This window comes from Chryseobacterium sp. CY350 (assembly GCF_027945075.1).
Taxonomy (GTDB): domain Bacteria; phylum Bacteroidota; class Bacteroidia; order Flavobacteriales; family Weeksellaceae; genus Chryseobacterium.
In genome coordinates, this window is sequence record NZ_CP116034.1 from 461,372 (window position 1) to 519,042 (window position 57,671).

A 57,671-nucleotide genomic window follows, 5' to 3' on the forward strand; every position below is an offset into this window, starting at 1 on the left:
TGATAATGTATCAATAAAATTTATGCGACCGGTCGGTTTTTTCAGCAATATATACCGATGGTTGCCGATGATAAAATCTCAGGGAGCAATCATTCAAAGCTATGGTGGCGATCAGAAAGAACCGTGGGTGTCTCCTTACGATATCGCGTCAACAATTGCTTCCGAAATGGGAAAGCCCTTTGATGGGAAAACGGTACAATATGTTGCAAGTGACGAGGTTTCTCCGAATGAAATCGCACAGGCTTTAAGTAAAGCTGTCGGAAACCGCGATCTGCATTGGAAAGTAATTCCCGCAGAAGAATTATTAAATCAAATGCGGTCTGCCGGAATCAATGAATGGATTGCCAATGGAATGGTCGCAATGCAACAGGCACAAGGAAATGGAAGTTTGTACGAAGATTTTTATTTAAATAAACCTAAGCTCGGCGAAACAAAACTGAGCGATTTTGCCAAAGAATTCGCTGAAATCTATCACAATCAAAATATTTAATACAATGAAAAATGCACTCATCACAGGAGCTAACAAAGGAATTGGCTTCGAAACAGCTAAACAGCTTTTGGAAAACGGTTACTTTGTTTTCATAGGAAGCCGAAATCTCGAAAACGGAAAATTGGCCGTCCAAAAGCTTCACGAAGCAGGATTTGAAAATGCAGAAGCCATTCAACTTGACGTTACCGATATGGCATCTGTAGAAAACGCAAAACTTGAAATTGGAAATAAAATCGAGATATTGGACGTTCTTATTAATAATGCAGGGATCAATGGCGGATTTCCTCAGGCCGCTCTGGAAGCTTCGGCTGAAGCTTTTCATAATGTAATGGATACTAATTTGTACGGCGTTGTAAGAGTGACGCAGGCTTTTATAGATATGCTTAAAAAGTCAAATGAACCAAGAATCGTAAATGTCTCTTCCAGCGGATGCTCACTCACTTTGCACTGCGATCCAAGCTGGAAATATTACAGCCACAAAGCCGCTGTGTATACTGCATCAAAAGCTGCGATGAATATGTACACCATCAATCTGGCGTATGAACTTCGTGATTCGCCTTTCAGAATTAATGCAGTTTGTCCGGGATTTGTGGCGACTGATTTTAACGGGCATAGAGGGACGGGCACCGTTGAGGAAGGCGGAATGCGTATAGCAAAATATGCGATGATAGGAGCAGAAGGACCGACCGGAAAGTTTATCAGTGAAGAACATAATCCTGAAACAGGCGAAACACCTTGGTAATTAATTTGTTATTTTTGTTGGATATAATGTTCGGATACGTAATTCCGGATGTTGTATTCAACATTTAATTAGATGTGAAAATGAGAAGTAAACAAAGCAAAATTCATAAATTTAGGTCTTTATCTGAGTTTCATGTGATGTTTGGACTACCAAAGCCTGAACATCCGCTGGTCAGTTTCATCCGTCTGGAGGATATGAAAATGCCGGATGAAACACTGCCCGAATTTCTGGTTTTGGATTTCTATAAAATCGCTTATAAGGATAATGTTGGAAAGGCTAAGTATGGACAGCATCATTACGATTTTGGAGAAGGCGGATTGGTGTTTACAGCCCCGCGTCAGCTTTTTGAAAAACCGAAAAGTAATAAAGTCAAAGGCTGTCTTCTGCTGATTCACCCTGATTTTTTCCTTTCGTATCCTTTATCTAAAAAAATCAAACAATATGGATTTTTCTCATATGCAGATGATGAAGCGCTCCATCTGTCTGAAAAGGAGAAAGAAACCCTTTTTTCTGTATTCAAAATTATTGACGAGGAACTCAACAGCAGGGTAGACGACTTCAGTCAGGACGTCATGATTTCGCAGATCGAACTCCTTCTTACCTACAGCAGCCGATTTTATAAGCGGCAGTTTATTACCTACAAGGCGGTCAACGATGATCTTTTTCAACAATTCGAAGCGGTTTTGGATTCTTATTTTAATTTTGATCACCAATTGCAAAACGGGATGCCTTCGGTACAAAATATTGCAGAACAACTGAATGTTTCTGCGAATTATTTAAGTGATGTTCTCCGCTCATTGACAGGTTATAATACGCAACAGCATATTCATAACCGATTGATTGATACAGCGAAAGAGATACTGTCGACCACTCAGCTCTCAGTATCAGAAATTGCTTATCATTTGGGATTCGACTATCCGCAGTCTTTCACCCGATTGTTTAAAAGCAAAACCAAACGTACCCCTTTAGAATTCCGACAGTCTTTTAATTAATAGATACTTTTACGGTCTATTTACAAGTATGAAAAGCAAAAATCCAGACTTTCATCAAGAAATTGCTGTTCAATTATAGATTATTCAGGCTGAATAATGACAAATCTCACCAATGGAAATTCATTTTTTATATGTCCGCGGATTCGCTGTATGGCTTCAGTGATCTCTTCCGTATCAAGATGATCCTGAAAATTGATAATGAGCATCAAAACAACTTCTTCCGGTGATTGGTACGTAGAAAGTATATTTTTAGTTTTCAGTACAGCAGGATCTTTTTCAGCAAGTTTGGCAATTTTATCTCTTGTTTCCGGAGCTATCCCTTCACCCATCAATAAACTGCGGCTTTCTCTGGCCAGAATAAAAGAAACGAAAACCAGAATGAGCCCTACAATAACCGAAGCTAGACCATCCAATTCAGGAATCTGGAATGCATTACTAATACCCATCAGCACTATGACTACGATGAGACCGGCAACAGCTGCACCATCTTCAAAAACAACAAGAAAACTTGCTGGATCTTTACTTTTGACGATCGCATCCCACCATCTCATGCCGTTGCGGGTTTTGTTAAATTCTTTCACGGCAATAAACAATGAGGTTCCTTCAAAAATAAGTGAAAGTACTAATACAATATAGTTCCAGAACGGATCTTTCATTACTTCAGGTTCCAGAATGTGTGAAATTCCCTGATAAATTGATAAAGCACCTCCTAAACCAAATATTAAAATAGAAACAACAAATGACCAGAAATAAAGTTCTTTGCCATATCCGAAAGGATGGGATTCATCGGCCGGTTTTTTACTTCTTTTCAATCCGTATAAAAGCAGCAGCTGATTCGTAGTATCCACTGTTGAATGAATTCCTTCAGATATCATAGAAGAACTGTTGGTAAACGCGCCTGCAATAAACTTTGTTAGAGCAATCAAAAGATTGGCGGCAAGTGCACTGTAAATTGATTTGTGATTATTGGCCATTTAATGTAAGTAAGATGGAAATTATTTTAATAATTAAGTATATTCAAATCATTTACGATTCATTTTTTGACTTCATTCCGGAAATAATGCGTTGTCTGTGGATAAATCCCCAGTCTGCAATTGTATTGGTCAATTGTTTGAGTGATTTTCCATAGTCTGTAATCTTATACTCGACTGCAACTGGTGCAGTGTTAAGCACGTGACGCTCTATCAGTTCATTAATCTCCAGGTCCTTCAATTCTCGGCTGAGCATCTTACCGGAAATACCTTTTACCTCTTTTAAAAGTTCAGAATACCGCATCGGCTTATAACACAGACAAGCAATGATAGACATTTTCCATTTGCCATTCAAGATTTCCATTGTATCACTGATTGCTAATATTTTTTGGCTGCAATCTTTAGTTAAATCAAATTTCTGTTCCATACCATTCACTTGGTTACCCTTATGTTACTATAACTTTTTGTCACTTAGTTACAAAGATACATATTGAAACTATAACTTTGCTGATCTAATTTAAGTAACAATATGGAATTGATAAAAAATTTAAAATGGCGTTATGCTGCCAAGAAATACTCAGATCAGTTGGTGAGCGAAGATAAAATCGATCAGATTATCGAAGCCGTAAATCTTACCGCTTCTTCGTGCGGCATTCAACCTTATCGGCTCTACGTCATCACCAATCCAGAGGCGAGGCAGAAATTAGGAGAAGGTTCATTCAATGAACAGATTTACACTTCTTCCCATTTGTTGGTTTTTGCAGGATTCAATAAAATTACGAATGAGTACATCAAAGCTTATGTAGATATGATGGAACAACAGCGAAATTTAGAAACAGGAGCTTTGAAAATGTTGCAGGATACTTTGATTGGATATTTCTCACCTCAGACAACAGAGCAAAATGTTATTTGGTCTGATAAACAAGCCTACATCGGTTTGGGAACCGCTTTGATTGCGGCCGCAGAATTAAAAGTTGATGCAACACCGATGGAAGGTTTTGATCCAAAATTGTTTGATGACATTCTGGATTTGCCGGAAAAAGGTCTTCACGCGTCGGTGATTATGTCATTGGGTTATCGAGATGCTGACAATGATTATCTTGCATCAGCACAAAAAGTCAGACTGCCGATTGATGAATTTTCTATCAAAATTAAATAATCAAAGCAGATTGAATATCTTGAAACTTTAAAGTTGTCATTCATAAACAAAAGTTCTGACGCTGGTCAGAACTTTTATCTTCTATGTGAAGCAAATTTTGCTGATGAAAAATATTTGGAGAATGAATCTTCCAAGAATTTATTTCAGCTTGAAAAAAAGCAGCTCTACAGAATATTTTAATTTGTATTGGTCTATTTATTAATAAGTTAAAGATCAGAAGTAGGTGTTTTTCCAAATTTCTTTTTAAAGGAGTGTGAGAAATGGGAGAGGCTTTCAAATCCCAAATCCAGATATATTGAAGATGGCTTTTTGTGTTTATTCTCTATCAGATGGCGGGCTTCATTAAGTCTTTTTTCCTGTAACCACTGTCTTGGCGGCATTCCGAAAACTTTCTGAAAATCTCGTTTAAAACTTGCCAAACTCCTTCCCGTAAGTTGGCAAACTTCTCATTCGTTACATTGAACTGATAATTGCTGAGCATGAATCTTTCAAGATCCATCTTATAAGGAATTGAAAAGTCAAACAGAAAGTTTCGAAGCTCGGGAACCGCTAGCAGCAATAATTTGACGCCTTCTTTTACCTTCAAAATGCCCATTTCATCGGTCATAGCAGCTCCCGAGTTTCTTGCGTATGGGACAATCGACTGGAAATAACCTTTCAGAAAATCATTCGAAGGAATCAGGATATTTAATGGTCCGTTGTATTTTCTGTCGGCTTCCAGTTTTTCTTCTAAAGTTATCTTTCGCAGAAGATCATCTTGCAGAGAGATTACAATGGTTTCATAATTACCTCCTGCTACCGGCGTTTTCGTAAGCGTGCCTAGTTGATTTTTACCAATCAGCAGCATTTGTCCTCCTGTCATTGATATATTTTGCCCGGATGTTTCAAGAATCAGCTGTCCCGAAACCTGGAGGATAAGGGTGTGCTGATTCCAGACACAGACTTTTTCTTTCCGCTCTGAAGAGAGGTAAGAATAGAATATGACGCCGGGAAGAATTTCTGCTGGACTTTCCATTTACCGTTGTAGATAAGTGCCGCCTTGTATTGCACCTGTTGCAAATGTAGTATTTAATATTTTCATTTCTTGAGGAGTAAATTCAATATTCATTGCTGCTATATTTTCGGGTAACCGAGATCTGCGGCTCATACTTACCAATGGCATTATATCATCTCCCTGCGCCTTTACCCATGCGATGGCAAGCTGAGTTGGAGAGCAGCCTTTGTTCTTAGCCAACTGTTTCAAAACTTCAACTTTCTCTAAATTTCTCACCAAGTTGTTGCCTTGAAAACGTGAAAAATGATTTCGGTAATCGTTTTCTGCCAGCGGTGCTTTCAAATCGCCCGACAATAATCCTTCTGCTGTATTTGCAAAAGCGATGACGTTTATTCCTAATTCTTTTGCGGTCGGAAGTAATTCTTGTTCTATTTGACGGTCTGCCAGAGAATATCCTATCTCTAATGCACTAACAGGATAGATACTATTGGCTTTGCGAAGCTGATCGGCGTTAATTTCAGATACTCCCAAATGACGCACTTTGCCTTCTGTAATAAGATCAGCAACGGTTCCGACAATATCTTCTACAGGAACGCTGCCATCCATACGACTTGGCTGATAAAGATCAATTGTTTCAATTCCCAAGCGGGTAAGGGAATAGTTGATGAAATTTTTAATAGCAATCGGACGCAGATCCATTCCCAGCCATTGTCCGTTATGAAATATAGCACCAAATTTTACACTGATAAAAGCATCATCTCTTCTACCTTTGATGGCTTTTCCGATGAGCATCTCGTTATGACCGGCACCATAAAAGTCTCCGGTGTTCAGGAAATTTATACCATGATCCAAAGCTTCATTAATTGTTGCGATACTTTCTTTTTCATCCGGTGCAGAACCTCCCCAGATAGATGACATACGCATACATCCTAGACCAAGCTTAGATACCAAAGGTCCGTTTTGTCCTAACTGAATTTTTTTAATTGTTGACATTGATTTTTGTTTATTATAATACAAAGGTCAGTATTTATCAAATCAGCTACTTTCGTGTGCGGCTCAAATTACTTGCTTGTAAAGCTCAGTTAATTGGTCAGACTACTTTGACTTTTCTTCTCTATAACGTCGTTCCCGTAATCGAAAATGAAAGCTAACAATTCTTCCGATAAAATATACTCACTAAATCTTTAGCAGTATTTATTCACTTATTCATCTCTATACAAATGTCAACTCTTTTATAATTTTTTACTTTAAAAAAGTTTTCAGATAGTCGATACTGTCAGTCCATGAGATGTCTTCATACCGTTTGTTACTTAATGTTGAGTGTTGCGTTGTAAACATGGAGTACATGTATTGTGCTTGCTGAAATTTCGCGTACAATTCATTTTCACTTGCCGGATTTTCGTCTCTTTGTTTCCTGATCGATGCGGCAAAATTTTCTAAAGTTGTTATATTGTGTAGTTTAAATGACTCACCCGTAATTTTTTTCACATTGTTAAAAATCATATTAGGACTGATTTGGAAACTTGCAATCTGCAGATTTCTCGGTGCTGTCTCATCTAAAGCTACCTGAGCTGTAAAAGCAGCCGTATTATCCATCGTCGTAAAATCTAATTTCCAGTCTGCCTTGTCTCCCCAATACCCGATACTCTTGTCTTTTAAATTTAAAATCGGAGTATTGTACATCAAAATATCCGCAAAACATCCATTAAAAATAGAAGAAACTTGAATTGCAGTTTGGTCGATATACTTTTTGAAAGTTCGTCTCAGGTCAAAATTTCTATTTTCACCCTCCGGAAGTTGATTATAATCTGTACAAAAATCAGACGGAATAAATCTGGGAACACCAGCTTCTATCGCAGCGTTTAAGATTTTTTTTTGAAGATCAATAATAACATTGCCCAGCCCCGCCAAAGCAGAAACCACGCAGTCAACATTTAAGCATTCTTTCGTTAATGCTTTTTCATCATCAAAGTCTATCATTTTAATTACAACTCCCATTTCCTCAAGAAGTGCTACCTTATCACTATCGGTCGATTTTCTTACAATTGCTTTTACTTTTGCTCCACGCAATAGCAATTCTCTGCAGATTCTCAGTCCCAGATTACCTGTTGCGCCGGCAACCAAAATTGTTTTTTTCATATTTAATCTTTTTTTGATTTTAAAAAATTAAGAACCAGATTCAATACTTCCTCTGGTTTTTCTTCGAATAAATAATGTCCGCTGTTCTTAATTTCGACAACCTGAAGATTATTCGCAACCAACGGCAACCCGTAGTTCATATAATTGTAGCTGATGTAGCTGCCAATTCCCAAAACTGGCATTTCCAATTTTTTATAATGTTTTGAATCTTCAATATCGTCATTAAAAGTTTGATACCATGCATTAGAAGCTCTGATGCTTTCTTTATCACTGTAAGCATACGCGTAAACTTCTCTTTCAAGCTTGGTCATTTTGCTTTCGTCTATCATAACATAACTGAAGAGCCAATCTTGCAAAAGATGAAACCTGCCTTCCAATAATTGTTCCGGCAGACCTTTTACCTGATTAAATCCCATCCACCATGCATAAGGCATTTCAGAATCCATCTTTTCATTGAATGTTCCCGGAAAAGGAATCAACGGCATCTGGTGTATTCCTTCACTGGGATGTGAGCCGTCAAGAACAATCAGCTTTTCAGTAGCTTCAGGAAAATTAAAGGCAAAACTCATCGCAACCATCCCGCCAATATCATGACCTATCAAATTTACTTTCTCAAAACCTAACTGTAAAACAAGCTGATGAATATCTGTCGCCATTGTTTTTTTGTCGTAACCAGAATCAGGTTTTTCTGAAGTTCCCATCCCACGAAGATCAATAATGATAACGCGAAATTCTTCAGCAAGTTGTAATGCTACAGATTGCAGTGAATACCATGTTTGTGGCCAACCCGGCAAACAAAACAGAGGTTTTCCTTTTCCGCCTTCCACATAATGCAGTTTTATACCGTTTACAATGGTATATTTATTTTGAAAGCCCGGAAGCACCTTGATTAATTCTTCGTCAGAATATTTTTCTGCGTCAACATTTACATTCATATCTCTTTAATTTGAGACAAATGTATATCCTCTTTTTTCGGAAAAATCTACCATCTGGTAGTAAATATTTTATTTTATATTTTTTCTTATTCTGCTTAGAGCATTGGGTGTGATTCCTAAAACGCTTGCTAATTGTTTAACAGGAATTTTTTGAAGAACCTCCGGTGTATTGACGAATTGCAGGTATCGCTCTTCTGCAGTAAGCGTCTGAAAATTCAAAATCTGATCAATCATTCGAACAGTAGTTTCTTCCCAAATCTTTCTTCCGAACTCATGCCATACAGGAATGTGACCATACAAAAAATCCATATCTTTTTTATCAATGACCACGAGTTCTGTATCTTCGATTGCGATAATATTAAATCTAGTCGGCTTCTGCGGATTAAGACTTGAAATTTCAGTGAGAAACTCATTTTTAAAAACAACCCACGTTGTGCTTTCGTCATTCAGCCCGTCATAAAAGAAACGGAGGCCTCCTGAAATGATAAAAAAATATTGCTGTGCGATCTGACCTTTCTGTAAAACTAAATTTCCCTTAGAAACATTCTTTTTTCTACATCTTGATAGAACAATATTGAGTTCGGTTTCGTCGATTTCAATTAAATTTTTAATAAATGACACAAAATTATCCATGAATCTGTTGAGATTGATTTTAAAAATTTATTCTTCCTTGTCCAATTAAATTGGTTGTGAAAAACATGAAAGATTTATTTGAGTTTTATTCATTAAAGTAAAACTGCTCATTTCATTACTTTCTAGAATTTTAACTGTTCACAAATTTAAGAAAGGATTGTTTAGCATTACAATTTCATTTAAGAATTCAAATTTACATAACTGCACACCGAAATTTTCCTCTTAAATAGTTTTTTTACCAGGAATAATTTTAAGTCTTAATGAATCACCATTCGTAGTCTGACTAATATTAAGCAATTACATTGCGAAAAAAACCAATAAAGAAGTAATTCTTTAAATTTTTATATTCACAAACTTGTGAGATTAAATGTTTAAAATTATATTTACAAAACACTAATCACTAAAGACAATGAAAGCGATTTTTTCTTCACTATGGGAAATTCAATTATTTATTTCTAAACTTTTCAGCCGTTTTCACTTCAATTTAAGCTACAATAAGTTTCTGAGTAAAAACATGTTTTTTATTCTTCTTATCTGCGCCAATTACCAGGCGCAAAGTGGTTTTGAATTTGAGAGGAGTTGGGGGACTTATTTTGGAGCGAATGGTGGACAAATTTCCGGAATAAATACGACAAGAGGTATTCTTTTCGACTCTCAAAAAAATTTAAATATCAGAGGGACGTTATGGAATCAGCAAAATACTCCTGCAAGCTATTACAATCAGTTTTTAATAGGCGGAGGAAGTCCTTATATTATTCAGCAAGGCCTTAGTTCATTTCAGGCAACTTTTTCACAAGCAGGCAGTCTTTCATATTACGGTTACATTAATCCTGTAAACTTTGCCAATCTTGAAAAAATAGATCAGTCAGACAATCGATATTATATCATTCGTGGTTCAGCATTATCAGTTCAGCCGACACCGGGAGCTTATTTTACAACTGATCCTAATCCTTCTTCTGCAAATAAAGTGATGCTTGCAAAGTATTCACCTTCCGGTGTACTTTTATGGGCGACTTATCTTCCGAATGCCTTTGGAAATGTCAACATAGAACTTGATCCGGCGGGCAATGCATACGTTTATGGTGAAACACGAATGGTTCAGAATATTTCTACTGCAGGCGTTCTTCAGGAAAATTTTGATTTAATTTATGATTCACACGGAGATCTGATTCCCAGTGGATATATATTAAAGTTTTCTCCCGGCGGACAAAGGCTTTGGGGTACTTATATGCCATCGGGAGCGAGTTACTCTATGCAGTATTTTGATGATGCCTTGTATATAATTACCGGAAAAAACACTAACGCTACACTGAATACCATGGCAACAGTTGGTGCATATCAATCATCCGTTGCGGATGCTTCTTTAACTAAGATCAACACTCTGAACGGGACAAGAGAATGGGGAACCTATTATGGGCCGCCCAGTGGTTCAAGTATGGTACTGATGTACGATTTAGCTGTTAACGAAACCGGTCTTTACGTGACGGGTACTGATTATAATTTTGATGGTTCAAGTTTTTTCGGAACTCCTACAAGCTATAAACAAACTGTTACGGGCGGATCAGATTTATTTCTTTCAAAATTTACTTTATCAGGAAATAGAGTATGGAGTACATATTTTGGTTCTTCCGGCGAAGATATGAATGAGTTTGACAAAGTAATTGCTGTAGCGGGAAATGATGTATTTATAACCGGATTATCCTATGGAGCGACCAATAATATTGCAACTCCGAATTCTTATCAATCTGCTCCGGAATTTAACAGTGCTGGTTCGAATAATTTTTATTTTGCTAAATTCGACTCTTCCGGAAGCCTGTCTTGGGCATCATATTACGGCGGTACAAATAATTCAGCAGGAATAACAATTCCTATTAATGTAGGAGTAGATGATGGTAATCTTTATCTGTACGGAAGCACCAATTCAAATACCGGTTATGCAGCTGAAGGCGCATGGATGCCGGTTCGAAATCCTAACAATACAAACCAACTCACTGGTTTTATGGCAAAATTCATCAATAAAAATCTGCTGGGTGTTTCTGATAATACCAAGAATAGTGATCTGGTGCTGTACGACAATCCAAATAACGGAGAATTTTCTATCAAAGGAAAAATTCTTACTGTTAAAAAGTGTGAAATGCAGCTGTATGATGTTGCCGGACGACAGATTTTGGTGAAAAAAATGAGTACTGATGAGACGCAGAAATTTGATCTAAAGTCGGTTTTGCAGAAGGGCAATTATGTCATTAAAATATCTGAAGGCAAGAGCATTATAAAAACTTTTAAAATGACCGTTAAATAAAAAATAGTGATTAATGATTTACCTGCTCAATTTAAATAGAATCTTAAATAAAGGCCATTTTTAAATAAACAATTCAATTTTATTTAGCGTAATTATTTTATAGTTTTTACTGATGCTAAAATTTCTTGAATTTGCTTTATTTGCTCCGGAGAAAGATTCTTTTTAGGAATTAAAATCGCTGATAAATTATTTTGATAGATCAAAAACCAACTTTTCTTTTCAACGATTTTGTAGATCTTCGACCAAAGAATTTCCATGTAAAAGGATTCTCCTTTGATTTTGATCTCGTTTTCTGCCAAAGTCATATCCAGTGTTTCCCGTAAATGATTGCTGGAGTAATAATTCCTCAGAATTGTTGTAAATATTACGGTCGGCTGAATTAAGACAATTAAAGCAAGAGTAATATATTGATAAATTACAGGTTCCGGTAGATTTAAAATATCTAAGTGGTAAAGAGCGATCCAAAGCAAGAGTATAAAAGCAAAACACACAAGAAATATCATTATTGGCTTAGAATACGTTAAGCTAAATAATATCTTCAAATATTGTCGGATGGTCACTTTTGCTTTTAACTTCATTCTATCATTTTTTTAGATTAATTATAGCTACCATCAACGATTTTTCTATTGACGAAGATTGATTTGTTACTTATTTAATTACTTATCTTTCTTGAGCCGAAAAAGTTCCGGAAATTACCAGCGAACACAAAATTATATACAATTTAGCACATGATCTGGTCGCAATTCTAATCATTCTTCTTTTATCTTTTAAATGTACGAATTATTTGATAGACACTGCATACTGTGTTTCTCTAATATATGATTTAGCGTTTTTCGTGTAAGAAAAAATGATTAAAATTATTTAAATATATTGATAAAAGTTTATTGTAATTTATATCTGAAAGTCAAAATGGTTTAACTTTTCCTAAATCTACGGATGAAGAATTTTTAATGAAATTTCATCATTTTTAATGTGAAATTTTTAATAGCTAAGTGAATATGCTGAAATAAATCGAAACCTTTTTCTGATGATGACAAATTGTTACTATTTCCAATAGCTCCAGTTAATTCCATCAAAAACCGCAATAGCATTACTCAAAGTGTCATAGCACATCATTCCCTGATAAGGACTTTTAACTTTATTTGCGGGATCTTTGATGTGAGGTAAATTGAGGGCTTTATTAGATGACTCCAGAATAAATACTCCCACTGCAGTGCTGGTTGCCGAGCCAATAATTACTCCCGAACCAATTTCAGTTCCAGCGGTAGGAACTAAGCCTGTATTTGTACCGGTATCGGTCATGTCAATCCACTTTCCGTTTTCGAACATCCTTACTTTCATAAGCTCTCTGTCATATAGAAATGTTCCGTTCTGTGGATTGTTAGTGGACGGATTTACTACGGGAAAAGTAGGAGAATTCGTTACACCCGGCAAAATAATACCCCGGAAATTTGCTGTTTCTGTATCGTTGGTAGAATTGGTCGCAGTTGCTCCTCCAAATTCAATTGTCGAACTTACGCTCACCACATTGGTTTTGCCAATGGCTATTTGGGCATTACAAAAATTTCCTATAAAAAGTAGGGATAAAAGTAATTTTTTCATTTCTATTGAATCAAAAATTAGTCGTTACAAGTTCTCTTAATACAGTTCCAGACAGTACCGTTATAAAGCTTCGTACACGCAGAACCAATATCATAAACGATCATTCCTTTCCGCGGATTGGTAATCAGATTGGTATTTGCAATCCTGGTAATCACCATTCCTTTAGATAAAGATTCGAGAGCTAAGAAGCCGTTGGGAATTCCTCCTTCTGCTTTGTTAGAACCTGCAGGCCAATTCCGGTATCTTGAGGATTGGGTAGAAATTCCCATCTGTGTATATCCGTCAGGCGTTCCAGACAAACCGGGTTTCATGCAATAGTCAACATTTATTGTTATTGATGCTAAATTACTAACCAGATTGGCATTATCTCTAATTGTGTAATTGACCACCGAGGCTGTATTGAAAAAATTCTGTACAGGCGTAAAAGTCATTATGCCGTTGTTATCAACAATCCAGGTACCTTGTCCGCTCACAGAAAAGCCTTTAATATTTCCATTCACTGTGCTGATATTAGCGGCTCCGGATGGAGGGACCAAATTGATACTTGATGGGATGAGCGTACCAGAATTTGGATCTGTATCATTGCTGATAATACTGAATACTTTATTTAAATTTTTATGCGCTGATACAACATCGTTGGTTGCGACAGGTGGCTGATTGATTGCAAAGTTATTTCCCATTGAGGTACCGTTTGCCAAGACCACAGAAGAAGAATTGGTAAGCGTACCGTTGCTATTTCCAACCAGTGTAAAACCTGATGGCACAACGAGTTCCACCGTATAAGGTCCCTGATAAGTGTTGGTGTTGATATTGTCGAAGAAATAAAATCCTGCCGTATTAGTCGTTGTTGTTCTAATCTCGGTACCATTGTTATAAAGCTTCACTGTGGCACCCGAATATCCGTTTCCGTCTGGTGTTCCTGCATTATTATCGTTGTAAACAGTCCCGGCTACACTGGCAGCAAAGGTGATAGATTCTTCGTTGTAGGCGCCAATAAAAGCAAGGTCTGAGGTGCCGGAAAATGACTGAATAAGTTTTACTGCCTGACCGTAATTTGCTGACGTTAATCCGAATTCTGACCAGTCGGCTGCTAGAACCCTGATGTCCCTGCTACATCCGGATGTAACGGAAACGCCCAGATTGTATGCCGGCGGAGTGACGTTAGCATTATAAAACTTCCAGCACGCACTACCTATACTTGGAACAGAAGTAAATGCTACAGAATACATTGATCCTACCATATTTCCGTTGATGTCCTGAAAGTAAAAAGTATCATTGGCAGCAGAGGGAGATCCCATCTGAGTGAATATAAGATCTGGAATACCGTCTCCAATAGATGCGGGGACGATACCCATCGTATTTAAGCTAATACTTGTTCCCTGAGGTATGTTAAAAATGGCTGATCCAAGGCCTAAGCCATTAAGACCGTCGGAGAGATATTCCACCATATTATTATGAACAGGAACCGGCGAAATGTTTCCGTTCCCACCAAAATTTTGTCCCACACCGATAAATGTACTTCCACCGGGAGGCGGAATATTGTAGATAGGTAAGGAAATAAAGGTTCCCGTCTGAAAGTTTACATTTGCAGCCACCAACGCTGCGTCATTCACTCCTGTAGAGTAGGTTACTGGACTGTGTACTGTACCGGAGCCATCTGCATCCCATACAAATCCAAGCAAATTATGACTATTATTTGGTTGTACAGAGCTGGAACTTTCCCAAAAGCCATTAAAATCTGAGTAGATCTTTGAAACTGCACGCTGTGCATTGGCTGATAGTGAAAAGATAATTCCCGATAGTACAAATATTTTTCTCATCATCACTTAAGTTAATCTTTGTAGCAAGTTGCGAAATTAATAAAAATAATGATAGTTAGTGGATTAAGATTTGTTCAAAATAGATTTTGTTGACATATATCATAAATATTTCCGTTTATTATTGTGAATTCTTATCATTTTGATACCACAAAGAATTACTTAAGACTTTGTATATAAGTAGAGTAGATGTCACAAGCCAGCGCGAACGAAAATGTATGCAAAATTGTTAAAAGAAGCAGATATAATAAGAAACAAAGCTCTGGAATTTAGGTGTGGCACTGGAAATCGCTGTAGATGCTAAAAGAAAAATAGAATTGATCGCATTGAAATAATTATAAAAAACCTATGGAGCTGGTTTTCTTTTCGGGTTGAAGATTGGTTTTGCGTCCGATATTAATAAAAAATTCGCGTAATTGATTTATTTAAATAAAAAAGCTTGTGTATATCAATTAATTGACATACATTTGTAAAATAATAAAGCGACTAATTGTTTTGATTTTAATAATTCAGATAAAAAAGAAGCTTGTTTTTGTCATTAATTTTTAGGTGCACTACCTTTTAAGAAGTTCGATTTTCACTCTTAAATTCTAAACATCCACATTTTTCTTTCAAAAATTTATTATCGTTTTGATGTTAATCAAAATATCAGGATAATTGATCCTATAAAATAGAATACAATAATTTTTAATACATAATACAATGCAACAAGGAACAGTAAAATTCTTTAACGAAACTAAAGGATTTGGTTTTATCACTCCATCAACTGGTGGACAAGACGTTTTCGTACACACTTCAGGTTTAGTAGATAATATTCGTGAAAATGATGTCGTAACATTCGATTTACAAAATGGAAACAAAGGGGTGAATGCAGTGAACGTTAAAATAGCGTAACTTCATTTACAACCATCATATGGTATAGAGAGCAGAACATTTATTGTTTTGCTCTTTTTTTTGTGCTGTGATTAAAGTCTTAATCCGATTAATGAACAAAGATTTATAGATTACCTGAACCACAATTTGAATATCAATTTGGAAAATTCAGACAATAAACATTACACAGAGACATACCAAATTTAACAATAAAATTCAGCAGAACTTCATTTATTCAAGAAACAGGAAGTGAAGATTCGTATTTTTCATTTACTTCTCCACTATGGAGATCAGTTTTACCATCATTTCTATTACTCCATCTTTTTTTAAAGGGATCACATTGCTAACAATCGTATAGCCTTCTACAAATGGGATAAGAAAACTTACAATCTCATCAGGATTTTTACAGAATTTTGAGACTAAATCGATCAACCACAGGCAATATGTTTTGTAGTAAGTTTCTACAGCAACCTGCAATTCTTTATTTCTAGCTGCTAAAGTCCAGATTTCCTGAAACATCAAAGTCTGATGACTGGTTCTACCATCTACCAGTAACATATTCAGTATTTTTTCCAGAAAAACATTTTTATCCGGTGCGCTGTCTGAACTCAAAAGTTTTATAGCTTGGGAAAGTTCATTTTTGCAACTTTCAAAGTAAAATTCTACGGTGGCAATTAAAAGAAGATTTTTATCTTTATAATAATACTGAAGATTACTTAAAGACAAACCGGCATTTTTTGCTACTTTTCTCATCGAGAGATTTTCTGCTCCTTCTTTGATAAGAAGATCTATTGTTGTTTCTAAAATCTTATTTAAACGCTCTTCTTTTTTGTCCATTTGGTAAATTTAAAAATAAAATATTAAAGTTGTGATTATTTAGGTCAAATGACCTATATTTGTAGTAGGTCAAATGACCTAAATTAATTTTTAAAATGGTTTTATGGAATCACAGGAAAAAAGAATCTTAATTATTGGCGGGTACGGCCAAGTGGGAAGCAATATTGCAAGGCTGATCAGAAAAAACGACAGCTACGTTGAAATTATTCTTGCAGGAAGAAGTCCCAAAAATGGCGAACTTCTGGTTAAAGAATTAACAAATGCTAAAACCGCCTACATCAATCTTGAGGAAGGTTTTGATTTAAATAAATTTCAAAAAATAGACCTTATCATATCTGCATTGAGTGATCACACCAATATCTTAAGAGAAACTGCTATTTCAAACAGAATTGCCTGCATCACGGTAAGCGAAGTGGCTGATCAGATTTCTACTACGGCATTTCTCGCATTGCACAAAACAATAACTGCTCCGATTGTCTTTGCCGGGCATTGGCAGGCGGGATTGCTGACTCTTGTAGTAAAGCATTTGGCAGCAAAATTTAGCAATATTACATCCATTGAAACAGCAGGATTATATGATGAAAAAGATCCCGTAGGTCCATTAGTGAAGAACGAGGTCACAGGTTTTGTCGGTAGGGCATTAATTCGTCAGGATAGAAATTGGCTGCATGTAGATGCAAAAACCAATACAAGAGTGATTGATTTATACAACGGTGAATCTGCTATAGGTCATCCAATGGGCACACTTGATGTTCCCAGCATCGCTGCATTTACAGATGCTGCAAATATCAGATTTGATTTTGTTATCGGAAATTCTATCGGAAGTACTAAAGGAATCGGAGCTTCACATGATCTTTATATAGAAATTGAAGGAACTTTGGTATCGGGCGAAAAGAAAAATCTTCGTACAATAGTTTCCGGACCAAAAGGAAATTCTCACCTCACAGCAGTTGGTATTTATCTTATTACCGAGAAAATATTAGGTTTTAACGGACGTTCTGTGCAAAAAACGGGAGGTCTTTATCTTCCTGAAACAATTATTTCAGAGGAAAACATCATTAAACGTCTGGCAGAATTCGGGATTCAAACCTATGAAGATATTTCTTAAATTTAATCTAAAATCTTATCAATTCAGCTTTTAAAATGAAAAAAATATTGATCATTATACCACTTTTTCTCTTATTCAACATTGATGCACAGACAAAAAGTAACCATATAAAACAACAGAAAATTATGAACAACACAACAATCCTCAACACAGCGAATGAAAATGTATCAAAAGGCGATTACGAAAGTTTTTTAGCTTATTGTACCTCTGATACAAAATGGGTATTTGTAGGCGAGCGGATTCTGAATGGAAAAGAAGAAGTGCGTGCTTATATGAAAGAATTTTATGTCGAACCACCTGTATTTGATGTAAAACTGGCTATAGAAGATGGCGATTTTGTTACAGTGACGGGTAATATTAGCTTAAAAAATAAAAACGGAAAGTTTGAACACTTTGATTATTGTGATATCTGGAGATTTGAAAACGGAAAAATTGCAGAGTTAAAAGCATTTGTCATTGAAAAGAAACCATAATGAATCACAATTAATATTTAAATATATCTTACGCGAATTATAAATGTCACCACTAATACAAGTGGTGATATTTTTCTAAAAAACCCTTAGCAATTGGTTGCATGATGGTCAGCCGGAAATCGCGAAAATAAGATTAGCATTTATAAGCGAACTTATACTTTAAAGAATTGATTAACAATTTTTAAATAAATCATTTAGTTAGATAATTTCCTTACTTCGATTTTAAATTTATTTTAAGACAATTTGATAATATCCTTTCTGATCGGTTACGTCAATTGCAATTCCGGTAAACGTTAATTTATTGATTTGATATCCGTTACAGCCGCCTTTGTACTCAGAAGATTCTATCGAAAACTGAAAAACTCTGACAGGAGAGTAGAAAGTGTAATTTTTTGTACCGTTAAAAATTCCTACATTTTCCAGAATAACTTTTCCGTCATCCGTTTTGGTAAGTGCTACACCAACCTGATTTTCATCCATTACAGAAAACGGATTTAGGGTTCCATTGGTTATAAGATTGTTTCCATTATCATCAACAAACTCGAAAATAACAGGAAGCGGTGCATTATAACATTCTTCACCACATGAAGACATAAAAAACGTCATCACCAGAAAAAGTATTAATTTTCTCATATAATAAAATTTGATGCTGATGTAAAGTTATATATTATGCGTCTATATCCAAAATCATATCAATAATTCTTATTTTTTCAGCATTTAAATTTTAAATACGTCAAAAAAAATATGATTTAATCTTAAATGTAATATAAGAATTTTAATAATAAAAAAAGGACAAACCAAGCGGTTCATCCTTCAATTTTATTTTTTAGAATAATTTTAAGCCTCAATAAATTCCAAAAGATCTTTATTAATCGTCGGAGCTTCCGTAGTCGGCATTCCGTGAGGGAAACCAGGGTATGTTTTTAAAGTTCCGTTTTTCAGTAATTTGATAGATTTCAAAGCTGCATTTTGGTAAGGCACAATCTGGTCATCTTCACCGTGAAGTACCAAAACTGGAATGTCGGTGTTTTTCAAATCTTCAGTCTGATCGGTTTCAGAAAACGCTTTGATTCCGTCGTAATGCGCTACAATTCCGCCCATCATTCCCTGTCTCCACCAGTTTCTCTGCACACCTTCTTTCACGTCTGCACCTTCTCTATTATAGCCGTAGAAAGGGAAAGTTAAATCAATGTAAAACTGATTTCTGTTGTTCAGAGTCTGATCTCTGATACCGTCAAAAACCGACATCGGAACCCCATCAGGATTGCTGTCACTTGCCACCATAATCGGCGGAACAGCGCTGATTAAAACCGCTTTTTTCGCTCTTCCATTCGCATATTTCGCTACATAACGGATCACTTCGCCACCACCTGTAGAGTGACCGATGTGAACTACATCTTTCAGGTCAAGGAATTCCACCAGTTCTGCGGCGTCAGACGCATATTGATCGATCGTGTGGTTGTAAATATTCTGGCTTGAACGGCCGTGACCTCTTCTGTCATGCGTCACCACTCTGTAACCTCTTTGCAGAAAGAAAATCACCTGTGCATCCCAATCGTCTGATGATAAAGGCCATCCGTGGTGAAACATCAAAGTTGGTCCTTCGCCTTGGTCTTTGTAAAAAATCTCTGTTCCGTCTTTTAATTTAAGTGTGCTCATAATTGTTTATTTTTAATGTTTTGATAATTTTATTTTAATATTTTTTTGTCTTAATTCTTTAGCAAATGTAGTCGAGCGAAATCCTTTCAACATTGACATAAGATAATATCGTTTATTTCTCGTACTTTTTTATTTGGGCAGCTACTTCCGCCTTCCGTTCCCAATCTTTTTTGCCCGACGATTTCAGTTGAATAGAAATTGACAGTAAGCAAAAAAGGATTTCCACTCAAGTCGGGCTGCAGATTCGGTTTAGATTCACGTTTGCCGTTTCTCTGTCTTAACTGATGTAAAACTACTGCAGATTATAAAGTTTTTGATTTATCTTTCGACGAACAGGCAAAAATCGTCGTTGAGTTCAGGAAAGAATTAGTTGCAATTATTTTTTAAAGATTCCCTGAGAAAAAACGTTAAATACTAATGACAAACTTCCAACGTTATTTCACGTTTTCCCGTACCAGTTCTAATAGATTTTCCGCGCCACCATCGAATTTCTTTCCATTCACAAAGAAAGAAGGTGTTCCGTTCACGCCGCTCATAATTCCGCTTTCAAAATCTGAATCTACTTTGTCGGCAAGTTCCGTACTTTCCAAATCCTTTTCAAATTGAGGAATATTCAGTTTTAACTGTTCCGCCAGTTTCATCAGTAAGTTTTCATTTAGATCTCTTTGGTTTTCGTAAATCGCATCGTGCATTTCCCAGAATTTCCCCTGAAGATTGGCCGCCTCCGCTGCGATAGCCGCCGGTCTTGCATATTGGTGCATTTCAGATAAAGGAAAGTTTCTGAAAACAAATTTGATCTGGATTCCAAATTCTTTCATCAATTCCTTCAGAACCGGATAAGCAGCACCACAATATGGACATTGATAATCTCCGTATTCTACGATAACGAGGTCGGCGTCTAAGTTACCTTGTGCGTGGTCAGTCTGGCTGACATTTGGTTTTAGTGACATAATTTATTTGGTGTTAAGGGTTTCTAAAGCTTCTAAAATTCCGTCTGCGCCAGGATTAATGGCTGTTGGCGACAGATAACTCCATTCGATGATGCCATCTTTGTTGATAACGAAAAGTGCGCGTTTGCATTCTCCTTCTTCCTCATCGTAAACGCCATACTGCTTGGCGATTTCTCCTTTGGCTTCAAAATCTGCGAGTAATGGAAAGTGTAAATTTCTTGATTGTGAAAATGCGAGATGACACCATTTGCTGTCGACGGAAATTCCGAAAAGTTCTGCATCATATTTCTTGAAAAACTTCAAAGTTTCATTATACAAAGCCATTTGGTCGCTGCAAACCGGACTCCAGTCGGCGGGATAAAAAGCGAGAATCACATTTTTTCCTTTGAATTCGGAAAGCTTAATTTTCTGGTCAGGAGTTGCGTACAGGGTGAAATCTGGAGCAACATCATTTTTTTGTAACATAATTTTAGTTTTTAAAGTTTAATATGTAAAACTGAAAGCAGTGATCCGCAAAATATTAACAACAGTGCCGGAAGAATCAAAGTCCAGTCTTTTAAATAACCGAGTAGGAAAGGAGCTGCGAAAGCACCTGCTAAAAAGCCAAACCATAAGAGCAAAAGATGAATGGCATTCGATTTCGATTCTTCTTTTTCTGCTTTATCAGTGGTCATCGTCATTGTTGCAGTATTTCTGGCCAGGCTGTTCAAAGTTCCGGTTACGAAGTCTGTATTTATTTTTTGTTTGCCTACAGAAGTTACAATCGTGTTCATTATTCCCATTGAAAACCCAATTGTCGCAACAGATACCACATTATTGATCATATAAAAATAAGCAATTATCGAATAAAAAATCAGAATTCCTGCAACGATGTAAAATGTTAATATTTGGTTCTTAATTCTCTTCCATAACGAGAGACAAGTTCCGGCATAAATTCCTAAAAGAAAACAGATTATAACAGTAAATGAAGTGATAATGATTCCCAGTTTACCGGTTGAAACTGCCGCTCCAAGTGAAGTCGTATTCCCACTCATAAAAGAGACGTAGGTTTTCCACTGTATCAATCCTGTTGCATCCACGTAGCCTGCAATCAACGCAAGGAATATGGCTAATCTTTCCTGCATTTTTACTGACCCGGACAGAGCGACAATCTTCGGTGAGGAAATGATAGGCTGTTCCATTGTTTTACATTTTAAACAATTTGTTTTTATTTGTTTAATGCCCCAATGGCTTTCGTAATTCCTTCTCCTGCAGTGGTAAAAAACGCTGGTCCGGCAAGCAATGTTATTTTCTCAATCGGTTTGAATGAAGACATTTTTTTATCCTTTAAATAAAGCTGAGTTCGGTACGCATTGATAGCTCCGGTCACGCCATATCCTGCAACTTCAGCGGTTGGCGAATCTATTCCCGCATCTTTTAAATCGGTTGCAAAACCATATTTGGTGACACCCAATCGCAGTGCTTCTTCCATCCCGACACTTGCAACCTGCTGCATCAGTTCTGGAGTGAATCTATTCCGGTCGCCCAAACCGATGAGTAACAGTTTCTTTGCTCCGATAGTTCCGGAAGGTGGCGTAATCAACAGTGTTTCCAGGGAATGTCCGGCAAATTTCCCGGATTTTCTAAGGTCTGTGATGAGGCCTTTCAGACTTTCATCGAGGTGAACCATTCCGTTTACAGCAGCCGGAAGAGCCGGTGGCGAATTGAAAATATCACCTTCTGTATATTCAAAAACGCAGGCGATCTGTAACGGCGCAATCTCTGTGGAAGGTCCCTGTACCATTCCTTCGATGGCGATTCCGTCCACTTTCCCCCAGATTTTTGATGTGTTTGCAGGCGTTGTCTGAACGGTTGTCTGGGCAGAATATATTTGCGGAGTGGAAATAAATATTGATGCAAATAAAAATATTTTTAGCGTGTTTTTAAGATTTGTAGTTTTCATAATATTAAATTTTTAGATGATTAAAGTAATGAAATGTGTTTTTAATTAAGGTTTAATGAAAATTTTCTCTTTCGGAAATTTCTCTATTTCGCCATCTTTCAAACCAAAGTTGGTTACAACAACATCTTTCGGATTTCCGGATAACCATTGGCTCAAATCAATCGATTCATAATGACCGCTGTTGAAGCCAATTAAAATTCTGCAAACCGTGTCGCCTGTATTTTTGATGTAATGTCCGGCTCCCATTGGAACGTAGCCCACATCTCCGGCACTGAACTGCTCTGTAACGCAGGTAGATTCTGCCAGGAAAACCGACATTTCTGCCTGTCCGGAAATAAAATACTGCCATTCGTCCGCATTCGGATGCCAGTGCATTTCTCTCAAAGCTCCGGGTTGCAACTCCAAAACAGAACCCGACATTGTACTGCTGATTGGGAATTCTTTACTCGTCACCAATCTCTGCAAACCTCCGCCGGGAACAATTCTCGGCTGTTGAGAATGCAAAGGATAACGGTGAAAACTTGTGAGTTCGATATCAGATTCACTCGGGCGGGCTTCAGCGGTAAACGATATTTCATCAGGAACAATTCCCGCTGCGAAATAGGCTTCCTTCTGAGGTAAAGCCGCCACTTCTTCCAATGTCAATCCTAAATTCTGAGCAACAATTTTGGGTGGAACAGACGAAACAAAATCAGTTACGCTGAACGTGTGGTCTTCAGAAAAATTACCGTTATCGAAAATTAAAATGAAATGACATTCTTCCGTTCCCGTCGCCTGAATCGAGTGACCATAACCTTTTGGAAAATACCAAACATCGCCCGGCTCAAAATTATCAGTATAGCTGTGTCCATCAGGATGAATTATCGTGGTACGAACCGTTCCTGAAATTACGTAAGCCCATTCGGCGGCGTTCGCGTGCCAGTGAAGTTCTCGCATACTTCCCGGCTGCAGTCTCATAGAAACTCCTGCAATGCCGATAGAAGCAGGGAAATCTTTGACAGAAGCGCCTCTTGTAGTTCCGCCATCGTTGGTTCTTGGTTCTTTTTTTTCCAGTTCGTATTTGAAACTTAATGATTCGTTTTTCATAATATTAATTTTTATAGTTGATGATAGTTTGTCATTATTTCTACTGTAAAGCTATCCCGAAATGACAGGTTTTTGAAGAGCTTTTCGGTGAACGGGCAAAATGAGTCGGTGGGAATTTGAAAGTGGTAGATGGTTGAGGAGATGATAGAAAAAAGAGTAAAGAATAAAGATTTCATAGTCAGAATTTCATAAGTGTTTCACATTATTTTAAAATAAAAACGATGCCCATTCTTTGTATTTCCTTGTTAAGTTTACGCCTTGGTATAACTTATAAAAATTCTAAGTTTTAAATTCTTTGTCTGACTTGCGTTATTTAAGCATCATTACAATGCCGATATTTAAAAATAAAATCCGTCCCAATTATATTTGAGAAGGATTTAAATTTGACTTAAATTAAATAAAAAGCGCAGAAATTTTATCTAACCAAAATAATTTTTCCCGTGTGACTTCCGTCTTCAAGCAATTGGTGAGCTTCTGCAGCTTCCGATAAAGGAAAGGTTTTGTAAATCACAGTTCTGAATTTTCCTGATTCTATGAAAGGCCAGACATTCTTCTGGACTTCTCTTGCCAATTGTTTTTTGAACTCATATTCACGGCTTCTCAAAGTGCTTCCGGTGACGGTCAGGCGCTTGGACATTACTTTCCAGATATCCAAGTCTACACGGCTGCCACTTACCGCATTGATGTGAACCAGTTTGCCTTCAGGATTCAGAATGTTGATATTTTTGGCTAAATAATCACCGCCAATCATATCGAGAATAACGTCGACACCTTCATCTTGCAATTCAGTTTCAAAATTTTGGGTTTTGTAATTGATGTAAGAATCGGCACCCAGTTCCAGACAATTCTGTCCTTTTTCATCAGAACCAACAGTGACAATTACTTTTGAACCCAATGCTTGTGCAATCTGAATTCCCGTAATGCCGATTCCGCTGTTTCCGCCGTGAATCAATAACGTTTCACCGGATTTTAAACTTCCTCTCTGAAAAACATTCGACCAGACCGTGAAAACAGTTTCAGGCAAACTTGCCGCTTCCGCAAAACTCAAATCTCCCGGAATTGGTAAACATTGGCCTTCTCTCACAGCGACATATTCTGCGTAACCGCCACCTGCTAGGAGTGCACAAACTTTGTCGCCCACTGTGAAATCTGTCACATCAGGTCCGCATTTTACGACAGTTCCGGCAACTTCCAACCCCGGAATTTCTGCAGAAGCTCCTTTTGGTGCAGGATAATTGCCTTCCCGCTGAAAAATATCGGAACGGTTGAGCCCGGCTGCTTTCACTTCGATCAATACTTCGTCTCCGGAAACCTCGGGAGTCGGCAAATCCTTTACTTTCAAGACGTCGGGACCACCGTATTCTGTAATAACAATTGCTTTCATTTTATGATTTTTAAATTTATTTTAAATCCTTCTCCAGGTCAGCCGATGCTTTACCATACGCGAATTCCGGAGGAATGGTTTCTCAGTTTCGAGGTACAGAAATCCATCTTCAAAGCGGACATTTCTCTTCTGTGTTTCTCCAGACCAGTTTGGGAAAAGTGAAACAAACATTGTGTGACTTACCGTCTTTTTTTCGTCATCCGTTTCGAAAGGTCCCGAATAGGCAAGATAATCCGAAGTTTCTTCTGTGTTTTGCTCAGAATGATTTTTCAGGTCAGTGTTTTTTCGGTTAAGATTCATAATCTGTGCCGACATAAAACCTTCAGCACTGTACATAATCAGTCCTTTTGGATTTTCGCCCATCGGATGGGAATTTTCGCCACCATTTAAAGGAATTTCGATGAGCTCTACCTAATTTAGAAAGGCTGATTATATTTCCCTGTCAGAGCCTTGTTTTCGATGCTTTTTGCAAAGTTGGGCGTTTCTTCGTGATTGTGTGCGTCGGAAGCGGCCTGTCTGGAAGCGGCTGCATCGGCAAGTTTCACATTGTGTTTTTTCAGATATTCAAACATTTCCGGCGTTGCTGTCGCGTGAATTTCGTTAGTGTACAAAGTTGTCTTGTCGTCGATTTTTGTTGCTTTCAATTCCCATAAAACCTGAACTTTTGTTCTGCCGTTTTGAGTAATCGAATCTGAAATAGATAACATTCTGCAGTAATCCGGACGGTGAACAACTGCGACATAATGCTGAACCATCAATGCATCTCCGATGGTTTCAACATTCAGAGAAACCGGTTCGCCATCGAAAGTGGAAGAGATTGCCGCGCCGATATGCTGCGTAGAACATCTTTGATATTCCGCATCAGGAAGGTTAAGCAGCCAGTCTGCGATATTTACTTTTTCGATAGGAGCATTGATAATCGCTGTAACGGTAGAGTGGGACAATGCGTTTTCGGGTGTTTGCAGGATTTCCATAATGTTTAAAGTTTAATTGTTTGTACGTGTTAATTTGATGATGTAAAGCTACATTCAACAAATTTCAAAATTGATTGACATTCGATGAACAGGCAAAAAGACTCGGTGGAAAAGATAGTTTAAAGACTAAAGGAAAATGAAGGTTTTTAATAAAAGTAAATGTCATTTGGTTAAAAAACGGTCGTTGAGACACAAAAGTAAAAGTCATTTGCTTTCCCGCAGACCGTGGGAGACTTCTGCCAAAGTCATTTGGTTACAAAACACCTGATTTGTGACCAAAGTAAAAGTCATTTGGTTACAAAACAGTCGTTTTGAGACTTCCGCCAAAGTTGTTTTGTTTCAAACAGGTTGCGGAAAACGAAACGCGAAGTTTTTTTGGTTTAAACAAAGTGTTTTAAAGCAAATGCAAGTTGTGTTTTAGCTTAAACAGGTTGTTTTGAAGAAAAATTTAAAACAAAAATCCGCCCCAATTATGTTTGAGACGGATGATATTTAAATTGAATTTTATTTATAAAGCCATTTCCTGATCAGTTTCGTATAATTAGGCATTACAAGGAAAACCATCAGAAAAACAATAATACCGGAATTGAGTAACGCATCTGAATAGTGAAATGCAGGAATTTTCAGGAACCTCAACAATGGAATTGAAACCAGCGGAACCAGAATTGACAGTGGATAGATCGCTGACCAGGTCACCAGAAACTGTTTCCAGCGAACGGGAACTTTGGTTTCACTTTCAGACTCGAAAAGGAAATCGAGACCGGATTTTATTTTGTAATTGTCATTTTTCCTGAATAGCGGATTTGCTTTCTCAATCATCCTTTTCCGACTGTCAGATTCCATCCAGTTTCGCAGATTTGCTATGGTATCGAAACGGATGATAACTGTGTAAACGTAAGTCAGATCGGGAATCGGACGTACAATCTGCAAGTCGATAAAACCTGCAGAATGTTTGGTGATGGGTAAGATTTCGCTGAGCCATTTTTCATATTCAGCCTGTTTGTCATTCAAAATATGATGCGTGATGACCACAGATGCGCCTGGATTTTCCATTTTTTGAGGATTTAAATCAAGTTAAAATGCTCTTTTATACTGCCAGGGAATTTCGGTTTCTATTTCCAGTTCTTTAGCCGAATGAATCGCAAAATAAGGATCACGAAGATGCTCGCGGGCGATGACCACCAAATCTGCATCACTGTTGACGATGATTTCATTGGCCTGTTTTGCCTCCGTAATCATTCCCACAGCGCCGGTGAGAATTCCGGTCTGTTCTTTAATCGCTTTCGAAAAGGGAATCTGATAGCCTGGATAAACCAGATCTTTGCTCACATTGGTAAATCCGCCGCCGGAAGCCGTGATAAAATCTACACCATTTTCTTTCAGAATTTCGGCAAGCGCAATGCTGTTTTCGAGAGTCCAGCCTTCTTCGGATTCTATATAATCTACCGCTGAAATTCTTACAAGCAGAGGCATAGATTCCGGAATTGCTTTTCTGACATCCTGAACAGTTTCTACAAGAAAACGGATTCTATTGTGGAAACTTCCGCCGTACTCGTCATTTCTTTTGTTGATGACGGCAGAATAAAACTGATGAAAAAGATAACCGTGACCGGCGTGCAGTTCTACCGTATCAAAACCTGCATCAACCGCCCGCAAAGCTCCTTCAACAAATTTTATTTTTAATTCCTGAATTTCTGCGACAGTAAGTTCTTCCGCCAAAACACCGTTGAAATCGTGTGCAGAAGATGATTTTACAGTCCACGCTCCTTCCTCTTTGGTCAGCGGTTTCATTCTTTCGTTGGGATGTTTCAGGTTTCCTTTTCCGCCGGAATGCCAGAGCTGCATTCCGATTTTGGCATCTTGTTCGTGAACGAAATCTACAATGTTTTTCCACGCATTTTTCTGCTCGTCATTCCAGATTCCGACATCACTGAGTGTTGCAAGACCTTCCTGAGAAACGGCTGTACATTCGGTAAGAATCAATGCGGCTCCGCCAACGGCACGGCTTCCCAGATGTACAAGATGCCAGTTGCCAGGAACGCCATTTTTTGCGCTGTATTGCTGCATCGGAGACAGAACGATTCTGTTTTTCAACTCCATTTCGCGGAGTTTTATGGGTGTGAAAAGATTCATTTTTGTTACGTTTTAAAGTGATTTTAAAAATATTTCAGCCTCAGCCAAAGATTGTTTGATGATTGTTTTTGTTTCGCCGAGACTTTTCTCTGAAGCTGGGTTCTGTTCTGTTGTCGTTTCCAAAACATTTAATTTTTCCTCTAAAAATGGCAGTAAACCCATTATTGCTACACTAGATTTGAGGTCGTGGGCTCTGAGTTTTACCGTCGTGAAATCTTGATTTTCATAATCTGATTCCAGTTCTGCCAAATGTGGAGGAATATTGTCTAAAAACTGTTGGGTAACCGTTTTCTCAAAAGATGTATCGCCACCGCTTATTGACTGCATATAGGTTAAATCAATATATTTAAAATCGGCTTTAGCATTATCTGAATTTAATTCTTGAGGCTGATGTTTCTGCAATCCGAAGGTTGAAATCAATTTGAACAATTCCTCTTCTTTGATTGGTTTTGAAATATATTCGTTCATTCCCCGGCTCAGGCATTTTTCCCTTTCTCCAGCCAAAGCGTGCGCCGTCATTGCAATAATCGGAATATCCAGTTTCAGAACTTCACGGATTTGCTGGGTTGCGGCGTAGCCACCCATTTTTGGCATTTGAATATCCATTAAAATTAAATCATAGGTTTGATTGATTAACTGTTCTACAGCTTCCAGACCGTTGGAAACAATGTCAAAATCTATATTCCACTGTAACAGCAGATGTTTCATAAGGCTTTGGTTGATTGTATTGTCATCTACCACGAGAACACGGAGCGGCACATTTGTTTTGTCTTTATAATAATCTGAACTGACTGTTGAAATCGTGTTCAGCTGCTCTTCTGAAATATCATACGGGATATTGAAAATAAAGTTTGTTCCTTTTCCCTGTTCGCTTTTCACCTCAATATTTCCGTTTTGAAGGATAATTAAATTCTTGACAATCGAAAGACCCAAGCCTGTTCCTCCAAAATTTCGGGTGATAGAATCTTCGCCCTGGTTGAAACGTTCAAAAACTTCATTCAGTTTTTCTTTGTCGATACCAATTCCGGTATCTGAAATTTTAAATCCGAGTGTGATATTTTTTTCGGTTTGAGACTGTTTAAAAACTTCAATATCAATTTTTCCCTGATGGGTAAATTTAATCGCATTTCCGATGAGGTTCACCAATATTTGAGTCAGTCTTGTTGCATCGCCAATCAAAGTATCAGGAATCGAAGCATCAACTTTGCTGGAAATCGTTAGACCTTTTTCTTTAGCGCGTTCCAGAAATAATGTTTCCACAGAATTGATTAAACCATTGATGCTGAAAGTTCCGGGCGTGATTCTCATCATTCCCGCTTCAATTTTTGATAAGTCTAAAATATCATTGATAATCGCCATCAGATTTTCTCCCGACCGCTGAATGGAGGAAACAAATTCTTTTGAAGTTTCATCTAAAGGTCTTTTTTGCAGAAGATTGGTGAATCCTAAAATTCCGCTTAAAGGCGTACGGATTTCGTGGCTCATATTGGCGAGGAAATTCTCTTTGGTCTGTGCGGCAACCGAGGCTTTTTTCTCGGAAACATCTAATTCTTTGATTAATAAATGCTGTCTTCTGAACTGTCGGATAATGTGATAACCGATGATAGAACCGCTGAGCACCAATAAAGCAAGGAGTGAAATGTCGTACATTTTTGCTTTGTTCCCCATTTCCGCATTTTTTCTGCTGAGGTCAGCCATTTGAAGTCTGCGGCTTTTGTAGATTTTTGCGGTGATGTCTGTAATTTCGTTCGATATTTTTCTCGCTCTTGGATTGGCAATAGAAGTCTGGTCGTCCATATCGCCGATGGAGTGGTAGCGGTGCAGGAGTTTTTCTTTGACTATTTTTTTGTCCATTGCCAGTTTGCCCAGTCTTTTGATGAGTTTATCTTCGGTGGCATCTGCGTTGTCTTTTGAAAGAGAATCGAGGAAGTTTTCTACTTCGTCAATTTTCTGATCGACACCGTTCAGATGGGTTGTGTCGTTGGTAGCGATGGACGCCCGGATTCTGCTTTCCACGCCCAGAATGTCACGGTCTATTTCACGCAAATGATTGCTGGAACTGAGCTCGTGGAGCAGTATATTGTTGTTTTTGATGAGTTCTTTCGTATTCCTTGCCGAATTAATCTGCACTGCAATCAACAATATGGAGTCTGCAATGAATGTCAAAACAATCAAGTAAGCAAAACGTTTGTTACCCATTACTGAGGAGGTGTTTATCATAATTTACTTTGTGCTTTTTTATCATATTGTTGAAACCACCCCGTCAAAAATTCTTTGAATTTTCGCCACCCCTCCAATGGAGGGGAATTCTGAGCTCATTTTGAGGGCGGATCTGTAGCCCGGCTTGAACGGAGCTCTTTTTTGTAATTGCGATTGCTGAAAAGTTCAACAAATTGCTAAAATTTCTTCGCAATGACAAAAAAAGCGGGAGCCCTTCGACAAGCTCAGGATAAATTCCAGACGGATTAAGCTGCCCAAAAAACCAGTTAAAAAACATTCATTCTCGTGTTGAGTGACTTTCTGTAAGCGTCTGCCACGGGAATGAATTTTCCGTTGATCATAATTCCGCCATCCTGCAACGTGTCAATTTTATCGACCGCAATGATGAAAGACCGATGAACTCTGATGAAATTATCTTTCGGCAGACGTTCTTCCGCAGATTTCATTGTTCCGTGAATGGCGAACATTTTTTCTCTGGTATAAAATTTTACATAATCGCCCATTGCTTCGGCATAAAAAATATCGTCCAGCTTCAAACGCCTTGTGATATTGGAATCGCGGACGAAAAGGAATTCATCTTTGGTCACTTCTACCTCATCTTTTCTGCTTTCCAGAATCGACTGTGCCTTGCTCACCGCCTGTAAAAATCTCGCAGGCATCACCGGTTTCAAGATGTAATCTGCGATATTGAGTTCGAAAGCTTCGAGCGCATAATCTTTGTTGGATGAGGTGAAAATAATAATGGTTTCTTTCCCAGAAAGTGCTTTTGTAAGCTCGATTCCTGTCATTTCGGGCATTTCGATATCCAAAAATATCAGGTCAACGTGGTTATTCTGAAGATGATGGTAAGCTTCTATTGCGTTGGAATATTCATTGACAATCGTGAGATTGGGAACCTGTTTTGCCAAATGTGATAAAGTGGTACTGGCAATATCGTTATCATCAACAATTAGGGCTTTCATAGGAGTAGTTTATTTATGGTTGACACAAATATAATTATTCCTTTCCGTATTTTTTCCGATTATCTGAAATAAGAACGAATCATCCAAGCCATTTCTTCGTGCGTTTCTATAAGACCTGTGATGAAGTCGCTGGAGCCGTAATCTTTGTATTTATCAGCAAAAGGCGTCACATTTCCTCTTAAGAAATCGATGATGCTTTCGTGGTCTTTCAGCAAATCTTTCATATAGCCCAAACCGTCATTGGTTCTGTCGCTGTATTCGGTAAGATGTGTTAATTCCAGATACATTTTCATTGTTGCAGGTGCGTAATGTCCGATTTTACGAAGACGTTCTGCAACGCTGTCAATCACTTTATCTAACTGTTTGTACTGCTCCTCAAAGAAAATATGGTTGGCGTGGAAGTTATCGCCAGTCACATTCCAGTGGGCATTTCTTGTTTTGATGTAAAGTACAGTTTCGTCTGCCAAAAGTTTTGCCAATTGTTCTGCTACAGCTTCTGTGTTTTTTTCTGTAAGTCCGATATTTGTTTTCATAATATTGAGATTTTAAGTTTAAAGCGTTGTTGCTCTAATTCTTGTGTAAAGGTCTGCAGGAATCTTACGGAAATGATGGGTTTTTCGGTGAACGGGCAAAATGAGTCGGTGGAATTGATATTAAGGTTGTTCAACTAATTAGTAATGCAGTTATAAAAAGATTGATTTTAACATTATGGTTTAACAGAAAAAAGATTTCAAACAAACTGACAATAACGAATTAATAAGAAGGATCTGATAACATATAGACGATCAATTTTAACTCGATAAATACCGTTGAAAATAATAAATTTTCTTTTGTATAAATTTTTTTAAAACTTCTATAAAGATGATTACTAAAAGTTTATATTCGCACAGTAAAAAAAGATCGCACAAGTTTGAGAAAAAACAATTACTATTTAGGATAATTGATCATGATTAAAAAAACTAAGAATGTACGTGCTTTCTGAACAGCTGAAAAAAAACGGATTTAATATCGATTTTCTGCATAGTGCAATCTTGCGAAACGGATCGTTGTTAAAATTTAATACTTTAGAATTTTATTGTATTTACCTCATTCTTGAAGATCTGGATTTGAAAATAGAAGGCGAATCTATAAGTATTAAAGCTGGTCATGCAGTATTTTTGGGGCCACATAGAAACATCGAATTTTTAGGTGCTCCAAAAGATAATAATATCTACGTAATCGCCTTCTCTGCAACATTTTTCGAAAGATCAAAGAAAGACAGCATTTTTCTTAATTCAAAGGTTTTTTATAATCATCTTGCTAAATTTACCATTGCACCGTATTTCGGGAGCAATGAATATATTGAGACAATTCTGATCCAAAGGTTACGCTATTTTTACGAGAAAGATAAGAGTCTCTATATTTATGCAGCTCATAACGTAATTGAAAATTTGATTTTAGATGCGATGATGCATATCGATTCTAATGAAGATTTGATAGACGAAAAATTAGATTTTGTCTCAAAGATCAACTATTTCAATACACTTTTGCAGCGGGACTATAAAACATACAGAGATGTTGCGTACTATGCGTCGCAGCTGCATATCTCACCCAAAAAATTAACATCAATGACAAGCTATCTTTATGGAAAAACTGCCAAACAGGTTATTATCCAGAAAGTTATAAGCGAATCTCTCATAAATCTTAGGAACACGAGATCAACAATTTCTGAAATTTCTTATGAAATGGGTTTCAAGTGCGAAAGTGTTTTTACTCATTTTATCAGTAAGCATACGGGGAAAAGTCCTTCAGCTTTAAGAAAAGGAACAAATTTAGATTCTTCAAATTGAAACTTTAAAAATAATATTTAAGGAAATATATCATAATTAGATTAAATCTAAATTTTTAATATTATACGATTCTGTCAAAATTAACAAATTTTAATACTTTTTTAACAAGTTCATTTGTAAAAATGCCAGGTATATTTGCAATATAAAATCATATATCATTTCATATTTTAATATTAATAAAATGAATAAAGATCTGGACTTATAGTAGGAAATAGTTACAGGTCATTAGTGAATTATTTGATTTTTAGTGATCAGCATATTTAAAAGTTTAATTTTTAGTGAAAATAATTACTGAGCCAGACCTGAAGAAAATATTTCTAACGATGGACGGAAATTTTTTTGATGAAGTGAAAGAATTTTCTGTGCAGACGACGATTGAAGCCCGAAAAGAAATAATCAATGAGGGCGACAGAATTCATCACGTGCCGATTTTGCTGAAAGGTTCTGTGAAAGTATTTACTCTAGATGACGGTAAAGAATTGCTGTATTATTATCTGAAGCCCTATGAGACGTGCATTATGACGTTTTCATCAGTCTTTCAGGGTTCTACAAGTCGCATATATGCCTGCGCAGAAGAAACCTGTGAAGTATTGCTGTTGCCGGTAAAAAAAGTGATAGATTGGATCGAGCGATATCCGCAGTTTAATCTATTTTTCTTTAGGGAATATGATAAAAGATATGTCGCAATCATGGAAATGGTAACGCAGGCAGTTTTTCACAAACTTGACAAACGAATACTAGCTTTGCTCAAGAAAAAAAATGATGAACAGGAGGGAAATCCGGTGAAAATTTCGCATAAAGAAATTGCAAATACACTTGGGACAGCTAGAGAGGTGGTGAGCAGAATACTCAAAAAATACGAAAACGAAGGAGTAATTTCTCAGTCGCACAACGGAATTAAAATACTAACAGAATCAGAAGCTAAAGGTCAGCGGTAAAAATAATAAAAGGATTACATTACAATGAATTATCAGGAAGCTTTGGCAAGAGTTGAAAAACTACAGCAATATGCAGAAGAATATTATCAGGAAGCAAAGTATATTGTTGTTCCGGCTGCATTAAAAGACATGGACAATTTTCTTAAAGATAGTGAGCAATCTGCGACTAAGGAAGTGATTAATTGTCAGGCATATTCTTCAGACGGAATTTTCTCAGTATACAGAATTGATCTCAGTTCGAAAAATAAAAAACAAAATAGCACAGCAAAAAATAAAAAACTAGGGATTTTTTAGTACGCTGGTTCTTTTAGATATAATTGCAATATTCTCAGGTTGATAGCAGTTTCAGATGAATGATTTGATTGATAATAATTGAATCAGAAAGACCTTTTATACTAAGTAAACTTCTTTGTTACTCAAAACAGCAGAGGCATGAAATTAGTTTATTCTCAGCATTCTCCTTATATTTGAATGTACAAATCTGAAATGATCTGTACCAAACAGATACTCTTTTATAAAAATAAAATGGATACATATAATTATGGAATGATCGGCCTTGGTGTAATGGGAAGAAATCTCCTTTACAACATTGCTGAAAACGGATTTTCTATCGCAGGTTTTGATCTTGATATACAGAAAATCAACGATACGCAGGAAAATGCTGCAGAAGGAATGAAAGTAATCGGTACCGATTCTCTGGAACAATTTGTTTCTCACCTGGAATCACCGAGAAAAATTATATTAATGGTGCCTGCAGGAAGTCCTGTCGACACGGTTTTAGAAAATATCACTCCGCTTTTGAGCAAAGGTGATATTGTAATAGATGCGGGTAATTCGTACTTTAAAGATACCGACCGACGCGTGAAAAATCTTGCGACAATAGGTTTGCATTTTATGGGGATGGGTGTCTCAGGCGGAGAGAAAGGTGCCCGTTTCGGACCAAGCATCATGCCGGGTGGAGATATGGAAGCTTTTCATTCTGTTCGCCCTATGTTAGAGGCAATTTCAGCAAAAGTAAATGGAGAAGCCTGCACAGACTATATGGGTAAAGATGCTGCTGGTCACTATGTAAAAATGGTGCATAACGGAATTGAATACGCCGTAATGCAACTCATCAGTGAGGCATATGATCTTCTCAAACAAGGCGCAGATCTTACAAATGATCAGCTATATGAAGTTTTTAGAGAGTGGAATGATGGCGAATTAAATTCATTTTTAATAGAAATCACAAGAGATATTTTTCAGCAGAAAGATCCCATGACAGGAGGATTTCTGGTGGATCAGATTTTAGATAAAGCTGGATCCAAGGGTACAGGAAAATGGACTTCCGAGGAAGCGTTAGAATTGGGAGTGGCAATTCCTGCCATTGATGCAGCTGTAGCATCTCGTACCTTATCATCGTACAAAGCAGAAAGGGTAGAAGCGTCTTCATTATATGCAAAGCCCGAAATCAGTAAGCGAGAAGATCCGAAATTATTTATTAAAGAAGTTGGTGATGCTTTATTTTTATCCATCCTGATCAGTTATACGCAGGGTCTTTCTCTGCTCGTGAAAGCATCTGAAGAATATCAGTTTCAGATTCCTTTAAAAGCAGTTGTGAAAATTTGGCGCGGAGGCTGCATCATTCGCTCTTCTTTATTAGAAAAATTTTATGAAGTATATACCGTTAATCCGAATTTATCAAATATACTTTTGAGCAATGATATTGCCGAGATTGTCAATTCAAAAATTACTGCATTGAGAAAGACCGTTTCATTCTCAACAGCGAATGGAATTTCTACACTTGGGATGCAAACTGTTTTAGCTTATTTTGACGCTTATACTACAAAAGATTTACCGATAAACTTAATTCAGGCGCAGCGAGACTATTTCGGAGCCCATACTTATCAGCGAAAAGATCAGGAAGGTATTTTTCATACGCAATGGGGAAATACAGATCATTAAATTTAGATCAATGAACGAAAATAAAATGTTGCAGTCGACCAGTATCATTATTTTTGGTGCAACGGGAGATCTTGCAAAAAGAAAACTTCTGCCAGCTTTTTTCAACTTATATATTGAAGGCAGAATGCCAGAGCAGTTTAATATTGTAGCTTTGGGAAGGGCTGAGAAGAATGATGATGATTTTAAGAATTATATTAAAGAAAATCTTATCCTTTTTTCGCGGAATAAGAAAGCAATTGATACAGAATGGGAAAAATTTCAATCACATATTACTTATTTCAGACATCAGATCGATGAAGACAAGTCATACGAAGATTTAGAATTAAAATTAAAATCCTTAGATAAAGCTTATGGTCTGAGAGCCAACCGATTGTTTTATCTTTCAATCGCTCCGAATTTTGTTTCTACAATTTCCGGACATCTTAAAAAAGCAGAATTAGCTTCTGAACCTGCACAGGATAGAATTATTATTGAAAAACCTTTTGGACATAATAAAAAGTCTGCGGTAGAATTGAACGAACTTTTGTCAAGAACTTTTGAAGAAGAGCAAATATACAGAATTGATCATTATTTAGGTAAAGAAACTGTTCAGAATATTCTTGCATTCAGATTCGGGAATTCTATTTTCGAACCACTTTGGAACTGCAAATATGTAGAGTCTGTACAGATTACGGTGGCAGAAGAAGTGGGTGTCGAGTCTCGTGGTGGCTTTTATGAAGGAACGGGTGCTCTTAAAGATATGATTCAAAACCATTTACTTCAGATTTTGTGTATGGTGGCGATGGAGCAGCCTGCTTCTCTGGATGCAGGTGAGATAAGAGATCGTAAGGTGGATGTCTTAAAATCGATTCGCAGAATTCCGTATGATATGGTTGACCATTATGCAGTACGCGGTCAATATGCTGAAGGTGTCGTGAAAGATGCTCATGTTAAAGGATATCGTCAGGAAGACGGAGTAGATGCAAATTCACCAACAGAGACTTTCGCTTCAATAAAATTTTATCTTGATAATGAACGTTGGGAAGGTGTACCGTTTTATGTTCGAACCGGGAAAAGGATGAGGGAAAAACAATCGTATATCACCATAAAATTCAAACCGCTACCTCAGTCTACCTTCATTGGAGGTCAACATGCGCTTTCTCAAAATAAATTGATTATTAATATTCAGCCTTTAATGGATATCAGACTGCAGTTCATGACAAAAATGCCCGGACTGACCGTTGAATTGAAGCCGGTAGAGATGGTTTTCGACTATTTCTCCTGTAAAGAAGATACGCCTGAAGCTTATGAAACACTTTTATTAGATGCTTTGGAGGGTGATCTTACTTTATTTATGCGTTCAGATCAAGTAGAGGAGGCTTGGGATGTTGTAAAGACAATTCAGGAATATTGGGAAAATAACCCCGATCCTTCGTTCCCGAACTATGCCGCGGGTAGCAATGGGCCAAAACAATGTGAACTGCTACTCCAAAGAGAAGACGATAGCTGGGCTTAAACATTATTTTATTTAAACTTTAAAAAGATGAAACTAACTGTAGTAGATCACGTTGATCAACTTTACACAAAAACGGCAGATTTATTTGTAGAGTTTGCAGCAGAAGCAATAGCAAATAATGGAAAATTTGTTGTTGCTTTGAGTGGTGGCAGCTCGCCCAAATCAATTTTTGAGCTGTTGTCTACCAAAGCGTATTCAGATAAAATAGAATGGGATAAAGTGTGGTTCTTTTGGGTAGACGAGCGATGGGTTTCTTTGGATAATGAAAAAAGCAATGCAAACATGACCTTCGAAAGTCTTCTTAATCATGTTCCCGTACATCAGAATCAAATATTCCCGATGTTCAAAGAAAATATCACCCCTGAAGATTACGCTGCAGAATACGAAAGTAAGATTCGGGAAGTTCTCGGCGAAAAGGGACAATTTGATTGCATTCTTTTAGGAATGGGCGATGATGGTCATACAGCATCATTGTTTCCCGGAGAAAATATATTGGAAGAAACTACAAAATGGGTAGACGCTTATTACCTTTCGCCACAGGAAATGTACAGAATTACTCTCACGGCACCTATCATTAATATGGCTAAAAATGTGTTGGTAGTCACTTTTGGTGCACAAAAACGACACGCGCTCAATGAGATTATCAATGGAGAATTCAATCCAAATTTATATCCGTTACAGTTAATTAAACCACAAGAAAGTGAGTTACAGATTTTAACGACTTCAGAAACATTACTTTAACTGTGAGTGAAATATAAAAGCAAGCAAATATGCATAAGCCTTATCTATAGTAATTTTACCTAAATAAATTAGCCTTGAGTTTTTTTTAATGCTTTAGCTTTATGAACCGCTTTTTTACCGGTTTTCTCACTGGTCACCTCATACTGTGGTTCTTCTTCAGAAGCTCGGCGTCGTCGGTTCATAAAAACAAAATCCTTCGTATGAATTTGAGTAATGATTCCATAAGTTTCCCCATTTTGGAATCTCCAGCTTACATGATCTCCTTTTTTTAGCATAACTTTAGATTTAGGGCTTTTTGTTAAGAGTATAAAAGATGAATTACAATTTTTGTGCTAAATTGATTTGTAGTTTTAATGAGTTAAATATAATAAATAAGTCCGGTTCTATACCGGATTTTTTTTGTGATCAATATTTTATCATCTATCTTAATATAGCGGTTTTTTTTCAGTAGCATTCTCCCGCTCTCCACTGTATCTTTTCCGGGAAGCCCTACGCTTCGCTTCGCCCATCCCGGAAAAGGATGCCGTTGCAATCGGGGCTAGGGGAGCGATCTTCGGATGAGCGTTTTGTTTCATGAGTCAAAATCAACCCTTCAGAAAACCAACTTTATATAATGAAGCCATTCTTTTCATCAAAAAACAGTGCCGAACATATGACCTCATTAAAACCCACCGGAGGGATTAGAAATTTTTCTCTCAGATCTTCAAAGGGTTAAGTTCGGATATGAATTAAAAATGAACATTATGTTAAATATATTTGGAAGTATGGGGATAAACGTACTACTTTTGCCCCACTGAAAAACGAGAGTAGATCGGTAGCGCAGAAGCGCCTTTAGATAGGCAGGAACAAAAAAAACTCCGGTAGAAATGATATTAAATATCATAAAAATTTATTTAGATAAATTTTGTGTAATTAGAAAAAGTTTTTATCTTTGCAGTCCCGATACGGGGAGCGCAGGAGTAGATAGGTTGAGGGTTAAGAGAAGGGTTTAGGGTTACTTAAAAAACTTTAAAATTTCTTCAAAAAACATTTGGCTAATTAGAAATAAAGTTTTACTTTTGCACACGCAAATACGGCAACGCCCAACGACAGAAAAGGGCAGCTGAGAAAGCGTAAGAGAAGAGATCATTGAAAAATAGATATAACAACCAAGTAAGGAAAAACTAAAGCGTCAAAACTTTGAGTGAGTCAGACAAACATACAATGGAGAGTTTGATCCTGGCTCAGGATGAACGCTAGCGGGAGGCCTAACACATGCAAGCCGAGCGGTAGAGATTCTTCGGAATCTTGAGAGCGGCGCACGGGTGCGGAACACGTGTGCAACCTACCTTTATCTGGGGGATAGCCTTTCGAAAGGAAGATTAATACCCCATAATATATTGAATGGCATCATTTAATATTGAAAACTCCGGTGGATAGAGATGGGCACGCGCAAGATTAGATAGTTGGTGAGGTAACGGCTCACCAAGTCAATGATCTTTAGGGGGCCTGAGAGGGTGATCCCCCACACTGGTACTGAGACACGGACCAGACTCCTACGGGAGGCAGCAGTGAGGAATATTGGACAATGGGTGAGAGCCTGATCCAGCCATCCCGCGTGAAGGACGACGGCCCTATGGGTTGTAAACTTCTTTTGTATAGGGATAAACCTATCTACGTGTAGATAGCTGAAGGTACTATACGAATAAGCACCGGCTAACTCCGTGCCAGCAGCCGCGGTAATACGGAGGGTGCAAGCGTTATCCGGATTTATTGGGTTTAAAGGGTCCGTAGGCGGGCTCGTAAGTCAGTGGTGAAATCTCATAGCTTAACTATGAAACTGCCATTGATACTGCGGGTCTTGAGTAAAGTAGAAGTGGCTGGAATAAGTAGTGTAGCGGTGAAATGCATAGATATTACTTAGAACACCAATTGCGAAGGCAGGTCACTATGTTTTAACTGACGCTGATGGACGAAAGCGTGGGGAGCGAACAGGATTAGATACCCTGGTAGTCCACGCCGTAAACGATGCTAACTCGTTTTTGGGCTTTCGGGTTCAGAGACTAAGCGAAAGTGATAAGTTAGCCACCTGGGGAGTACGTTCGCAAGAATGAAACTCAAAGGAATTGACGGGGGCCCGCACAAGCGGTGGATTATGTGGTTTAATTCGATGATACGCGAGGAACCTTACCAAGGCTTAAATGGGAATTGATCGGTTTAGAAATAGACCTTCCTTCGGGCAATTTTCAAGGTGCTGCATGGTTGTCGTCAGCTCGTGCCGTGAGGTGTTAGGTTAAGTCCTGCAACGAGCGCAACCCCTGTCACTAGTTGCCATCATTCAGTTGGGGACTCTAGTGAGACTGCCTACGCAAGTAGAGAGGAAGGTGGGGATGACGTCAAATCATCACGGCCCTTACGCCTTGGGCCACACACGTAATACAATGGCCGGTACAGAGGGCAGCTACTATGCGAATAGATGCGAATCTCGAAAGCCGGTCTCAGTTCGGATTGGAGTCTGCAACTCGACTCTATGAAGCTGGAATCGCTAGTAATCGCGCATCAGCCATGGCGCGGTGAATACGTTCCCGGGCCTTGTACACACCGCCCGTCAAGCCATGGAAGTCTGGGGTACCTGAAGTCGGTGACCGTAACAGGAGCTGCCTAGGGTAAAACAGGTAACTAGGGCTAAGTCGTAACAAGGTAGCCGTACCGGAAGGTGCGGCTGGAACATCTCATTTTAGAGCGTCTTTCGACGTTAAACAAATAAAGGTACTTTAATGTACCATGTACTTACTTAAAAGAAAACGTTTTAGTTTTTTACTCGGTTGCTTATATTATAAAAATACAAACCCACTAGAAATTAGTATCAGAGGGAGAGATTTAGAAAATAGAGGTTAGAAAATTAGAAGTTAGAGATTAGTCTAACATCTGGTGTCTAAAATCTAACATCTAAACAAAGTCTCGTAGCTCAGCTGGTTAGAGCGCTACACTGATAATGTAGAGGTCGGCAGTTCGAGCCTGCCCGAGACTACTAATTGAAGCGGATGGCAAATGGCTTATAGCTGATGGCAAGAAAGCTGGAAGCAAGAAGCAAATCGCCAGAAGCACCTAGAGGGGAATTAGCTCAGCTGGCTAGAGCGCCTGCCTTGCACGCAGGAGGTCAAGGGTTCGACTCCCTTATTCTCCACCATTACTGAGAAGTAATAAAAAAGTTACAGAGATGTAACGAGCACAGAAGTTATTTAAAGAATAAACAAAGGATTTTAGCCGATAGGGGCTAGAGCGACCCGATTCATCGGGAAGGTCAAGGGTTCGACTCCCTTATTCTCCACAGTTTTGTAAGTTTGATTTAAAAGTAAGATGGATAGAGCCAAAACAAATATCCATTTATCAGACGAGCAGAAAGACATTAAGATCATTGACATTAACGGTAAAAATATCACAAAGAAAAAACCGAGCACTTGCGAGTGCTTGAGAAATAAATAGGAAAGAAATCGTTAAGGGCGTATGGCGGATGCCTAGGCTTTCAGAGGCGAAGAAGGACGCGGTAAGCTGCGAAAAGCTCGGGGGATCGGCACACACGAATTGATCCCGAGATGTCCGAATGGGGCAACCCGTCTGGTTGAAGACCAGTCACTCCGCAAGGAGAGCAAACCAGGAGAACTGAAACATCTAAGTACCCTGAGGAAAAGAAATCGAAGAGATTCCGTAAGTAGTGGCGAGCGAACGCGGATTAGCCCAAAAGTCTTTATATATTTAAAAGAATGTTCTGGAAAGAACAGCCATAGAGGGTGATAGCCCCGTATTTGAAAGGTATATTTAGATGATAAATGAGTAGGGCGGGACACGTGAAATCCTGTCTGAATATGGGGGGACCATCCTCCAAGGCTAAATACTCCTGAAAGACCGATAGTGAACAAGTACTGTGAAGGAAAGGTGAAAAGCACTTCGAATAGAAGGGTGAAATAGAACCTGAAACCGTACGCCTACAAGCGGTCGGAGCCCACAAGTTGGGTGACGGCGTGCCTTTTGCATAATGAGCCTACGAGTTAATGTTACTAGCGAGGTTAAGGACTTCAGGTCCGGAGCCGGAGCGAAAGCGAGTCTGAATAGGGCGCATAGTTAGTAGTATTAGACGCGAAACCTTGTGATCTACCCATGGGCAGGTTGAAGCTTTGGTAACACAAAGTGGAGGACCGAACCGGTTGACGTTGAAAAGTCTTCGGATGACCTGTGGGTAGGGGTGAAAGGCCAATCAAACTGGGAGATAGCTCGTACTCCCCGAAATGCATTTAGGTGCAGCGTCGTGTATAAGTTTATTAGAGGTAGAGCTACTGATTGGATGCGGGGGAGTCAAATCCTACCAATTCCTGACAAACTCCGAATGCTAATAAATGTTCCACGGCAGTGAGGGCGCGGGTGCTAAGGTCCGTGTCCGAGAGGGAAAGAACCCAGACCAACAGCTAAGGTCCCCAAATCTCTATTAAGTTGAAGCAACGCGGTTGGACTGCATTGACAGCTAGGATGTTGGCTTGGAAGCAGCCATTCATTTAAAGAGTGCGTAACAGCTCACTAGTCGAGCGGTCCGGCATGGATAATAATCGGGCATAAATAGAGTACCGAAGCTATGGATTTACAACTTAGGGTTGTATCTGGTAGGGGAGCATTCTGTTTGCACAGAAGCAGTGGCGCGAGCCATTGTGGAGCGTACAGAAAAGAAAATGTAGGCATAAGTAACGATAAAGCGGGCGAGAAACCCGCTCACCGAAAGACTAAGGTTTCCTCAGCCATGCTAATCAGCTGAGGGTTAGTCGGGACCTAACGCGAACCCGAAAGGGGTAGTGGATGGACAATGGGTTAATATTCCCATACTTGCTCACACTAAAAAGGGGACGGAGTGCCGTACTTACTGGAGACTGACGGAATAGTCAAGACCTAGCCTTCGGGCGAAGTTGCTGTAAGGAAAGTGCTTCCAAGAAAAGCCGAAGTGAAGCAACCCGTACCAAAACCGACACAGGTAGTCGAGGAGAGAATCCTAAGGTGCTAGAGTGAATCATGGTTAAGGAACTAGGCAAAATAGTCTCGTAACTTCGGAAGAAGAGACGCCAGCAGCAATGCTGGCCGCAGTGAAGAGGCCCAGGCGACTGTTTATCAAAAACACAGGACTCTGCTAAATCGAAAGATGCTGTATAGGGTCTGACACCTGCCCGGTGCTGGAAGGTTAAGGAAGGGCGTTAGCAGCAATGCGAAGCGTTTGACTGAAGCCCCAGTAAACGGCGGCCGTAACTATAACGGTCCTAAGGTAGCGAAATTCCTTGTCGGGTAAGTTCCGACCTGCACGAATGGTGTAACGATCTGGGCACTGTCTCAACCATGAGCTCTGTGAAATTGTAGTCTCGGTGAAGATGCCGAGTACCCGCAATGGGACGAAAAGACCCTGTGAACCTTTACTATAACTTCGTATTGACTTTGAGTAAGTAATGTGTAGGATAGGTGGGAGACTTTGAAGCAGGCACGCTAGTGTTTGTGGAGTCAACGTTGAAATACCACCCTTTACTTACTTGGAGCCTAACTTCTTTTAGAAGGACACTGCGTGGTGGGTAGTTTGACTGGGGTGGTCGCCTCCAAAAGAGTAACGGAGGCTTTCAAAGGTACCCTCAGCACGCTTGGTAACCGTGCGTAGAGTGTAATGGCATAAGGGTGCTTGACTGTGAGACCTACAAGTCGATCAGGTGCGAAAGCAGGACATAGTGATCCGGTGGTTCCGTATGGAAGGGCCATCGCTCATAGGATAAAAGGTACTCCGGGGATAACAGGCTAGTCTCCCCCAAGAGCTCACATCGACGGGGAGGTTCGGCACCTCGATGTCGGCTCGTCACATCCTGGGGCTGGAGAAGGTCCCAAGGGTTGGGCTGTTCGCCCATTAAAGTGGCACGCGAGCTGGGTTCAGAACGTCGTGAGACAGTTCGGTCTCTATCTATTGCGGGCGTTAGATGTTTGAGAGGGCTTGATTCTAGTACGAGAGGACCGAATTGAACAAACCTCTGGTGTATCAGTTGTTCCGCCAGGAGCACCGCTGAGTAGCTACGTTTGGAAGAGATAAGCACTGAAAGCATATAAGTGCGAAACTCGCCTCAAGATGAGACATCTTTTAAGGGTCGTTGGAGATGACGACGTTGATAGGCTACAGGTGTAAAGTTGGTAACAGCATAGCCGAGTAGTACTAATTACCCGTAGATTTATAGCCTATTACAGGAATAAATATAATCATCAATGAGTAATCATTTAAAAAATTATAAACCTATCTCAAATCGCTTGCAAGTGCAAGAAAGGTTTTTTCTTTGTGACTGTTTTTATCGATTAAAAAGCCATAAGCTTAAGGCCTAAAGCCTAATGCTTACAGCTATATACAACCTTTAGGGTGGTTTTAGCGGTGGGGCTCACCTGTTCCCATTCCGAACACAGAAGTTAAGCCCACCAGCGCCGATGGTACTGCGAAAGCGGGAGAGTAGGTCGCCGCCAGTCTTTTTTTAAAGCTCCTTTATCAACCGATAAAGGAGCTTTTTTTTTGTATATATAACAATGGCACAATTGGAATGGATTTAAATCCAATGGTGAATTTATACATTGCTGCACAGCCGAAAATTTTGAAAGGAATAGGAGGAGCTTTTACCAAAGAATTAATATGGAAATATTATTTTCTAGTCCACGTAAATAATCTATAATTAATTTGTTACTTAATGATCGTAATTCTTAATATCGTGTAAAAGAAAATTCCTTCTATCAGCTACATTTAATGATGACGCTATTTTGTTTACGAAGACGTTGAAGATTTCAGAGGTCAGCGTAATGATTAAACAATTACATATTAACCATTTTGACGCTGAAAAGTTCAAGATCTGCTGTTCTTTCGGTAAATAACGATTCTTTAATCAAATCCTTTACAAAAATTGTGAAATTTCTCTATAGTCCGCAATACTTATAAAGTTTCTTGTTACTAGCTATTATTTTAATAAAAATAATAAAATACGCCACACTTATTTAATATTTCTTTTTTATATCCACACAGTTTGGTCTTGAATATCTGATCTTTTGGTTAAACTCTCGTACACCTAATATCTTATTCAGATTTTTCGTTATTCACTTTTCTAATGTAACAAAACACTGCCTAAATATTCTACCCAAAAAGGCATCATGATATAAAGTTCTATATAGAGTTCCTTATAAATGAAAAAAAACTATTCAGATAGTAGTCGTGTTATAACCATTATTTAAACTATACAACTCCTTTCTTAGATCTGAAATTGTAATTGTATGGTTTATATGCTGTATAAAATTATGCAAGCTTAATTTTAATTCTTCATTTGAAGAAATACTTTCGGAGAAATTTGGTATTATAATATATTTTCCTGAAACAATATTTTTCTTTAAAAAATACTGCTTTTTTAAATTTTGATTTACTTTACATTCACGCTTTAAGTAGCTAGAAATAAGTCTGTGAAGTAAATTCCTGTATAATCTAATATTTTTAATTCTAATTTTAGCCATCATAAGAGTTGTTGAGCAAATATAGTATAGAATAACGTGCCACAACTCTAATGTAAATGATGATTTTCGGCATTAATTTCAAAAATGAATTTATTTTAAACTTTATTATATTAGTTATATTAATTTTTCAGGTGTTCTGTAAATATCTTTTGACTTTGATTATATCAGTTGTTGTCAGCTATTTTAAGTAATCTGTAAGTATTTGGAGCTAGTTTTTTTTCTGTTTTAAAAAACTTTCCAAAATGGGAGTTATCATTAAAACCAAGTTCATAAGATATTTCAGTTACAGAAAGAGTGGTGTGCAGTAATAATCTTTCTGCTTCGAGGATAATTCTATTTCTTATGGCTTTGCCAGCACTGATATTCATATTTTCTTTGACCAATGCATTGAGATAATTAGGTGTAATATTTAGCTTATCGGCGTATTTTGAAGTTGTTTTGATTTCTTTATAATGCAAATTGACAAGCTGAACAAAATTTTCAACAATTTCTTTTTTATGATTGACTTCAGGTAAAATTCTTTTTTTCTTTGGTGAATTTCGAATGTATTTGAGCATAAAAATTTTTACCAATAAGCATAAAATTTCTTTTCGCATTGTTTTGTTTAAATTATATTCTTCGTGAATTTCACCAAATATCCCGAAAAGATCACTTTTGTTTTCTTTAGTTAATAATAAAAATGGAGAGACGTCGTGTAGTGCTGTATCACTTTTTATCAACTTATTTCCCGTATAGATATAGTTGTAGAAAGTTTTTGTGAACATTATGACATTTCCTGTGCTAGAAAGAAAGTTTTTGAACTGATATGCCTGATTATAGTTTATGAAGAAAAGTTTGTCGGCTTGTAAATCATACTTCTGATCATCAATAATGATTGAACCAGACGAACTTTCGAAAAGGAATACTGAATAAAATTTATTTTTAAAGTGAGATTCAGGATTTAAATTCGCAAAAAAATCTGAAACTGAAATGATAACGAACTCAGCTCTCATTGATGACTGATTCTGGAACTGATTTAAATTTAAAAATATTATGTTATTATTCAATTATTTTTATTTTGATTTCCAAATATATACATAAAAAATACCACAGAGGTAAACTGTGGTATTTTATGGTCATTTTAAATTAATTTTTATCTTCTAATATTTTAAGACGCTTTAAATCTAACTTGTTATCGACGATTTTATCTACATAATCTGAATTCATTGCCCTGAGAACCGCCATGTAATTCATACTAAAATCTACGGTGTCACCAACCTGATAGTTTTGCAAATTATCAGAAAGATCTAAAATCATCATATCAGAACTTGCACCAATAATTTCAATATCATCATTAATTGGATTTATCTGTGTGGGATCAATATCTAAAATCCCGATATCTACAATTGCCCGAACCGAGGTTTTACCAATGTTATTTTGATCGTGTATTGGAGTTTCACCTGTGAGATTTGTTCCGGCATCACCTGCAGGTATCATTGGTTTTTCTACAATTTCAATAATTTCAGTCGTCAGTTTAAAAACATCCTGATACATTCCATTGATGGTAGAATCGTTGTAAACATCAGTTCCGAAAAATAGAGTTTCACCTATTCTGAAGTGATTTATTTCTTCAGGTACCAGATTTTGAAAAAGGAGAGGAATGGTAACAGAAGATCCGGCAGAAATGTAAGGAATCTTTTCATTGTACGATTCTTCAATAATTTCCTTAAATCTACTCAGTTTTATTAATTTTTTTTCGTCTGGCAAAATTCCGTTAAGGCAGTTTAAATTGGTTCCGATTCCCACAACATCTATATTCGGAAGTTGCAATACTTCACCATAAAAATTTGAAAGATTTTTAACCATAATTCCCTCTCGAAGTTCGCCCATCTCAACCATAATTACAATTTTATGAGTTCTGTTTTGACGTACTGCCTCTTCGGAAAGGGCTTTTATAGTATCAATTTCTGTATTAAAACTTACATCTGCAAATTGTACAATGCTTTTGACCAGTCTTTTAGCGGGCGGCTTAATATATACAGTCTGTGTTGTCGGCGAAATTTTTTTAATATGACGAAGATTGGTCAATCTGGAATCGCAAATCTCCTTATCACATATGTTCAGCAGACATTGCAGAAACTTTTCATTCCCGCAAAGTAGCTTTCCAACAACCGCCCACTCAATATTTTTTTCTCTAAAAAGTTGATTTAAAAAATTATAATTGTGTGATAGTTTGTTTGAATTTAAAGTAATGTAAGACATTTTATTTTTTTAATCGCATTTCTAAATATTTACTGGTAAACCCCAGTTTTTTATATAAATGTATTGCCGGATTTTCCGGTTCACAATGGAGAGCGATATCACCATACGAAGAATCAATAGCTTTTTGCATCAGTGCTTTCCCAACTCCCTTTCCGCGCACATTTTTGTCGGTTGCTATGTAAACAAGTATATTTTCCGGAATGTAACCGCCCATTCCTGTCTTGTTGATCACGACTGCACCAATAAGTTTTTCATCTGCATCTTTAGCAGTTATGACAGTGCCGCCTGGCTTATTATTTTCTCCGAGAGCATAGCTCACAGCATCGTGAATATCTGCTTGCGGATCGCCGTATTGCTCCAGATGTTTAAAAAGAAATTCTATAATTTCATCTTTTTGATTTTTATCTGTTATGTTTTCCGTGGAATATTGTTGTAATGTTATCATAATAATAGTTATCCCGGACACGGTAATGTGATGTCAAAACCTGCATTATCGTCCGTTTCGTTATTTTTTGCTCTTTCTTTGTTTTTTAAGAAAAGAAGAGGAATATCTGTGTAATTAATAATTTGTTTGAAGAAATTTTCAGAGAAAATTGATTTCCAGCTGCCTTCATCCTGATAAGACAGAATAATAATATCCGCGTCGTCGTCTTTAGAAAATTTCGAAATCTGCGTGGCTTTATCTTGTGTCAGTAAAAACTGAGCATTATACTCTTGTTGATTTTTAACCAAAGTTTGCCTCACCTCCTGATAAGCATCTTTTAGTGCATCAAGATCGGTTTCGCTGCTTATTCCCAAAAGGGTGATAATTCCATTGTTTTTTTGAGCTATTGCAAGTGAGAGATCTACCTTATCAGCTAGATCATCGAGTACCCTTACCGGAACAAGTATTTTGTCGAAAGCGTACTTTTTACAGGTTTCAGGTACTAAAAGAACTGATGCATTTACTCCGTTCAGAATTTCATAAGACATAGAACCCAAAATAAGCTGTGATATTTTTTGCTGGCCGGAAGAACCGCTCACCACCAAATCAACATTTTTCTGATCAATAATCTTATTAATTCCGTGTATTAAATTGTCATTATCAAGAATTGTTTCAAAGTGTAACGTTGGATTTTCGGTACTTAAAGAAGCGTGAAGTTCATCCAGTGAAATTTGAATTTTCCTAAAATTTTCATCAACAGTTTCTGCACCTATCACCTGTTTTCCGGTACGGTCAATAATATAGTGATTGCTGATGCTGTGAAAGATCAAAATCTTAGCCTCATGACGTTTCGCAATCTGAACTGCCATCTTTACAGCATTATTTGATTTTTCTGTAAAATCGGTCGGTACCAAAATGGTGTTAATCTGTTTCTGCATCATTGTTATTTTTCAAATATCAATAAGCAAAGTTAACTATTAGCGATTGTAATAGATGTTAAAAATCAGATCGATTATGGTATCATTTATCTTTATGATAATCAATTATCATTGTGAATAAACGAAAAAAGACAAAACATTAATGTTTTGCCTTTTCAATATAAATGATTTGGTGTGTGGTGTGAAGATTATATCTTTGTCAATTATTTGCTACTATGATAATAAAAAAATATTACTCAGTGTTGCTTCTTATTTCTTTGGTAAAGATAGTTCACGAAAGAGTTGCGAACAACACAAGCTAGTGGTGATTTATAAATTTTTACGTGGAGATTTACGAATTTTTCCGTTTAAATGAGGTTTTAATCATTTGAATTTCAATGTTTTGTAATGATATCTATTATTTATAAATATTTATCTTACATAATTTAATATGTGCAATTATTCGTGATAAAAATGTAATTATTGTTGGAGAATCATAATAAATAACCAGCTATTTATGACGATGTTTTTCAATATTATGATTAAGTACTTGTAAAATTTTGGGTCGTTTGTAATTTCTTTATATCAATATAAAATGCAACAATATTTTTAATGTTAAGATTTGGCAAGTTTTCCGACATATGTTTTTCTGAATTTTTATATTTGTCACATGAGTTCTAGTTTCATTCACACATATGTTTCTGTAGACTGTGTAGTTTTCGGTTTTGACCGTGAAAATCAGCTGAATATTTTATTGGTTCAGCGGCATCTCAGTGATGTGCCGGAGCGGCAGAAAAGATTGCCCGGAAGTTTGATTCTTAGCAATGAAGATGTTGATGACGCTGCAGAACGTGTACTTCACGAACTGACAGGAATAAAAAAAATGGTACTTAAACAATTCAGGTGTTTTGCCGACCCAAACCGTGCAAGCAGCGAGTACGATATAAAGTGGATGCAGAAAGAATATCAGCATCAAATTGACCGCATTATAACGGTAGCATATCTTTCGCTTTGCAAAATTGATCACAAAATCAACAGCACAAAATATGATACGGTAGATTGGTGTCCAGTTGACAAAGTCCCATTATTACCTTTTGATCATAATAAGATTATTAATGAATCTTTGACAGAGATCAGAAAATGGATTGAGTCTGATTTTTCTATTATTTTTGAACTGCTGCCAAAGAAATTTACGATAAGACAGCTTTATAAATTGTATGGTGCTTTAAGCGAAAAATCTATCGATATTAAGAATTTTCATAAAAAAGTATCATCATTTAGTTATATCATTCCTTTAGATGAGATAGAAACCAATGTTTCCCATCGAGCAGCGAGATATTATAAGTTCGATGCTAAAATATATAAGAAAAACAACAATAAGCTAATAAAATAAGACTTAAGATTGTCTGATTAACTGTTAAAGTATTGTTATGTTTCATCTTCAAACATTGATTACTTACGATTATCAACTATATTTGATGAATAATGATAGGTTAATGAATGATATTAGATTGATTGTGACAGATATGGACGGGACTTTTTTAAACTCTGAACACCAAGTTAGTCCGGAATTCCCTGAAATTTACGAGGAGTTAAAAAGACGGAACATCCTTTTTGTACCTGCAAGCGGAAGACAAATGTCTGGTATTAAAAAATATTTTGGGGAGAAAGAAAAGGAAATGGCATTCATCGCTGAAAACGGCGGCTATATGATCTATAAGAACAAAGAGATTTTTGCTGATGAGCTTAATGAGCAATATGTAGCGGAGATCATTCAAACAATACGTAAAATCCCGGGCGCTACAACGGTAATCTCTGGTAAAAAAACAGCTTATTACGAAACGGAAAATCAGAGTTTTGTAGATTATATCGCACAGTTTTATACTGGTAATCAAAAACTTGATGATCTTACTGTTGCATTGGATGACAGTATTTTTAAAATTGCCGTGTATCATCCGGACGGATCTGAAGAACATCTGTATCCTGCTTTAGAAAAATTTCAAAAATACAATCTTGAGGTCGTTGTTTCAGGAAAATTTTGGCTCGATATCATGAATAAAGATATCAATAAAGGTAATGCTTTAGAGAAACTTCAGAAGACACTTAATATCAGTCCGCAACAGACAATGGTTTTTGGCGATTATATGAATGATATTGAGATGATGAAAAAGGCAGAATATTCTTACGCTATGCAAAATGCTCATCCGTCGGTGAAAGAAGCCGCAAAATTTGAAGCGTTGAGCAATAATAATTTTGGAGTTTTAGACACCATAAAAAACTATCTTAATGCAAACTGATATAATTTTTTAAAAATTTTAGAAAAAAATCTTAATACAATAATTTACCTTTGAAAAATATTGTGAAGAAATTTGCAAATTTGAATATTAGTCTTTATTAATTTAACAGCATCAAAAGTTGAATACAGTTTTAATCATTGATGATGAAGCGAAAATAAGATCACTATTATCCCGCATCATCAATCTCGAAGGTTTTGAGGTCTTTGAGGCGGGAAATCTTAAAAGCGGACTCAAAAGACTTGAAATCTCAGATATTGATATTGTTCTTTGTGATGTAAAACTTCCCGACGGAAGTGGTGTAGACTTTTCAAAGACAGTAAAAGATCAATTCCCTGGGGTAGAAATTATACTTCTTACTGCTTTCGGAAATATTCCTGATGGTGTAATGGCAATCAAAAACGGTGCGTTCGATTATATCACTAAAGGGGACGACAATACCAAAATTTTGCCTTTACTTTATAAAGCTGCGGAGAAAGTTGCACTTAATAAAAGAGTTTTGCAACTTGAAAAACAGTTGGATTCTAAACAATCTTTTAAAAGCATTATCGGAAAATCTACTGAAATTACCAGCGCAATTTCATCAGCTCAGAAAGTTGCTGTTACCGACGCTACAGTTCTGCTCACAGGAGAAACTGGTACCGGAAAAGAAGTTTTTGCACAGGCTATCCATCATGCAAGCAACAGAAACAAGAAAAATTTTATTGCAGTTAATTGCTCGGCTTTCGGGAAAGAATTGCTGGAAAATGAATTGTTCGGTCATAAAGCAGGAGCTTTTACAGGAGCTTTAAAAGATTCTAAAGGTATTTTTGAAGAAGCCAATCTCGGAACTGTTTTTCTTGACGAAATAGGTGAAATGCCTTTGGATCTTCAGGCAAAATTATTACGAGTTTTAGAATCTGGTGAGTTTCTGAAAGTAGGAGACAGCAAGCCTACAAAAACTGATGTAAGAATCATCGCCGCAACCAACAGAAATCTGGAAACAGAAATTGAAAACGGAAACTTCCGTGAAGATTTGTATTATCGTATCAATATTTTTAATATTAAACTTCCATCTTTACGAGAAAGAGTAGCAGATATCGAATCACTCGCCAGTTTTTTCCTCAAGACCTTTTCTCAGAAAATGGGCAAAAATATTACTGCTTTTTCCGATGATTATTTAAAAGCCTTGAAAAATCATCAATGGAAAGGCAATATCCGTGAACTGCGAAATGTTATTGAAAGAAGTGTAATCCTCACAGATTCATCTGAATTATCAATAGACAGCCTTCCGGTAGATATTCTTGTACAAAAGGAACAGACAGAATTTTCACAGAACAAAATGATATCAGCATTTTCTATGGCAAGCGCAGAGCGTATGCAGATTCAGAAAATATTAAAACATACCAACGGAAATAAAGCCGAAGCAGCGCGGCTTTTGGAAATTGGCATCGCAACACTTTACCGAAAAATCGAAGAATACAGTATTTCGTAAGAGAATGATTCCATTCTGATAACGACCCTATCATTTTGATAGGGTTTTTTGTTTTCTGTAATTACATAAAATTCATTTAAATTATTGATTAAGAGATACTTGTATTTTATTTTTTGTTTAAGGAATAAATCTTGGCATTACTGTTCAAAACAATTTAAAAATGAATCATACAGAAGCTGTAACAGAGATTATCAAGATAATACCGGAAACACAGGAAGATTTTAAAGAATCTTACAAGACAAAATCACCATTCATGGTTATCAGTGTCTTTGCTAAAGAGATCAAGAGGTTGATAAAAGAAAACGATCAGAAAATTTTGATCAAATCTATTCTGAAAATGAATATGCTGTACAGCGAAGGTGATTTGTCTCTGAAGAATGCAATTGAAAACATATTCGTCTATTCTCTGGACAGTTTTACATTTTGCTGTGAACCAACTTACAAAAAACTGATCTTCAGTAAAATGTCTCCCCATTTACAGGAGAATTATTTTCAACAGGTGTACAAATCTGGAATTTAAAACGATAAGCTATGAAATCAAAAATCAGAAAAATCGGAGACTGGAAACTTTTGAAGTCTACCCGTGAAAAGCATAATCTTGAAGTCATCACTATCAATATTGCTGTAATCTTGGGTGTTTTTGTAGCCGCTGCAATGCTGCAGGTCAATTAAAAAAAATAAAAAATGATAACAATTCTTCTATTAATCACGGCAATTGTGCTTTTCGTTTTGTTTTACCGTGCCGTTGAATATTTCGACAAAATTTAAACTTAAAAAAATGACCATACTATTTTTTATATCAATAGCCATATTCATTTATATCTGCTATGTGCTCGTGAAGCCGGAAAAATTTTAAAACCAATTAATAAGCAAATGAACCGTAAGATCATACATCAAATAAAAGAATGGGGAATTCTGATTTTTTGGATCAGCTTCATCATCGCTTTTTTGTATCTGGTGATTACCGTAAAAGAATTTGCACTAATTCATTAAACAAATTATGAACACTGAAATTTTAGGCGTTGTAGCTATGTTTGTCATAACATTGCTGTTGGCGATTCCTTTTGGAAAGTATATTTCAAAAGTCTTCACAGGAGAAAAAACATTTCTGGATCCTGTTCTCAAACCCGTAGAAAAATTTTTCTACAAAATATCAGGAATCGATCCTGATCATGAAATGAACTGGAAACAGCATCTGACTGCACTTTTGACCATCAATTTTTTATGGTTTTTCATCAGTATGCTGGTTTTGATGAATATGAGCTGGCTGCCGCTTAATCCAGACGGAAATCCGGATATGTCGCCGGATCTGGCATTTAATACCTCAATTTCTTTCCTTGTCAATTGTAATTTGCAACATTACTCAGGTGAAACAGGATTAAGCTATCTCGGACAGATGTGGCTGATGTTTTTACAGTTCGTTTCTGCCGCGACAGGGATTGCAGCTGCAATCGTTGTATTCAAAGCTTTCCGCGAAAAAACAACCGAAAAACTAGGCAATTTTTATGATTATTTGCTAAAATCGATCACAAGAATTTTGCTGCCTCTTTCATTCTTAATGGGTTTGATATTGGTTTTTCAAGGGATGCCGATGACGTTTGAAGGAAAAGATAAAATGATTACACTTGAAGGTAAAAATGTGGAAGTTTCTACAGGTCCGGTTGCTGCATTTGTGCCTATAAAACATATAGGGACGAATGGCGGTGGATTTTTTGGAGTCAATTCAGCTCATCCGTTAGAAAATCCCAGCTATTTTACCAACATGGTAGAAATGGTTTCTCAGTTAATTATCCCAATGGCAATGGTTTTTGCTTTTGGTTATTTCATCCGCAGAAAGAAATTTGGATATATGATTTTTGGAGTCATGACCATAGGATTTCTTTTGCTCGCAGTACCAACTGTTATTATGGAAATAAACGGAAATCCTGCCATCAGCCAAATGGGAATTGATCAGTCACTGGGAGCGATGGAAGGTAAAGAAATCCGTTTTGGTTCTGCCGCTTCAGGTTTTTGGAGTATTGTAACTACGGTTATTTCTACGGGTTCAGTCAACTCGATGCACGACAGTTCGATGCCGCTTTCCGGGATGACACAGATGCTTGCCATGATGGTCAACGCATTCTTTGGAGGCGACGGCGTAGGTATCTTAAATATTTTTATCTATATCATTTTGGCAGTTTTCATCAGCGGATTGATGGTAGGTCGTACTCCCGAATTTATGGGCAAAAAAATTGAAGCCAGAGAAATGAAAATTGCAATGATCATTGCATTGCTTCATCCTTTTTTGATTCTCGTCGGAACTGCCATAGCCACTTATTTTCCTGAAGTCGGAACTTCGACACTCAATAATACTGGATTCCATGGTTTCAGCGAAGTGCTTTATGAATATACTTCTTCAGCAGCCAACAACGGAAGCGGTTTTGAAGGTTTAGGTGATAATAATCTTTTCTGGAATATTTCCACAGGAATTGTATTGCTTCTTGGTCGTTTCTTGCCAATTATCGGTCCTTTAGCGATTGCGGGATTACTGGCTCAGAAAAAATACATTCCGGAAGGAGAAGGAACACTGAAAACAGATACTTCAACATTCGGACTGATGACTTTTGCCGTGATTGCGATTATTGCAGCATTATCATTCTTCCCGGCATTGGCATTGGGGCCGATCGCAGAATATTTTTCACTAAGATAAATTTAAAAATAACAGAAATTAAAATGACTCAAAATAAATCTTTGTTTCAAAAAGAATTGGTTCAGGAAGCATTGAAACAGTCTTTTGTGAAACTGAATCCTAAACTGATGTTTAAAAATCCCGTCATGTTTCTTGTATGGCTTGGTACATTGGTGATGTTTTTTGTAAGCGTCTGGACTTTGACAGGAGAAAAATCGCAGGGAAGTTTTGCTTACAATTTCACGGTATTCATCATTCTTTTACTCACCGTTTTATTCGGGAATTTTGCTGAAGCAATCGCCGAAGCAAGAGGGAAAGCTCAGGCAGACAGTCTACGTAAAACAAGAGAAGAAACGCCTGCAAAACTCCAGAATGGTGAAACAATTTCTTCATCTAAATTACAGAAAGGTGACATTTTTGTTTGTGAAGCCGGAGATATTATCCCCTCAGACGGAGAAATCATCGAAGGTCTTGCTACCATAGATGAAAGTGCGATTACAGGTGAATCTGCTCCAGTAATTCGTGAATCTGGAGGCGATAAAAGTTCTGTAACAGGAGGAACAAAAGTTTTGTCAGATAAAATTGTTGTACAAGTGACAACGCAACCCGGCGAAAGCTTTTTAGATAAAATGATTGCTTTGGTAGAAGGTGCTTCAAGACAGAAAACACCAAACGAAATTGCATTAACGATTTTACTCGCAGGTTTTACGTTGGTTTTTATCATCGTTTGTGTGACTTTAAAACCATTTGCGGATTATTCTAATGTCACGATTACCATTGCATCCTTTATTTCACTATTTGTATGTCTGATTCCCACAACCATTGGCGGATTATTATCAGCGATTGGTATTGCCGGGATGGACAGAGCTTTGCGAGCCAACGTCATCACAAAAAGCGGTAGAGCAGTAGAAACTGCCGGAGATATTGACGTTCTACTTTTAGATAAAACAGGGACAATCACCATTGGAAACCGTAAGGCTACAAGTTTTTATCCTGCTAACCAGGTTGATGAAACACAGTTAATCAAAGCGGCTGTTTTGAGTTCAATGGCAGATGAAACTCCTGAAGGAAAATCAATTATTGAGCTGGCGGGAATCAATCCGTTGAGTTATGAAATAAGTAATCCTCAGTGTATCAAATTCACAGCAGAAACCAGAAGTTCAGGAATTGATTACGATGGAAACCGCATCCGAAAAGGAGCAACCGACGCCATCAGAAAAATATCTGAAGCGGCAGGAAATGCTTTTCCCCAGGAAACAGATTTAAAAGTAAAAGAAATTTCTCAGAACGGAGGAACGCCATTGGTGGTTTCAGAAAATGAAAAAGTTTTGGGAGTGATTGAACTTCAGGATATCATCAAACCAGGAATCAGCGAACGTTTCGATCGTCTCCGAAAAATGGGTATTAAAACCGTCATGGTGACCGGTGATAATCCACTGACTGCAAAATTTATTGCTGAAAAAGCAGGTGTTGACGATTTTATTGCCGAAGCAAAACCGGAAGATAAAATGAACTACATAAAAAAAGAACAACAGGAAGGTCGTCTGGTTGCCATGATGGGAGATGGTACCAATGACGCTCCTGCATTGGCTCAGGCAGATGTAGGTGTTGCCATGAACAGTGGAACTCAGGCTGCAAAAGAAGCCGGAAATATGGTCGACCTCGACAATGATCCTACGAAATTAATTGAAGTTGTAGAGATCGGCAAACAGTTGCTGATGACAAGAGGTACGCTGACGACATTCAGTATTGCCAATGACGTTGCGAAATATTTTGCCATTATTCCGGCATTGTTTATCACCGCA

General features: G+C 37.4%; 53 protein-coding genes, 2 tRNA genes and 3 rRNA genes (2 of these 58 running past the window's edge). 26 read left to right on the plus strand and 32 right to left on the minus strand.

Going from position 1 to position 57,671, the window contains the following annotated elements:
- The 3 genes from PGH12_RS02020 to PGH12_RS02030 form a co-directional block, all read left to right on the plus strand.
- Positions 1–490, plus strand: the 3' portion of a protein-coding gene (locus tag PGH12_RS02020) for an NmrA family NAD(P)-binding protein (RefSeq protein WP_267599990.1). The gene continues 422 nt to the left of window position 1, outside the view; only the last 490 of its 912 coding nucleotides appear in the window; the start codon falls outside the window, past its left edge; its stop codon occupies positions 488–490.
- Positions 491–494: 4 nt separating this feature from the next.
- Positions 495–1,232 (plus strand): SDR family oxidoreductase, encoded by a 738-nt coding sequence (locus tag PGH12_RS02025; RefSeq protein WP_267599991.1) that lies wholly within the window; start codon positions 495–497, stop codon positions 1,230–1,232.
- A gap of 80 nt (positions 1,233–1,312) precedes the next feature.
- The gene (locus PGH12_RS02030; protein WP_267599993.1) at positions 1,313–2,224 is read left to right on the plus strand and encodes a helix-turn-helix domain-containing protein; all 912 of its coding nucleotides are present in this window, start codon (positions 1,313–1,315) and stop codon (positions 2,222–2,224) included.
- Positions 2,225–2,304: 80 nt separating this feature from the next.
- Here the strand turns inward: PGH12_RS02030 and PGH12_RS02035 are convergent, their stop codons facing one another.
- Together PGH12_RS02035 and PGH12_RS02040 are read right to left on the minus strand one after the other, a co-directional pair.
- Complete coding sequence (locus PGH12_RS02035; protein ID WP_267599994.1) at positions 2,305–3,198, minus strand: cation diffusion facilitator family transporter; 894 nt, start codon at positions 3,196–3,198, stop codon at positions 2,305–2,307.
- 52 nt (positions 3,199–3,250) lie between these two features.
- Entirely contained in the window at positions 3,251–3,622 is a 372-nt protein-coding gene (locus PGH12_RS02040; RefSeq protein ID WP_267599995.1) for a winged helix-turn-helix transcriptional regulator, read from the minus strand.
- Positions 3,623–3,724: 102 nt separating this feature from the next.
- On the opposite strand from PGH12_RS02040, the gene PGH12_RS02045 reads away from it, so the two are divergent.
- Entirely contained in the window at positions 3,725–4,354 is a 630-nt protein-coding gene (locus PGH12_RS02045; RefSeq protein WP_267599996.1) for an NAD(P)H-dependent oxidoreductase, read from the plus strand.
- A gap of 206 nt (positions 4,355–4,560) precedes the next feature.
- Here the strand turns inward: PGH12_RS02045 and PGH12_RS19090 are convergent, their stop codons facing one another.
- From PGH12_RS19090 to PGH12_RS02070, 6 genes are all read right to left on the minus strand, one after another.
- The gene (locus PGH12_RS19090) at positions 4,561–4,734 is read right to left on the minus strand and encodes a helix-turn-helix domain-containing protein (RefSeq protein WP_420710345.1); all 174 of its coding nucleotides are present in this window, start codon (positions 4,732–4,734) and stop codon (positions 4,561–4,563) included.
- Positions 4,680–5,369, minus strand: coding sequence for a hypothetical protein (locus tag PGH12_RS02050; RefSeq protein WP_267599997.1), 690 nt, complete (start codon positions 5,367–5,369; stop codon positions 4,680–4,682). Before PGH12_RS02050 ends, PGH12_RS19090 begins: the two co-directional genes overlap by 55 nt.
- A complete protein-coding gene (locus PGH12_RS02055) occupies positions 5,370–6,341 on the minus strand; it encodes an aldo/keto reductase (protein WP_267599998.1) in 972 nt (323 codons plus the stop codon).
- 249 nt (positions 6,342–6,590) lie between these two features.
- Positions 6,591–7,487 (minus strand): NmrA family NAD(P)-binding protein, encoded by an 897-nt coding sequence (locus tag PGH12_RS02060; protein WP_267599999.1) that lies wholly within the window; start codon positions 7,485–7,487, stop codon positions 6,591–6,593.
- A gap of 2 nt (positions 7,488–7,489) precedes the next feature.
- Positions 7,490–8,422 (minus strand): alpha/beta fold hydrolase, encoded by a 933-nt coding sequence (locus PGH12_RS02065; RefSeq protein WP_267600001.1) that lies wholly within the window; start codon positions 8,420–8,422, stop codon positions 7,490–7,492.
- Positions 8,423–8,491: 69 nt separating this feature from the next.
- Positions 8,492–9,055, minus strand: a complete 564-nt coding sequence (locus PGH12_RS02070; RefSeq protein WP_267600005.1) for a Crp/Fnr family transcriptional regulator — start codon at positions 9,053–9,055, stop codon at positions 8,492–8,494.
- 514 nt (positions 9,056–9,569) lie between these two features.
- On the opposite strand from PGH12_RS02070, the gene PGH12_RS02075 reads away from it, so the two are divergent.
- Complete coding sequence (locus tag PGH12_RS02075; protein WP_267600007.1) at positions 9,570–11,354, plus strand: T9SS type A sorting domain-containing protein; 1,785 nt, start codon at positions 9,570–9,572, stop codon at positions 11,352–11,354.
- A 92-nt stretch (positions 11,355–11,446) separates the two neighbouring features.
- Here PGH12_RS02075 and PGH12_RS02080 read toward each other — a convergent pair whose 3' ends face one another.
- The 3 genes from PGH12_RS02080 to PGH12_RS02090 all read right to left on the minus strand — a co-directional run bounded on the left by PGH12_RS02080 (position 11,447) and on the right by PGH12_RS02090 (position 14,776).
- Positions 11,447–11,932, minus strand: coding sequence for a YcxB family protein (locus PGH12_RS02080; RefSeq protein ID WP_267600008.1), 486 nt, complete (start codon positions 11,930–11,932; stop codon positions 11,447–11,449).
- 466 nt (positions 11,933–12,398) lie between these two features.
- Entirely contained in the window at positions 12,399–12,956 is a 558-nt protein-coding gene (locus PGH12_RS02085) for a hypothetical protein (RefSeq protein WP_267600010.1), read from the minus strand.
- A gap of 17 nt (positions 12,957–12,973) precedes the next feature.
- Positions 12,974–14,776: an SdrD B-like domain-containing protein gene (locus PGH12_RS02090; protein WP_267600011.1), complete on the minus strand. Its 1,803-nt coding sequence runs from the start codon at positions 14,774–14,776 to the stop codon at positions 12,974–12,976.
- A gap of 699 nt (positions 14,777–15,475) precedes the next feature.
- Between PGH12_RS02090 and PGH12_RS02095 the strand changes: the two genes are divergently transcribed.
- A complete protein-coding gene (locus PGH12_RS02095; RefSeq protein ID WP_129536735.1) occupies positions 15,476–15,667 on the plus strand; it encodes a cold-shock protein in 192 nt (63 codons plus the stop codon).
- A gap of 249 nt (positions 15,668–15,916) precedes the next feature.
- Here the strand turns inward: PGH12_RS02095 and PGH12_RS02100 are convergent, their stop codons facing one another.
- Positions 15,917–16,483 carry a TetR/AcrR family transcriptional regulator gene (locus tag PGH12_RS02100; RefSeq protein WP_267600013.1) on the minus strand — a complete coding sequence of 189 codons (567 nt, stop codon included), beginning with the start codon at positions 16,481–16,483 and terminating at the stop codon, positions 15,917–15,919.
- A 103-nt stretch (positions 16,484–16,586) separates the two neighbouring features.
- Between PGH12_RS02100 and PGH12_RS02105 the strand changes: the two genes are divergently transcribed.
- Together PGH12_RS02105 and PGH12_RS02110 are read left to right on the plus strand one after the other, a co-directional pair.
- A complete protein-coding gene (locus tag PGH12_RS02105; RefSeq protein WP_267600014.1) occupies positions 16,587–17,591 on the plus strand; it encodes a saccharopine dehydrogenase NADP-binding domain-containing protein in 1,005 nt (334 codons plus the stop codon).
- A gap of 35 nt (positions 17,592–17,626) precedes the next feature.
- Positions 17,627–18,064, plus strand: coding sequence for a nuclear transport factor 2 family protein (locus PGH12_RS02110; RefSeq protein WP_271286790.1), 438 nt, complete (start codon positions 17,627–17,629; stop codon positions 18,062–18,064).
- 228 nt (positions 18,065–18,292) lie between these two features.
- Here PGH12_RS02110 and PGH12_RS02115 read toward each other — a convergent pair whose 3' ends face one another.
- The 15 genes from PGH12_RS02115 to PGH12_RS02185 form a co-directional block, all read right to left on the minus strand.
- The gene (locus PGH12_RS02115) at positions 18,293–18,697 is read right to left on the minus strand and encodes a hypothetical protein (protein ID WP_267600017.1); all 405 of its coding nucleotides are present in this window, start codon (positions 18,695–18,697) and stop codon (positions 18,293–18,295) included.
- Between the two features lie 204 nt (positions 18,698–18,901).
- Complete coding sequence (locus PGH12_RS02120; RefSeq protein ID WP_267600018.1) at positions 18,902–19,723, minus strand: alpha/beta fold hydrolase; 822 nt, start codon at positions 19,721–19,723, stop codon at positions 18,902–18,904.
- 434 nt (positions 19,724–20,157) lie between these two features.
- Positions 20,158–20,673, minus strand: a complete 516-nt coding sequence (locus PGH12_RS02125) for a DsbA family protein (RefSeq protein ID WP_267600019.1) — start codon at positions 20,671–20,673, stop codon at positions 20,158–20,160.
- Between the two features lie 3 nt (positions 20,674–20,676).
- The gene (locus PGH12_RS02130; RefSeq protein WP_267600020.1) at positions 20,677–21,138 is read right to left on the minus strand and encodes a redoxin domain-containing protein; all 462 of its coding nucleotides are present in this window, start codon (positions 21,136–21,138) and stop codon (positions 20,677–20,679) included.
- A gap of 11 nt (positions 21,139–21,149) precedes the next feature.
- On the minus strand, positions 21,150–21,854 hold the full coding sequence (locus PGH12_RS02135; protein ID WP_267600021.1) for a YoaK family protein: 705 nt from the start codon (positions 21,852–21,854) through the stop codon (positions 21,150–21,152).
- Positions 21,855–21,880: 26 nt separating this feature from the next.
- Complete coding sequence (locus PGH12_RS02140) at positions 21,881–22,615, minus strand: M17 family peptidase N-terminal domain-containing protein (protein ID WP_267600022.1); 735 nt, start codon at positions 22,613–22,615, stop codon at positions 21,881–21,883.
- A 45-nt stretch (positions 22,616–22,660) separates the two neighbouring features.
- Positions 22,661–23,701: a cupin domain-containing protein gene (locus tag PGH12_RS02145; protein WP_267600023.1), complete on the minus strand. Its 1,041-nt coding sequence runs from the start codon at positions 23,699–23,701 to the stop codon at positions 22,661–22,663.
- A gap of 415 nt (positions 23,702–24,116) precedes the next feature.
- Positions 24,117–25,085 carry an NAD(P)H-quinone oxidoreductase gene (locus tag PGH12_RS02150; RefSeq protein WP_267600024.1) on the minus strand — a complete coding sequence of 323 codons (969 nt, stop codon included), beginning with the start codon at positions 25,083–25,085 and terminating at the stop codon, positions 24,117–24,119.
- A 21-nt stretch (positions 25,086–25,106) separates the two neighbouring features.
- Positions 25,107–25,487, minus strand: a complete 381-nt coding sequence (locus tag PGH12_RS02155; protein WP_324290992.1) for a lipocalin-like domain-containing protein — start codon at positions 25,485–25,487, stop codon at positions 25,107–25,109.
- Between the two features lie 14 nt (positions 25,488–25,501).
- Positions 25,502–26,059, minus strand: a complete 558-nt coding sequence (locus tag PGH12_RS02160) for a hypothetical protein (RefSeq protein WP_267600026.1) — start codon at positions 26,057–26,059, stop codon at positions 25,502–25,504.
- 504 nt (positions 26,060–26,563) lie between these two features.
- Positions 26,564–27,112, minus strand: coding sequence for a putative antibiotic biosynthesis monooxygenase (locus PGH12_RS02165; protein WP_267600027.1), 549 nt, complete (start codon positions 27,110–27,112; stop codon positions 26,564–26,566).
- A gap of 21 nt (positions 27,113–27,133) precedes the next feature.
- Positions 27,134–28,192 (minus strand): NADH:flavin oxidoreductase/NADH oxidase, encoded by a 1,059-nt coding sequence (locus tag PGH12_RS02170; RefSeq protein WP_267600029.1) that lies wholly within the window; start codon positions 28,190–28,192, stop codon positions 27,134–27,136.
- Between the two features lie 12 nt (positions 28,193–28,204).
- The gene (locus PGH12_RS02175) at positions 28,205–30,412 is read right to left on the minus strand and encodes an ATP-binding protein (protein WP_267600031.1); all 2,208 of its coding nucleotides are present in this window, start codon (positions 30,410–30,412) and stop codon (positions 28,205–28,207) included.
- Between the two features lie 266 nt (positions 30,413–30,678).
- Positions 30,679–31,374 (minus strand): LytR/AlgR family response regulator transcription factor, encoded by a 696-nt coding sequence (locus PGH12_RS02180; RefSeq protein ID WP_267600033.1) that lies wholly within the window; start codon positions 31,372–31,374, stop codon positions 30,679–30,681.
- A 59-nt stretch (positions 31,375–31,433) separates the two neighbouring features.
- Positions 31,434–31,907 (minus strand): Dps family protein, encoded by a 474-nt coding sequence (locus tag PGH12_RS02185; protein ID WP_267600035.1) that lies wholly within the window; start codon positions 31,905–31,907, stop codon positions 31,434–31,436.
- 432 nt (positions 31,908–32,339) lie between these two features.
- Between PGH12_RS02185 and PGH12_RS02190 the strand changes: the two genes are divergently transcribed.
- The 6 genes from PGH12_RS02190 (at position 32,340) to pgl (ending at position 38,321) form a co-directional block, all read left to right on the plus strand.
- On the plus strand, positions 32,340–33,203 hold the full coding sequence (locus tag PGH12_RS02190; protein WP_267600036.1) for a helix-turn-helix domain-containing protein: 864 nt from the start codon (positions 32,340–32,342) through the stop codon (positions 33,201–33,203).
- A 278-nt stretch (positions 33,204–33,481) separates the two neighbouring features.
- Positions 33,482–34,141, plus strand: a complete 660-nt coding sequence (locus PGH12_RS02195; protein WP_267600038.1) for a Crp/Fnr family transcriptional regulator — start codon at positions 33,482–33,484, stop codon at positions 34,139–34,141.
- 24 nt (positions 34,142–34,165) lie between these two features.
- Entirely contained in the window at positions 34,166–34,435 is a 270-nt protein-coding gene (locus PGH12_RS02200; protein WP_267600039.1) for a hypothetical protein, read from the plus strand.
- A gap of 231 nt (positions 34,436–34,666) precedes the next feature.
- Positions 34,667–36,085, plus strand: a complete 1,419-nt coding sequence (gnd, locus tag PGH12_RS02205; protein WP_267600040.1) for an NADP-dependent phosphogluconate dehydrogenase — start codon at positions 34,667–34,669, stop codon at positions 36,083–36,085.
- Positions 36,086–36,095: 10 nt separating this feature from the next.
- Entirely contained in the window at positions 36,096–37,580 is a 1,485-nt protein-coding gene (zwf, locus tag PGH12_RS02210; protein WP_267600041.1) for a glucose-6-phosphate dehydrogenase, read from the plus strand.
- 27 nt (positions 37,581–37,607) lie between these two features.
- Complete coding sequence (pgl, locus tag PGH12_RS02215) at positions 37,608–38,321, plus strand: 6-phosphogluconolactonase (protein WP_267600043.1); 714 nt, start codon at positions 37,608–37,610, stop codon at positions 38,319–38,321.
- Between the two features lie 68 nt (positions 38,322–38,389).
- Here pgl and PGH12_RS02220 read toward each other — a convergent pair whose 3' ends face one another.
- Positions 38,390–38,596, minus strand: coding sequence for a hypervirulence associated TUDOR domain-containing protein (locus tag PGH12_RS02220; RefSeq protein WP_267600044.1), 207 nt, complete (start codon positions 38,594–38,596; stop codon positions 38,390–38,392).
- A gap of 925 nt (positions 38,597–39,521) precedes the next feature.
- On the opposite strand from PGH12_RS02220, the gene PGH12_RS02225 reads away from it, so the two are divergent.
- The 5 genes from PGH12_RS02225 to rrf all read left to right on the plus strand — a co-directional run bounded on the left by PGH12_RS02225 (position 39,522) and on the right by rrf (position 44,825).
- A 16S ribosomal RNA gene (locus PGH12_RS02225) occupies positions 39,522–41,038 on the plus strand.
- 219 nt (positions 41,039–41,257) lie between these two features.
- Positions 41,258–41,331 (plus strand) — tRNA-Ile (locus tag PGH12_RS02230).
- An 82-nt stretch (positions 41,332–41,413) separates the two neighbouring features.
- A tRNA-Ala gene (locus PGH12_RS02235) sits at positions 41,414–41,490 on the plus strand.
- A 297-nt stretch (positions 41,491–41,787) separates the two neighbouring features.
- A 23S ribosomal RNA gene (locus PGH12_RS02240) occupies positions 41,788–44,547 on the plus strand.
- 170 nt (positions 44,548–44,717) lie between these two features.
- Positions 44,718–44,825 (plus strand): 5S ribosomal RNA (gene rrf, locus PGH12_RS02245).
- The 16S, 23S and 5S rRNA genes sit together here with 2 tRNA genes alongside, the layout of an rRNA operon.
- A 1,187-nt stretch (positions 44,826–46,012) precedes the next feature.
- On the opposite strand, the gene PGH12_RS02250 is transcribed toward rrf, so the two are convergent.
- The 4 genes from PGH12_RS02250 to PGH12_RS02265 form a co-directional block, all read right to left on the minus strand.
- The gene (locus PGH12_RS02250) at positions 46,013–46,894 is read right to left on the minus strand and encodes a helix-turn-helix domain-containing protein (protein WP_267598818.1); all 882 of its coding nucleotides are present in this window, start codon (positions 46,892–46,894) and stop codon (positions 46,013–46,015) included.
- Positions 46,895–46,973: 79 nt separating this feature from the next.
- Positions 46,974–48,089 carry an alanine racemase gene (locus PGH12_RS02255; RefSeq protein WP_267598819.1) on the minus strand — a complete coding sequence of 372 codons (1,116 nt, stop codon included), beginning with the start codon at positions 48,087–48,089 and terminating at the stop codon, positions 46,974–46,976.
- Position 48,090: 1 nt separating this feature from the next.
- On the minus strand, positions 48,091–48,534 hold the full coding sequence (locus PGH12_RS02260) for a GNAT family N-acetyltransferase (RefSeq protein WP_267598820.1): 444 nt from the start codon (positions 48,532–48,534) through the stop codon (positions 48,091–48,093).
- 8 nt (positions 48,535–48,542) lie between these two features.
- Positions 48,543–49,451 carry a universal stress protein gene (locus PGH12_RS02265; protein WP_267598821.1) on the minus strand — a complete coding sequence of 303 codons (909 nt, stop codon included), beginning with the start codon at positions 49,449–49,451 and terminating at the stop codon, positions 48,543–48,545.
- Between the two features lie 649 nt (positions 49,452–50,100).
- Here PGH12_RS02265 and PGH12_RS02270 point away from each other — a divergent pair.
- The 7 genes from PGH12_RS02270 to kdpB all read left to right on the plus strand — a co-directional run.
- Positions 50,101–50,823, plus strand: a complete 723-nt coding sequence (locus tag PGH12_RS02270) for an NUDIX hydrolase (protein WP_267598823.1) — start codon at positions 50,101–50,103, stop codon at positions 50,821–50,823.
- Between the two features lie 37 nt (positions 50,824–50,860).
- Positions 50,861–51,727: a Cof-type HAD-IIB family hydrolase gene (locus PGH12_RS02275; protein WP_267598824.1), complete on the plus strand. Its 867-nt coding sequence runs from the start codon at positions 50,861–50,863 to the stop codon at positions 51,725–51,727.
- 118 nt (positions 51,728–51,845) lie between these two features.
- The gene (locus tag PGH12_RS02280; RefSeq protein ID WP_267598825.1) at positions 51,846–53,198 is read left to right on the plus strand and encodes a sigma-54-dependent transcriptional regulator; all 1,353 of its coding nucleotides are present in this window, start codon (positions 51,846–51,848) and stop codon (positions 53,196–53,198) included.
- A 160-nt stretch (positions 53,199–53,358) separates the two neighbouring features.
- Complete coding sequence (locus PGH12_RS02285) at positions 53,359–53,718, plus strand: DUF7674 family protein (protein ID WP_267598826.1); 360 nt, start codon at positions 53,359–53,361, stop codon at positions 53,716–53,718.
- Between the two features lie 11 nt (positions 53,719–53,729).
- A complete protein-coding gene (locus tag PGH12_RS02290) occupies positions 53,730–53,870 on the plus strand; it encodes a hypothetical protein (RefSeq protein ID WP_181898815.1) in 141 nt (46 codons plus the stop codon).
- Between the two features lie 328 nt (positions 53,871–54,198).
- The gene (gene kdpA / locus PGH12_RS02295) at positions 54,199–55,887 is read left to right on the plus strand and encodes a potassium-transporting ATPase subunit KdpA (protein WP_267598827.1); all 1,689 of its coding nucleotides are present in this window, start codon (positions 54,199–54,201) and stop codon (positions 55,885–55,887) included.
- Between the two features lie 23 nt (positions 55,888–55,910).
- Positions 55,911–57,671 carry the 5' portion of a potassium-transporting ATPase subunit KdpB gene (kdpB, locus tag PGH12_RS02300; RefSeq protein ID WP_267598828.1) on the plus strand. 249 nt of this gene lie beyond the right edge of the window, so 1,761 of the gene's 2,010 nt are visible here — the first part of the coding sequence; its start codon is at positions 55,911–55,913; the stop codon falls past the right edge of the window.

What these genes read in the sequence shown, in the direction of transcription:
- PGH12_RS02025 (WP_267599991.1), top strand. Translation starts at nt 495, where the DNA reads ATGAAAAATGCACTCATCACAGGAGCTAACAAAGGAATTGGCTTCGAA.
- PGH12_RS02030 (WP_267599993.1), top strand. Translation starts at nt 1,313, where the DNA reads ATGAGAAGTAAACAAAGCAAAATTCATAAATTTAGGTCTTTATCTGAG.
- PGH12_RS02035 (WP_267599994.1), bottom strand. Translation starts at nt 3,198, where the DNA reads ATGGCCAATAATCACAAATCAATTTACAGTGCACTTGCCGCCAATCTT.
- PGH12_RS02040 (WP_267599995.1), bottom strand. Translation starts at nt 3,622, where the DNA reads ATGGAACAGAAATTTGATTTAACTAAAGATTGCAGCCAAAAAATATTA.
- PGH12_RS02045 (WP_267599996.1), top strand. Translation starts at nt 3,725, where the DNA reads ATGGAATTGATAAAAAATTTAAAATGGCGTTATGCTGCCAAGAAATAC.
- PGH12_RS19090 (WP_420710345.1), bottom strand. Translation starts at nt 4,734, where the DNA reads ATGCCGCCAAGACAGTGGTTACAGGAAAAAAGACTTAATGAAGCCCGC.
- PGH12_RS02050 (WP_267599997.1), bottom strand. Translation starts at nt 5,369, where the DNA reads ATGGAAAGTCCAGCAGAAATTCTTCCCGGCGTCATATTCTATTCTTAC.
- PGH12_RS02055 (WP_267599998.1), bottom strand. Translation starts at nt 6,341, where the DNA reads ATGTCAACAATTAAAAAAATTCAGTTAGGACAAAACGGACCTTTGGTA.
- PGH12_RS02060 (WP_267599999.1), bottom strand. Translation starts at nt 7,487, where the DNA reads ATGAAAAAAACAATTTTGGTTGCCGGCGCAACAGGTAATCTGGGACTG.
- PGH12_RS02065 (WP_267600001.1), bottom strand. Translation starts at nt 8,422, where the DNA reads ATGAATGTAAATGTTGACGCAGAAAAATATTCTGACGAAGAATTAATC.
- PGH12_RS02070 (WP_267600005.1), bottom strand. Translation starts at nt 9,055, where the DNA reads ATGGATAATTTTGTGTCATTTATTAAAAATTTAATTGAAATCGACGAA.
- PGH12_RS02075 (WP_267600007.1), top strand. Translation starts at nt 9,570, where the DNA reads ATGTTTTTTATTCTTCTTATCTGCGCCAATTACCAGGCGCAAAGTGGT.
- PGH12_RS02080 (WP_267600008.1), bottom strand. Translation starts at nt 11,932, where the DNA reads ATGAAGTTAAAAGCAAAAGTGACCATCCGACAATATTTGAAGATATTA.
- PGH12_RS02085 (WP_267600010.1), bottom strand. Translation starts at nt 12,956, where the DNA reads ATGAAAAAATTACTTTTATCCCTACTTTTTATAGGAAATTTTTGTAAT.
- PGH12_RS02090 (WP_267600011.1), bottom strand. Translation starts at nt 14,776, where the DNA reads ATGAGAAAAATATTTGTACTATCGGGAATTATCTTTTCACTATCAGCC.
- PGH12_RS02095 (WP_129536735.1), top strand. Translation starts at nt 15,476, where the DNA reads ATGCAACAAGGAACAGTAAAATTCTTTAACGAAACTAAAGGATTTGGT.
- PGH12_RS02100 (WP_267600013.1), bottom strand. Translation starts at nt 16,483, where the DNA reads ATGGACAAAAAAGAAGAGCGTTTAAATAAGATTTTAGAAACAACAATA.
- PGH12_RS02105 (WP_267600014.1), top strand. Translation starts at nt 16,587, where the DNA reads ATGGAATCACAGGAAAAAAGAATCTTAATTATTGGCGGGTACGGCCAA.
- PGH12_RS02110 (WP_271286790.1), top strand. Translation starts at nt 17,627, where the DNA reads ATGAAAAAAATATTGATCATTATACCACTTTTTCTCTTATTCAACATT.
- PGH12_RS02115 (WP_267600017.1), bottom strand. Translation starts at nt 18,697, where the DNA reads ATGAGAAAATTAATACTTTTTCTGGTGATGACGTTTTTTATGTCTTCA.
- PGH12_RS02120 (WP_267600018.1), bottom strand. Translation starts at nt 19,723, where the DNA reads ATGAGCACACTTAAATTAAAAGACGGAACAGAGATTTTTTACAAAGAC.
- PGH12_RS02125 (WP_267600019.1), bottom strand. Translation starts at nt 20,673, where the DNA reads ATGTCACTAAAACCAAATGTCAGCCAGACTGACCACGCACAAGGTAAC.
- PGH12_RS02130 (WP_267600020.1), bottom strand. Translation starts at nt 21,138, where the DNA reads ATGTTACAAAAAAATGATGTTGCTCCAGATTTCACCCTGTACGCAACT.
- PGH12_RS02135 (WP_267600021.1), bottom strand. Translation starts at nt 21,854, where the DNA reads ATGGAACAGCCTATCATTTCCTCACCGAAGATTGTCGCTCTGTCCGGG.
- PGH12_RS02140 (WP_267600022.1), bottom strand. Translation starts at nt 22,615, where the DNA reads ATGAAAACTACAAATCTTAAAAACACGCTAAAAATATTTTTATTTGCA.
- PGH12_RS02145 (WP_267600023.1), bottom strand. Translation starts at nt 23,701, where the DNA reads ATGAAAAACGAATCATTAAGTTTCAAATACGAACTGGAAAAAAAAGAA.
- PGH12_RS02150 (WP_267600024.1), bottom strand. Translation starts at nt 25,085, where the DNA reads ATGAAAGCAATTGTTATTACAGAATACGGTGGTCCCGACGTCTTGAAA.
- PGH12_RS02160 (WP_267600026.1), bottom strand. Translation starts at nt 26,059, where the DNA reads ATGGAAATCCTGCAAACACCCGAAAACGCATTGTCCCACTCTACCGTT.
- PGH12_RS02165 (WP_267600027.1), bottom strand. Translation starts at nt 27,112, where the DNA reads ATGGAAAATCCAGGCGCATCTGTGGTCATCACGCATCATATTTTGAAT.
- PGH12_RS02170 (WP_267600029.1), bottom strand. Translation starts at nt 28,192, where the DNA reads ATGAATCTTTTCACACCCATAAAACTCCGCGAAATGGAGTTGAAAAAC.
- PGH12_RS02175 (WP_267600031.1), bottom strand. Translation starts at nt 30,412, where the DNA reads ATGATAAACACCTCCTCAGTAATGGGTAACAAACGTTTTGCTTACTTG.
- PGH12_RS02180 (WP_267600033.1), bottom strand. Translation starts at nt 31,374, where the DNA reads ATGAAAGCCCTAATTGTTGATGATAACGATATTGCCAGTACCACTTTA.
- PGH12_RS02185 (WP_267600035.1), bottom strand. Translation starts at nt 31,907, where the DNA reads ATGAAAACAAATATCGGACTTACAGAAAAAAACACAGAAGCTGTAGCA.
- PGH12_RS02190 (WP_267600036.1), top strand. Translation starts at nt 32,340, where the DNA reads ATGTACGTGCTTTCTGAACAGCTGAAAAAAAACGGATTTAATATCGAT.
- PGH12_RS02200 (WP_267600039.1), top strand. Translation starts at nt 34,166, where the DNA reads ATGAATTATCAGGAAGCTTTGGCAAGAGTTGAAAAACTACAGCAATAT.
- gnd (WP_267600040.1), top strand. Translation starts at nt 34,667, where the DNA reads ATGGATACATATAATTATGGAATGATCGGCCTTGGTGTAATGGGAAGA.
- zwf (WP_267600041.1), top strand. Translation starts at nt 36,096, where the DNA reads ATGAACGAAAATAAAATGTTGCAGTCGACCAGTATCATTATTTTTGGT.
- pgl (WP_267600043.1), top strand. Translation starts at nt 37,608, where the DNA reads ATGAAACTAACTGTAGTAGATCACGTTGATCAACTTTACACAAAAACG.
- PGH12_RS02220 (WP_267600044.1), bottom strand. Translation starts at nt 38,596, where the DNA reads ATGCTAAAAAAAGGAGATCATGTAAGCTGGAGATTCCAAAATGGGGAA.
- PGH12_RS02255 (WP_267598819.1), bottom strand. Translation starts at nt 48,089, where the DNA reads ATGTCTTACATTACTTTAAATTCAAACAAACTATCACACAATTATAAT.
- PGH12_RS02260 (WP_267598820.1), bottom strand. Translation starts at nt 48,534, where the DNA reads ATGATAACATTACAACAATATTCCACGGAAAACATAACAGATAAAAAT.
- PGH12_RS02265 (WP_267598821.1), bottom strand. Translation starts at nt 49,451, where the DNA reads ATGCAGAAACAGATTAACACCATTTTGGTACCGACCGATTTTACAGAA.
- PGH12_RS02270 (WP_267598823.1), top strand. Translation starts at nt 50,101, where the DNA reads ATGAGTTCTAGTTTCATTCACACATATGTTTCTGTAGACTGTGTAGTT.
- PGH12_RS02275 (WP_267598824.1), top strand. Translation starts at nt 50,861, where the DNA reads ATGTTTCATCTTCAAACATTGATTACTTACGATTATCAACTATATTTG.
- PGH12_RS02285 (WP_267598826.1), top strand. Translation starts at nt 53,359, where the DNA reads ATGAATCATACAGAAGCTGTAACAGAGATTATCAAGATAATACCGGAA.
- PGH12_RS02290 (WP_181898815.1), top strand. Translation starts at nt 53,730, where the DNA reads ATGAAATCAAAAATCAGAAAAATCGGAGACTGGAAACTTTTGAAGTCT.
- kdpA (WP_267598827.1), top strand. Translation starts at nt 54,199, where the DNA reads ATGAACACTGAAATTTTAGGCGTTGTAGCTATGTTTGTCATAACATTG.